Origin of the sequence: Nitrosospira sp. Nsp13, assembly GCF_900101945.1 — a bacterium.
In the GTDB taxonomy this organism is placed as follows: domain Bacteria; phylum Pseudomonadota; class Gammaproteobacteria; order Burkholderiales; family Nitrosomonadaceae; genus Nitrosospira; species Nitrosospira multiformis_D.
The window spans coordinates 57,672-115,342 of the sequence record NZ_FMVD01000003.1 but is presented as its reverse complement, the minus strand read 5'-3'; the positions used below and the strand labels follow the sequence as shown (position 1 = coordinate 115,342).

General features: G+C 52.5%; 44 protein-coding genes (1 of these 44 only partly in view). 18 read left to right on the top strand and 26 right to left on the bottom strand.

What is annotated here, in order from left to right:
• A protein-coding gene (locus BLO43_RS05355) for a sodium-dependent bicarbonate transport family permease (RefSeq protein WP_090906175.1) crosses the window boundary here: on the bottom strand, positions 1–59 show its 5' end (the start). The gene continues 892 nt to the left of window position 1, outside the view; only the first 59 of its 951 coding nucleotides appear in the window; its start codon is at positions 57–59; the stop codon falls past the left edge of the window.
• 846 nt (positions 60–905) lie between these two features.
• Here BLO43_RS05355 and BLO43_RS05350 point away from each other — a divergent pair.
• From BLO43_RS05350 to BLO43_RS05330, 5 genes are read left to right on the top strand one after another with little or no spacing between them, the layout of a single operon-like run.
• A complete protein-coding gene (locus tag BLO43_RS05350; RefSeq protein WP_090906174.1) occupies positions 906–2,381 on the top strand; it encodes a complex I subunit 4 family protein in 1,476 nt (491 codons plus the stop codon).
• 2 nt (positions 2,382–2,383) lie between these two features.
• Positions 2,384–5,671 carry a DUF2309 domain-containing protein gene (locus BLO43_RS05345; protein WP_090906173.1) on the top strand — a complete coding sequence of 1,096 codons (3,288 nt, stop codon included), beginning with the start codon at positions 2,384–2,386 and terminating at the stop codon, positions 5,669–5,671.
• A 4-nt stretch (positions 5,672–5,675) separates the two neighbouring features.
• Positions 5,676–7,310 (top strand): proton-conducting transporter transmembrane domain-containing protein, encoded by a 1,635-nt coding sequence (locus BLO43_RS05340; protein WP_090906172.1) that lies wholly within the window; start codon positions 5,676–5,678, stop codon positions 7,308–7,310.
• A gap of 7 nt (positions 7,311–7,317) precedes the next feature.
• The gene (locus tag BLO43_RS05335; protein ID WP_090906171.1) at positions 7,318–8,901 is read left to right on the top strand and encodes a complex I subunit 4 family protein; all 1,584 of its coding nucleotides are present in this window, start codon (positions 7,318–7,320) and stop codon (positions 8,899–8,901) included.
• Positions 8,894–10,396 (top strand): complex I subunit 4 family protein, encoded by a 1,503-nt coding sequence (locus BLO43_RS05330; protein ID WP_254773342.1) that lies wholly within the window; start codon positions 8,894–8,896, stop codon positions 10,394–10,396. The genes BLO43_RS05335 and BLO43_RS05330 overlap by 8 nt, the downstream gene beginning before the upstream one ends.
• Before the next feature lie 183 nt (positions 10,397–10,579).
• On the opposite strand, the gene BLO43_RS05325 is transcribed toward BLO43_RS05330, so the two are convergent.
• The 7 genes from BLO43_RS05325 to hemJ all read right to left on the bottom strand — a co-directional run bounded on the left by BLO43_RS05325 (position 10,580) and on the right by hemJ (position 18,302).
• Positions 10,580–11,698 (bottom strand): carboxysome shell carbonic anhydrase domain-containg protein, encoded by a 1,119-nt coding sequence (locus tag BLO43_RS05325; RefSeq protein ID WP_090906170.1) that lies wholly within the window; start codon positions 11,696–11,698, stop codon positions 10,580–10,582.
• A 92-nt stretch (positions 11,699–11,790) separates the two neighbouring features.
• Positions 11,791–13,086, bottom strand: a complete 1,296-nt coding sequence (locus BLO43_RS05320) for a sensor histidine kinase (RefSeq protein ID WP_090906169.1) — start codon at positions 13,084–13,086, stop codon at positions 11,791–11,793.
• Positions 13,046–13,729 (bottom strand): response regulator transcription factor, encoded by a 684-nt coding sequence (locus BLO43_RS05315; RefSeq protein WP_074631455.1) that lies wholly within the window; start codon positions 13,727–13,729, stop codon positions 13,046–13,048. Before BLO43_RS05315 ends, BLO43_RS05320 begins: the two co-directional genes overlap by 41 nt.
• A gap of 376 nt (positions 13,730–14,105) precedes the next feature.
• Complete coding sequence (gene hemE, locus BLO43_RS05310) at positions 14,106–15,173, bottom strand: uroporphyrinogen decarboxylase (RefSeq protein ID WP_090906168.1); 1,068 nt, start codon at positions 15,171–15,173, stop codon at positions 14,106–14,108.
• Positions 15,174–15,548: 375 nt separating this feature from the next.
• Positions 15,549–16,670, bottom strand: coding sequence for a deoxyguanosinetriphosphate triphosphohydrolase (locus BLO43_RS05305; protein ID WP_090906167.1), 1,122 nt, complete (start codon positions 16,668–16,670; stop codon positions 15,549–15,551).
• Positions 16,663–17,763 carry a 3-dehydroquinate synthase gene (aroB, locus tag BLO43_RS05300; RefSeq protein ID WP_090906166.1) on the bottom strand — a complete coding sequence of 367 codons (1,101 nt, stop codon included), beginning with the start codon at positions 17,761–17,763 and terminating at the stop codon, positions 16,663–16,665. Before aroB ends, BLO43_RS05305 begins: the two co-directional genes overlap by 8 nt.
• 125 nt (positions 17,764–17,888) lie before the next feature.
• Positions 17,889–18,302 (bottom strand): protoporphyrinogen oxidase HemJ, encoded by a 414-nt coding sequence (gene hemJ / locus BLO43_RS05295; RefSeq protein WP_090906165.1) that lies wholly within the window; start codon positions 18,300–18,302, stop codon positions 17,889–17,891.
• Between the two features lie 291 nt (positions 18,303–18,593).
• Here hemJ and BLO43_RS05285 point away from each other — a divergent pair, with 291 nt between their 5' ends.
• Positions 18,594–18,944, top strand: coding sequence for a DUF488 domain-containing protein (locus BLO43_RS05285; RefSeq protein WP_090906312.1), 351 nt, complete (start codon positions 18,594–18,596; stop codon positions 18,942–18,944).
• Positions 18,945–18,975: 31 nt separating this feature from the next.
• Here BLO43_RS05285 and BLO43_RS05280 read toward each other — a convergent pair whose 3' ends face one another.
• The 9 genes from BLO43_RS05280 to BLO43_RS05240 all read right to left on the bottom strand — a co-directional run bounded on the left by BLO43_RS05280 (position 18,976) and on the right by BLO43_RS05240 (position 26,830).
• Positions 18,976–19,536, bottom strand: coding sequence for a NifU family protein (locus BLO43_RS05280; RefSeq protein WP_074631444.1), 561 nt, complete (start codon positions 19,534–19,536; stop codon positions 18,976–18,978).
• A 20-nt stretch (positions 19,537–19,556) separates the two neighbouring features.
• On the bottom strand, positions 19,557–20,039 hold the full coding sequence (sufU, locus tag BLO43_RS05275; RefSeq protein WP_074631442.1) for a Fe-S cluster assembly sulfur transfer protein SufU: 483 nt from the start codon (positions 20,037–20,039) through the stop codon (positions 19,557–19,559).
• A complete protein-coding gene (locus tag BLO43_RS05270) occupies positions 20,039–21,298 on the bottom strand; it encodes a cysteine desulfurase (RefSeq protein WP_090906163.1) in 1,260 nt (419 codons plus the stop codon). The genes sufU and BLO43_RS05270 overlap by 1 nt, the downstream gene beginning before the upstream one ends.
• A 17-nt stretch (positions 21,299–21,315) precedes the next feature.
• The gene (gene sufD, locus BLO43_RS05265) at positions 21,316–22,620 is read right to left on the bottom strand and encodes a Fe-S cluster assembly protein SufD (RefSeq protein WP_090906311.1); all 1,305 of its coding nucleotides are present in this window, start codon (positions 22,618–22,620) and stop codon (positions 21,316–21,318) included.
• 8 nt (positions 22,621–22,628) lie between these two features.
• A complete protein-coding gene (gene sufC, locus BLO43_RS05260; RefSeq protein WP_090906162.1) occupies positions 22,629–23,417 on the bottom strand; it encodes a Fe-S cluster assembly ATPase SufC in 789 nt (262 codons plus the stop codon).
• On the bottom strand, positions 23,414–24,850 hold the full coding sequence (sufB, locus tag BLO43_RS05255) for a Fe-S cluster assembly protein SufB (protein ID WP_090906161.1): 1,437 nt from the start codon (positions 24,848–24,850) through the stop codon (positions 23,414–23,416). The genes sufC and sufB overlap by 4 nt, the downstream gene beginning before the upstream one ends.
• A 101-nt stretch (positions 24,851–24,951) precedes the next feature.
• Positions 24,952–25,293 (bottom strand): HesB/IscA family protein, encoded by a 342-nt coding sequence (locus BLO43_RS05250; protein WP_090906160.1) that lies wholly within the window; start codon positions 25,291–25,293, stop codon positions 24,952–24,954.
• Between the two features lie 61 nt (positions 25,294–25,354).
• Entirely contained in the window at positions 25,355–25,870 is a 516-nt protein-coding gene (locus BLO43_RS05245; protein WP_090906159.1) for an Rrf2 family transcriptional regulator, read from the bottom strand.
• Between the two features lie 342 nt (positions 25,871–26,212).
• Positions 26,213–26,830 (bottom strand): TetR family transcriptional regulator, encoded by a 618-nt coding sequence (locus BLO43_RS05240; protein WP_074631429.1) that lies wholly within the window; start codon positions 26,828–26,830, stop codon positions 26,213–26,215.
• Positions 26,831–26,980: 150 nt separating this feature from the next.
• Here BLO43_RS05240 and BLO43_RS05235 point away from each other — a divergent pair, with 150 nt between their 5' ends.
• The 6 genes from BLO43_RS05235 to BLO43_RS05210 all read left to right on the top strand — a co-directional run bounded on the left by BLO43_RS05235 (position 26,981) and on the right by BLO43_RS05210 (position 38,851).
• Positions 26,981–28,204, top strand: a complete 1,224-nt coding sequence (locus BLO43_RS05235; RefSeq protein WP_090906158.1) for an efflux RND transporter periplasmic adaptor subunit — start codon at positions 26,981–26,983, stop codon at positions 28,202–28,204.
• Between the two features lie 11 nt (positions 28,205–28,215).
• Positions 28,216–31,332, top strand: coding sequence for an efflux RND transporter permease subunit (locus BLO43_RS05230; RefSeq protein ID WP_090906157.1), 3,117 nt, complete (start codon positions 28,216–28,218; stop codon positions 31,330–31,332).
• A gap of 107 nt (positions 31,333–31,439) precedes the next feature.
• Positions 31,440–32,855, top strand: coding sequence for an efflux transporter outer membrane subunit (locus BLO43_RS05225; RefSeq protein WP_302847679.1), 1,416 nt, complete (start codon positions 31,440–31,442; stop codon positions 32,853–32,855).
• Positions 32,856–33,096: 241 nt separating this feature from the next.
• Positions 33,097–34,260: an efflux RND transporter periplasmic adaptor subunit gene (locus tag BLO43_RS05220; protein ID WP_254773340.1), complete on the top strand. Its 1,164-nt coding sequence runs from the start codon at positions 33,097–33,099 to the stop codon at positions 34,258–34,260.
• Positions 34,257–37,433, top strand: coding sequence for a multidrug efflux RND transporter permease subunit (locus BLO43_RS05215; protein ID WP_090906156.1), 3,177 nt, complete (start codon positions 34,257–34,259; stop codon positions 37,431–37,433). Before BLO43_RS05220 ends, BLO43_RS05215 begins: the two co-directional genes overlap by 4 nt.
• Before the next feature lie 23 nt (positions 37,434–37,456).
• Positions 37,457–38,851: an efflux transporter outer membrane subunit gene (locus BLO43_RS05210; protein ID WP_090906155.1), complete on the top strand. Its 1,395-nt coding sequence runs from the start codon at positions 37,457–37,459 to the stop codon at positions 38,849–38,851.
• Between the two features lie 7 nt (positions 38,852–38,858).
• On the opposite strand, the gene BLO43_RS05205 is transcribed toward BLO43_RS05210, so the two are convergent.
• Positions 38,859–39,782, bottom strand: a complete 924-nt coding sequence (locus BLO43_RS05205) for a LysR family transcriptional regulator (RefSeq protein WP_090906154.1) — start codon at positions 39,780–39,782, stop codon at positions 38,859–38,861.
• A gap of 147 nt (positions 39,783–39,929) precedes the next feature.
• Here BLO43_RS05205 and BLO43_RS05200 point away from each other — a divergent pair, with 147 nt between their 5' ends.
• The 5 genes from BLO43_RS05200 (at position 39,930) to BLO43_RS05180 (ending at position 46,177) form a co-directional block, all read left to right on the top strand.
• Positions 39,930–41,399 (top strand): ribulose-bisphosphate carboxylase large subunit, encoded by a 1,470-nt coding sequence (locus tag BLO43_RS05200; RefSeq protein WP_090906153.1) that lies wholly within the window; start codon positions 39,930–39,932, stop codon positions 41,397–41,399.
• A 21-nt stretch (positions 41,400–41,420) separates the two neighbouring features.
• Complete coding sequence (locus tag BLO43_RS05195; protein ID WP_090906152.1) at positions 41,421–41,855, top strand: ribulose bisphosphate carboxylase small subunit; 435 nt, start codon at positions 41,421–41,423, stop codon at positions 41,853–41,855.
• 187 nt (positions 41,856–42,042) lie between these two features.
• Positions 42,043–42,999, top strand: coding sequence for a CbbX protein (gene cbbX, locus BLO43_RS05190; protein ID WP_090906151.1), 957 nt, complete (start codon positions 42,043–42,045; stop codon positions 42,997–42,999).
• A 242-nt stretch (positions 43,000–43,241) separates the two neighbouring features.
• A complete protein-coding gene (locus BLO43_RS05185; protein WP_090906150.1) occupies positions 43,242–44,300 on the top strand; it encodes a transporter family protein in 1,059 nt (352 codons plus the stop codon).
• A gap of 41 nt (positions 44,301–44,341) precedes the next feature.
• The gene (locus tag BLO43_RS05180) at positions 44,342–46,177 is read left to right on the top strand and encodes an ABCB family ABC transporter ATP-binding protein/permease (RefSeq protein ID WP_090906149.1); all 1,836 of its coding nucleotides are present in this window, start codon (positions 44,342–44,344) and stop codon (positions 46,175–46,177) included.
• A 3-nt stretch (positions 46,178–46,180) separates the two neighbouring features.
• Here the strand turns inward: BLO43_RS05180 and BLO43_RS05175 are convergent, their stop codons facing one another.
• On the bottom strand, positions 46,181–50,275 hold the full coding sequence (locus tag BLO43_RS05175; protein WP_090906148.1) for a chemotaxis protein CheB: 4,095 nt from the start codon (positions 50,273–50,275) through the stop codon (positions 46,181–46,183).
• A gap of 223 nt (positions 50,276–50,498) precedes the next feature.
• On the opposite strand from BLO43_RS05175, the gene asd reads away from it, so the two are divergent.
• On the top strand, positions 50,499–51,356 hold the full coding sequence (gene asd, locus BLO43_RS05170) for an archaetidylserine decarboxylase (protein ID WP_090906147.1): 858 nt from the start codon (positions 50,499–50,501) through the stop codon (positions 51,354–51,356).
• A 247-nt stretch (positions 51,357–51,603) separates the two neighbouring features.
• Here asd and BLO43_RS05165 read toward each other — a convergent pair whose 3' ends face one another.
• From BLO43_RS05165 to iscR, 7 genes are all read right to left on the bottom strand, one after another.
• Complete coding sequence (locus BLO43_RS05165; RefSeq protein WP_090906146.1) at positions 51,604–53,148, bottom strand: cytochrome B6; 1,545 nt, start codon at positions 53,146–53,148, stop codon at positions 51,604–51,606.
• A gap of 610 nt (positions 53,149–53,758) precedes the next feature.
• Positions 53,759–54,178 (bottom strand): cyclic nucleotide-binding domain-containing protein, encoded by a 420-nt coding sequence (locus tag BLO43_RS16385; RefSeq protein ID WP_139149241.1) that lies wholly within the window; start codon positions 54,176–54,178, stop codon positions 53,759–53,761.
• A 121-nt stretch (positions 54,179–54,299) separates the two neighbouring features.
• Positions 54,300–54,548 carry a KGG domain-containing protein gene (locus tag BLO43_RS05155; protein WP_090906144.1) on the bottom strand — a complete coding sequence of 83 codons (249 nt, stop codon included), beginning with the start codon at positions 54,546–54,548 and terminating at the stop codon, positions 54,300–54,302.
• A gap of 371 nt (positions 54,549–54,919) precedes the next feature.
• Positions 54,920–55,327, bottom strand: coding sequence for a DUF4870 family protein (locus tag BLO43_RS05150; protein WP_074631390.1), 408 nt, complete (start codon positions 55,325–55,327; stop codon positions 54,920–54,922).
• 31 nt (positions 55,328–55,358) lie between these two features.
• The gene (locus BLO43_RS16730; protein WP_175443867.1) at positions 55,359–55,526 is read right to left on the bottom strand and encodes a hypothetical protein; all 168 of its coding nucleotides are present in this window, start codon (positions 55,524–55,526) and stop codon (positions 55,359–55,361) included.
• A 339-nt stretch (positions 55,527–55,865) separates the two neighbouring features.
• A complete protein-coding gene (locus BLO43_RS05140; RefSeq protein WP_090906142.1) occupies positions 55,866–57,020 on the bottom strand; it encodes a cysteine desulfurase family protein in 1,155 nt (384 codons plus the stop codon).
• Positions 57,021–57,092: 72 nt separating this feature from the next.
• Entirely contained in the window at positions 57,093–57,563 is a 471-nt protein-coding gene (gene iscR / locus BLO43_RS05135; RefSeq protein ID WP_074631386.1) for a Fe-S cluster assembly transcriptional regulator IscR, read from the bottom strand.
• Positions 57,564–57,671: the final 108 nt, after the last annotated feature.

Here is a 57,671-nt window from a genome sequence, read left to right as displayed (position 1 = left end):
AGCACGCCGGCTAAAACCCCCAAGACAAAGAATAGCACTACAGGTTGTATGGTCGCCATTGCGTCATCCTCCTATCGTCATTATTAATCTTGGTAAAGATTCGCGCGATTTTCTTAGCGCTGTGTTGCAGCATTTCTTATGTTGCTTCATTTTCTTGTGGCGTTCCATCAATCAACCCCTCCCCGAATTTGCTTTTAAGTGACGTTGCCCTGTTTTATCGTTACGATAAAGATGCCTTACAACCCCCTCCATCCCCTCATAGTGAAAGCTTTGAGTAAATATTTAATCGCTTTGGTCTCGATCTTTCTCATTCCCCCGCATACCCTCTCATCACAACAACGGGCATAACACCCTTCACAGGTCCATCCCCGTTTTAAGAGTTCTGTTTATTTCCAAAGCCACGTTTGTCAGCCATTCCCTACAACAAAAGTGAATGAAAGTTTCTGGAATGAAGCAGAATTAATCGCACCAATAAAATTCAATCCGCATACATCATTTTTTGGATTTATCTCTTAAAGCGCTCTCCATTTGGCTGAATGTACTCCCGTGTACCGAAAAGTTTAACGAAAGTTAGGCTTTGAATTAAATCTTCGATACAAGCTAATCGATCAAACATTATAATTATAAGTATTTGAATGATAACAAATATTTTAATTTATAAAAATAATAGTTTCGTTATAAAGGATGCGAACTACGTTTTGAAAGGAAATTAACACATCAAGTGTGAAGAAAACATTTTGGATGTGTGATTAATTTGTGAATGATGCGGAGTAACCTCCATTTTTCAAAAATATTTGCACTTTTTCGTCGAATCCCTGATACTATTAAATATGAATAACAAATAACCGTCCCGAAATGGGGGTTTTTTAACAGGTAGCAAATGGGAGTTTTTAACAACTAAGAAAATGGGGATTTTGAGTGCAATTCTCTGGACCCCCGCAATTGGTGCCTTGATAGTGGCACTGATCTCCGGCCGGGACGCGGATATAGCGCGTTATTTCGGCAATCTATTTGCCGGCTTCACTTTTTTACTTACCTGCTACCTGCTTCTTCATTACGATCAACACAATGCGGGCCTGCAGTTCAACGAATATTTTGCCATCAACCCCAAAGTCGGCAGCGCGTATGCATTAGGCGTCGACGGCTTATCTATTCCCATGGTGGTTTTGGCCACATTGCTTACGTCCATAGCGCTACTCGCTTCTTCCAGCATTGTCGTCGGCGTCAAAGGGTATCACATCAGCATACTACTGACCGAGTTCGGCATGCTAGGTGTATTTCTGGCCCAGGACTGGTCTCTCTTCTATATTTTCTGGGAAATTACTTTAATCCCGATGTTCTTTTTGATAGACCGCTGGGGTGGCAAGCGGCGGCAGACGGCAAGTCTTAATTTTGTGCTGTATACGATGGGCGGTTCGATTTTCATGTTGGTCGCCCTAATCGCGATTTATCAGTATGTTCCCGAACACGTCTCCCTGATGAGTGCGATGAGTCATGTGTCCGAAAACATGCCCAAGGATCAGCAGGTCTGGGCATTGCTCGGTTTCCTGATCGGCTTCGGTGTCAAGATGCCAATTTTTCCTCTCCACGGCTGGTTGCCGCTGGCTCACGTCGAAGCACCCAGTCCGGTCAGCATTCTGCTCTCTGGTATTTTGCTGAAAATGGGAGCATACGGTTTGCTGCGGGTTGTGGTCATCCTGCCAGCAGCTGCTCAGACTCTACAATCCCTACTGGTCTTTCTGGCGTTGTTTGGCATGATCTATGGTGGTTTGCTGGCCTGGAGGCAAAGTGATCTTAAAGCCATGGTCGCCTATTCTTCGATCAGTCATATGGGCATTGTTTTATTGGGGATCTCTACGCTAAATGAGACGGGCTTTACTGGCGCAGTCTTGCAAATGACTGCTCACGGGCTGATTGCAGGCGCGCTATTTCTGGTGGTGGGCCTGCTTTATGACCGTACCCATACCCGCAATATTCAGGATTACAGCTCGCTGGTTCAGGTAATGCCGCGTTTCGCATTCTTTACCACCATAACGTTGCTGGCCGCGATGGGTATGCCGGGAACGGTCGGAGCGGTGGCGGAGCTACACGCCATGGTCGGTGGTTTTCAGCAATGGGGCAGCTTAATGGTATTCTTCAGCCTGGCTATTCTGATCAGTACCGCTTATGCGATCCGTACCATAGGCCTGCTGTTCACCGGCCCGGTGAAGCCGCAGATGAAACAGATTGAAGACCTGAGACCGCCCGAACTGCTGGCGCTGGGCATTCTGGTTTCTGGAATAGTTCTATTCGGCCTGCTGCCCGCGTCCCTGATTGATCTGTCAACAGCAACCATCTCGCAAATGAACAGCCTGGTCAGGCTAAAAATTCCAGGGGGTTAGCGATGCAAGAAGCGCATTTGAAATCCGGCGATCAGGCAAGCAGCCCGCGCGAGCGCATCACCGCAGCATTAAACCACCTGGATCATGTCTTGCCGGGCCAAGCCCCCATTCTGAATTTTGTACACCATAATACGCTCCACGGCTTCCAGCACCTTCCCTTTGAAGATGCCTTGGCCGCATTCGAAGCATTGACCGGAATTCGCGGCTATCTTCCCGAAACACAAAGCCGCGCTTTTTACTGGCAGGGGCGTATCGATGACAGCGATATCCTCGCGGCACTGGCACATGATCCGCGGTTGGAAGCGGATACGATCATTTGCACAGTGAAGGATAAAACCATCCGGCGTAAAGACCTCTATCGCATTGCTTTGTTATTTGACCTGCAATCACTAAGCGTCAGCCAGCTGAATTGGCAAATAGAAGAATTGCAAGCCCTGGATACCGTGCAAACCGATGTGCCTGAGGAGGCCCGCGAGCAATTGCTGGCCGATAGCGCCCATTCGGATAATATCATCACGCAGCTCTGGGAAAGCATCTTGACGAAGCTTGATATGGAGCATGCGGGGCTGCATCCGGAGAATCTCCTGGATTTGTCAATGGAGCAGGCTGAAGAATGGCTTGAGCACGTTTACGATGGAAACGGGGCATCGATTCATGAGCAAATGCAGCGCCAGGCAAGCAAGGTCCTGGATGATTTGCTGGACCAGCTGGGCGATAGCATCACTTTGCGCGGCTTTATCATGGAATTGAGCGGGATCGATATTCTCGATTCCGTCCGGCCGCAATTGATCCGCATCTGTGCTTCCGCCATGGATGAAGGCATCGCGGCGTGGCAAATACCTGAGCGCAACAGGCTGGGCCTCTATGCCGCGTGGCGGGCAACTGTTCAGTATGATGCCAATCCATTTCTGCACGAGCTACCAGATTGGCAGGAGATAGTCGCGCAGCTCCCCATGGATGCGGTGGATACCATTATTCTCCAACTATCACAGCTTGAAATACCACCGGCAAAATGGGAAGGATATCTGCGCCGATTATCGCTCGAGCTGCCTGGCTGGTCAGGCTTAATCAACTGGCGTCAGCACCATCCTGATTATCATACAGCGAACGATGCCAAACCGACCCTCGCCGACTATCTGGCAATCCGGTTAACGCTGGATCGGCTCTGGTTAAATCAAGTCTGTCAGGAAAATTGGCTGATCGAAGCCAAATTGAGCAGTTTACAGACCTATTTTCGTAAGAACCTATCCGAATTCATGGTGCGCAGGCAGCTGTATAAGAGAGAGTTACCAGAATATCTGACCCAACGGGTAGAGTCCCTGACAACGCTTGCTGTTTCGGAAAGACATGAACGGGCCGCTTGGCAGCAGCTTGCCGATCTGATCCAGACTTGGCAATTCAGCCCGCTGGCTGAACAGCGAGGCAAGAATCATACGATTTATAGCAGCGGCTGGCGATTGTTCCGTCTTTGCCAACACCTGGGACTCAACGCTTCGTCCATACAGGAGCTGCGAAAGGCAGACTTGCTGGAGATGTTGATGCTGCTGGATGAGTTTTCCGAGGTGGAGCGCTGCAAAGCTTGGCTGTACGCTTATGAACGCCATTATCGTGACGACATTTTCCGGGCGATACGTGCAAACCACAATCAGGGAAGATGGGCAAAACGCGATACACGTCCCGAATCTCAAATCATTTTCTGCTTTGATGATCGCGAAGAAAGTTTCCGCAGGCACTTGGAAGAACTCAATCCTGCCGCTGAAACGTTTGGGGCTCCTGGATTTTTTGGCTTGCCCATAAATTATAAAGGTCTGGACGATACCACGGTGACACCGCTATGTCCCATCGTGGTAACACCAGCCAATGAAGTACAGGAAATACCGAGAGCCGGGACCGAGCAAGCCTTAATCCGGCATAATAATGGGCGCAAATGGGTCCGGCAAACCGCTAATCTGCTGCATCAGAGCCTACGTCGCAACCTGGTGTCCTCGCATCCGCTTATTGATGCGATCGCTCCGGTAACATTTCTTGGATTGTTGGCTAAATCGCTATTCCCTAAACCCCAGCAGAAACTTGTGGCGAGTATCCGCCGGTTTGTCTCACCCGCCGTCGACACAGAGCTGATGTTCACATCAACGGATGATACGATAGTCGCCGCGACGCCGGAACACCCCAGGATGGGATTTACTGATAAGGAACAAGCCGACCGGATTGCCGGTTTATTACGCAATATTGGCTTGACTTACGGCTTCGCGGAATTAGTGCTCGTGTCCGCCCATGGCTCCATCAGCCAGAACAATCCACACTTGGCTGCTTACGATTGCGGAGCTTGCAGCGGCCGTCACGGTGGACCGAATGCGAGACTATTCGCGGCGATGGTCAATCGCCCGCAAATACGGAAGCTATTAGCCGAACGTGGTATTAGTATTCCGGACGACACCTGGTTTATTGGCACCGAACACAATACCTGCAATGAAGATATTATCTGGTATGACCTTGACAATATACCCGCGGACCGGCTCAGTGCATTAAAAAAGATACAGCAGGAACTACGCCGTGCGCAGCATATGTCCGCACATGAACGCTGCCGCCGATTGGCGTCCGCCCCGCGCAATCCTACGCCAGAGCAAGCCCTGAAACATATCCAGGAACGCGCTACTGATTTTTCCCAGGCAAGGCCTGAACTGGGGCATGCCACCGTTGCCTGGGCAGCGGTTGGGCGTAGATCCTTTACACGGGGCCTGTTCCTGGATCGGCGTGTGTTTTTGATTTCTTATGATTCGACCCAGGACCCGGAGGGAAAAGTCCTGGAAGGCATCCTCTTGGCTGCCACGCCGGTCGGTGCCGGTATTAATCTGGAATATTATTTTTCCACCGTCAATAATGAACGCTTGGGTTGTGGAACCAAGATTCCGCATAATGTTGCCGGAATGTTTGGTGTCATGGAAGGGGCATCCAGCGATTTGCGTACCGGTCTACCTCGACAAATGATTGAAATTCATGAGGCAATGCGCTTGCAGGTTCTGATCGAAGCAAAAACCTCGGTTCTAGAACAAATTTATGGTCGGCAGGAAAGCTTGCGTGAACTGATTGGAGGCGGCTGGGTACATCTGAATGTTAAAGACCCTGATAGTGGTGAAATTTTCATTTTTGAACGCGGGATCGGTTTTGTCCCTTGGCAAGCCGAAGCGAAAGATTTGCCGGTCTTCCAAAAATCAACAGACTATTACCGGAATCAGACTCTGCCGTTACCACCCGCCTTGATAAGGCAACGCGAACCGCTGGGAATTTGACATAGTGGATACCTTGGTCATTTTAATTCCTTTACTCCCACTACTCGCCGCGGGCGTTATAGGGGCCGGTCATCTATTGGGTGTACTTGATGGCGAAGCCAGTGAAACGACGACGGCACGCATCGCCAGCTGGGCCATTATACTGGCGTGCCTGCTGGCCTTGACGTTGCTGGGCGCTGATTTATTGGGTAAAAATTCCGGCTCCTTCGGTATTGGTCAATGGCTGGAAAGTGGCAATTTGAATATTCAGATGACCTTTATCACCACCGGCTTCAGTGTGAGATTGGCAGCCCTGTTTACCGTTCTGTTGTTTATTATAATCCGTTTTTCCATCAACTACTTACATCGAGAAGCTGGTTTTCACCGGTTCTTTTTTCTCCTGAGTCTATTTGCTTCGGCAATGCTGCTACTAGTATTGTCAGGTAACGCGATAGGTACTTTTATCGGCTGGGAGATCGCCGGCCTCTGTTCTTATTTATTAATAGCCTATGCCTACGACCGTCCTGTTGCCGCCCTCAATGCGACGCGTGTGTTTGTCACGAACCGTATCGGTGATGCTGGTTTTATTCTGGGGATGGGACTTAGTTATACGTGGGCCAAAGGTCTCGACTGGTCCCAGCTTAATGCCCTGTCGACACAACTGACCAGCGCACAGGCAAGCTCAATTGCGCTTTGTTTTGCCGTAGCGGCATTCGCAAAATCAGCGCAGATACCTTTTGCCCCATGGCTGGCTCGTGCGGCGGAAGGACCGACACCCTCCAGCGCGGTATTTTACGGCGCGGTTATGGTGCATGCCGGCGTTTATCTTATGCTTCTGTTACAACCGATTTTTGAACGAGCGCCACTGGTAATGGCGTTGGTGGCCATTGTAGGTTTTTTAACAGCTGTGTATGGTTTTATAGTGGGGCTAACTCAGACCGATGCCAAGAGCTCGCTATTTTTCGCGACAACCGGGCAACTGGGCCTGATGTTCCTGGAATGTGGGTTGGGGTTTTGGCAGTTGGCGAGCTGGCATCTTTGCGCCCATGCCGTGGTTCGTGGTTATCAGGTATTACTCGCGCCATCGCTCATGCATTACATAGTGGGCAACTCCATCAAGCCCGTTGATCCTGACACTGCGAGTTGGCGCTGGGTTTATGTGGCATCTTTACAGCGTTTCTGGCTGGATCAGATTACCGACTGGGCGTTGATAAAACCGGTACGTGGGCTGGCTCACGATCTGGCCTATTTTGATGATCATATCGTTGATCGCGCAATGGGAATTCCCCTCCCTTCAATCCGGACAATATCTACGCTGGCCCAGATGGAAAAACGGAAGATTGCCATGCGGCAATCCTTGTACTCTTCACTGGGCGTTTTCGGTAGCCTGGCACAACTGGAAAAACAGAAAGCTGCCACGCCGCAGGAGAATCAGGACAGTGATTTTGCCCGAGGCAGCGGGTTTGCGGGGGATCTCACCCGCGCGGTCACCGCAATCCTGTATTGGTTTGAAGACCGGTTGGTAATACGTGGCGTTGGCGAAGATCTGATTAACTACGGCCGTCAACTCGGATTAGCTGCCAATAAGATCGAACGGCTGCTGCTCAATCCCGGTTATCTCGCGTTATTTGTATCCGTCATATTGTTGGTTGCACTGTGAGGATCTGATGGTTACCAATGTCACTTTCTGGTCGGAATCGGTGGATTTTCCCCTGCTGACCATACTGACCCTCATTCCCTTGATAGCTATGTGCGCTGTTCTGTTTTCGCGTTCCACAGTCATCGCCATGAGCCTAGGCTTCGCCGGAACGCTATTCAGTTTATTTCTAAGTTTTTATGTGATGTCTGTGTTTGATCCGGAAAAAACCGGGCTTCAACTGGTGGAACAGCAGCGTCTTTTCGACTTTACCTACTACAGCGTCGGCGTTGATGGCCTGAATATCCTGTTTATTTCTCTTACAGCGATTATTGCACTCCTTGTTCTGGTTTATAAGGCAATTACCCGCCGAACAGTTGATTGGAAATTCGTGGCATGCCTGCTTGGCTATGAAACCATCCTGATAGGAGCCTTCTGTGCACTGAATGTGATCCAGTTCTGGTTTTGGACTTTGCTGGAACTGCTACCGGTAATTTTATTGACGATCCATGGCGGTACAGGCCAAAGAATGCGCTGGGTGATCACCCATCTGGTGCAGTATTGGGGCTGGGGACTGCTGATGACCTTGGCCGGCTTCCTGTTGCTGGGCTTTGGATTAATGGATTCAGGTCATGCCCTGAGTTTCGACTGGCCGATACTGAAGCAAAATAAGGCTCTTTTACAAAACGAAACATTAATCTTTATTCTTTTGTTTTGTGGCTTTGCCATACGCATGCCTTTATTTCCGTTTCACGGCTGGTTGCCAGTACTGGCGGAGCGAGGTACCGTGGCCAGTGCGGTAATTTTCCTGGTGGGCCTGAAACTGGGTGTCTATGCAACCGCCCGTTTCGTCCTGCCTCTGGTCACGGAGGCGGCCGAACAGTGGGCAGGATTTGTGGTCACGCTGGGCCTGATCACTATTTTTTACGGTGCACTGCTGGCATTGATGCAAATTAACATTCGCCGGTTATTGGCCTTTTCTGTCATCAGCCATGCGGGAATGCTGGTTATCGGAATCTTCTGTTTTAACGAACATGGATTGAATGGCGGAATATTTTTGTCGCTGGCGTGGGGCTTGGCGTCAGCAGGCATGCTGTTCAGTATCGGCTTGGTTTATGAGCGTACCCATACGGCATTTACTCCCCGTCTGGGTGGTCTTTTTGATACCAACATCGGTATAGCGCTGCTTTTTTTTATTTCCGCGCTCAGCACGATGGTCATGCCCGGTACACCGGGATTTGATGCGGCGCATCTACTTATTGAAGGCACCATTGATGAATATGGCTGGTTGATCGCCATCGCCATTCTGGTAGGTAATGTGCTGGCGGCCGCCTTCCTGCTACTGGCCTTTCAGCAGATATTCATGGCGAGTTCAAAACGCACCATACAACCATTCAGAAATACCCAATACATGGTCAGAATGGAACCTGTTATTGTCATAACGATTTGCTCATTGCTTATCGGCACCGGTTTCAACACAGAACCTTGGCTAAATTATATTGAAAGAGATCCGACTGGGATGAGCGCGTATTACCACAAGTACGACGGAAAACATTCTAATGGGGCGCCGGCTAAACCCGCCGGCAGCGCCGCAGGGGATGTTCAGCATGATTGATGAAGCAAATGTCCCGATATTAAGCCTTGTCATTGTGCTGCCCTTATTGGGTGCTATCACAATCGGCGTGATCCACAACATCAATTCAGCTAAAAAGGTCGCATTATTTATTGCCGGCCTCGAGCTGATTGTGACGCTAATTGTGGTTCAGTGGTTTAATTCCGCCAACGGCAATAATTTCCAGTTGGTCGAAAGGCATGCCTGGATACCGAGTCTGAATATTGAATTCCTGATCGGTATCGATGGTATCTCCGTGTTGTTTTTACCGATGTCGGCATTGTTGACGCTGGTCGCCATTATTGCTTCATGGAACTCGGTACAGCATCTATCCCGTTTTCATTTTGCCCTGCTACTGACTATCGAAGGCGGCACCATGGGTGTATTTGTCGCCCTGGATATGATGTTGTTTTTCTTGTTCTGGGAATTGATACTGCCACCTATTTTCTTTCTGATCGGTTTATGGGGCATCGGTCCGCACCGGCGTGGCGCAGCAATGAAATATATGCTGTATATGTTATTCAGCGGTGTACCCATATTATTTGCGCTCATCATGCTGGGGGTCAATCATGCCATGCAAACGGGTGGCGCTATTCCGCATGATTTATCGTTCAGCTTTCCTGTGCTGCTCAACACGCCTATACCGGATGATTTGCAGGTCATTATTTTTCTGCTCTTGCTTACAGGATTTATGGTTAAGGCTCCGTTGGTACCGTTTCATACCTGGTTGCCCACTACAGCCGTGGAAGCGCCGACGCAACTGACGGCATTATTGATTGGCCTGAAATTGGGAGCGTTTGGCATACTGCGCTTCGCCATGCCGCTAACACCCCATGCATCCGTTGAATATGCCTGGGTCTTGGGTACTCTCGGTGCGATTACTTTTATTTACGCCGCCATGATTGCGCTGCACCAAACGAACTTGCGCCGCCTTCTGGCTTACGCCAGTATCAGTCATGTTGGCCTGGTGATAGTGGGTATTGCGACACTTAACATGCAGGGCATTCAGGGAGCAATTTTTCAATTGCTCAATTTTTCTGTAATTGCGAGTTGTTTGATATTGATTGCCGGTTTTATCCAGCATCGCCTCGGTAGTACGGAAGTTATTCATCTAGGCGGCTTAGCAAAGGTAATGCCCCGTCTGACCAGCTTCTTCTTCTTATTCGCCATAGCCAGTATGGGCATCCCGGGCACCAGCGGCTTCCCTGCGGAGCTACTATTGATTCTTGGCGCGTTAAACGCACATCCTGGGCTGGGGGTGGCCGCATTGCTGGGTGCTATTCTTGGCGCCGCTTATATGTTGTCCTTTATGCGCCGGACATTCTTTGGGCCGGTCGTTCATGACAGGTTAAATCAAATACAGGATCTTCGTTCCCGTGAATTCGGACTGCTATGTGTCCCCGCATTATTGGTATTGTTCTTTGGATTCTTTCCCGACTTCGTGCTGGATATCAATAAAATAGCCGCTGAGTCGTGGCTAAACCGGCTGATCAATTAATCTCAGTCAGTCGAATTGCATGACCCCCTCACCATGTACTTCGCCGATCTTTCCGCACAGTACAACATACAATGCCGCAGTCCGGCTGACCATGTCGGCCATCTCAGATTTCCTCAACTCGCTGTCTACCGCAGAACACAGGCCCGAAGCGATTTATGCCATAGCAGAAACAGCGCTGGAATATCAGAATGAGGCGGCTATCTGGCTGCGATCGCCCTCGGTCAGATTATCGTTTACCGTTTCTAGCGTCCGCGAGTGCCAGTCAAGTACGGCGGTTCGAACGAACATCTTTTCAGAAAGTGCAGGGAACTCATTACGCAGCACCTCTGCAGCGAAACGCGCCAGAAAAATAGATTTCAACTCGGCACGCGCCCGATCCATGCCAATTTCCATATAGGGAACCGAAGCCAGAAGCAGGAATCCATCATCAGGAATACGGCCGCCACGCATGTTGGACTGAATGATGCCACCTGCCTTACCGATGGGCACGTCGAGATTCGGGCTGTATGGACCAATGATCAGTGCCTGATTGGGCGTGTGCAAGAAGTCGAAGCCACGGCCGACGCAGATCATCCACTCGCGGTGCTCGATCTCCAGCTGCCGCTCGTGGCGCCGCGCTTGCTCGCGTACTCGCGCGATATTCTCCAGGTTACCGAGCAGCAGTGGTAACAGGTCGGCGCGCATCTGGGGCGGCATATCAGGCAATAGCGCGGCAAGACGAGGTTCCAGAGTTTCGCTCTCATCCGGTGTGAGCTGCGACAAATCGAGTTTTTCACCGGTGGAGCCATGCACGACTATCGTATCCTCGTCAGTTTCAATACCACAGATAAGAGGGTAAATGGTCGCATGCCCCGCGCCAAAAATCTGTTCCATCTGGCGCCGGATCACCTTGGTGTGAGCAAATGCCGCCTCGGTATCATAATTGAAGCCGGCACATCCGCGATGCGGATCGCCTTTGGAATAGTGATAAGTAACAAGAAACAGCACCCGTCGGCCGGAACTTATCCATCCTTGTACATGATGGGCAAGCACCTCGCCCAAGTGCGGCCAGCCCAGATCAAATGCGCCCCCGAGATTACGGAACGGCATCAGAATGCCTGTTGGTGTATTGGTCATTACGGAAAGATTAATACGCCCGTCCATGCACTTCAGCACAGCAATAGCGGTGGGGTGCTCGGCGAGATAACGCTCGCGTGCCAACCATGCGTCCGGGCTCCGAAAAGTCGCACCGTGACGGTCAGCAAGATTGAATAGCCAATCTATACGCTTTTCTATGGGTAAGCGGGTAACATTCGTGTACATTCTGTGGACTCCGATCGATTATTATAAATAAATGAAAAGGGAAAATATTAACATAGAAAATGTCAGAAATTTGTGAAGCAGAAGTATGGGCATCAGGGAAAGGTGATATGGAAGGTAGCCCCTTTTCCTGGGGTACTTTCAACCTCTATGGTCCAGCCATAGTGATCGCAAATACGCTTGACGATGGCAAGACCGATCCCCAACCCCTCGCCTTGGCTTGATCCGCGGAAAAAGCGTTCATACAGAAGAGGCATATAAAAGGGTTCAATGCCGATGCCGGAATCGGAAATGGAGAGCCGGTTTCGACTGAAATTCACCCGGATAAAACCACGTTCGGTATATTGCACCGCATTGCGAAGCAGATTCACGAGCGCGGTGTGAAGCGCCTGTCGATTTAACGTGAGGACAGCTTTTGGCGCTATCGCCACCTCGAAAATAAGGCGCTTGCGATAAATTTCCGTACATACGGGCTCTACGGCGTCATAAACACATTCGGCGAGTGCGACCGGTTCCATGATGCCCAAGGCCTGTTCACGGGCAAGAAATAATAATGCCTGCAATTGCTCACCCATGCGCGTCGCTGCGGCTTCGATCATCCCAATACGGGAGCGCGTTCGTTCGGAGAGATTGGGCTCCGTAACCAGCAGCTCGCAACTCGTCAGGATCGTGGTAATCGGAGTACGCAATTCATGGCTGACATTGGCGGTGAATTCCTGCTCACGCCGCAGCATGCGCGTAATACGGTTCTGATAGTCGTCCAATGCATGGGCGAGCTGTGCCACTTCCTCATCCTGCCCCGGCTGTATCATGGTTGTACCCTGTACATCGCCGGGTGCAAGGTGCCTTACCCGTTCGGCAAGGTCAGTGACTTGTTTGACAAGCAATCCCGCAAGCAGGTATCCCACCACGAGCGCGACACCCACCACCGAGAGAAGGGATAACACGATAAGCAGCCTGAGTTCCTGTTGCCGCTGGTCATGGAGTCCGATTTCATAGGCAACGAGAAATTTCACACCATCGACATGCCGTACCGCGACACGAACCTCTTCCGGGCCCCGGAAAACCTTGTGGCGCCTGTAATTGAGGCCCTGCAAATAAGATGGAAGCTGGGATTCCTCGATGGAATCATGGACAATGTATTTCTCGAGATTGGATCCGACCTGCGGTACAAAATCTGCACGCTCGCGATAGCGCTGGAGCAGGTAATCCATCTCGGTTTCGATGATCTGTTCGATATGCGCCTCTTCGATATCGTCGGAGGCGATATAAAGACTGATACCGAGGGTCCCAACGACAACTATGCAGAATACCGCAAATGCCAGCGCGACACGCAGGCGAAGGCCGCGCTTAAACCCCGGCACGGGAAATGAGGCGGTAGCCGAGGCCATGCACTGTCTCTATCGGATCATAGCCGCCAGCTCGGGTCAATGCACGACGCAATTCGTGCATATGACTGCGCAAGGTATCGCTGGTTCCCTGCGCATCGCCCCAGACTTCCGACTCCAGTTCCCTCCGGCTGAATACGCGGCCAGGTTCCCCCATCATGAGCGCAAGCAGGCGGATACATTTTGGCGGCAATTTGACGGCTGCGCCGGCAAAACGGACCGACAACGTTTTTGGATCAAACGACAGATCGTCGCTTTCCAGTATGCGACTGGTAACTTTACCTCCATGCCGTTTGTGCATCGCGGACAGACGCGCCTCGACCTCCTTCAGCGCGAATGGCTTGACCAGATAATCGTCCGCTCCGCAATCAAAACCTTTCAGCTTGTCCGCCAGCGTATCGCGCGCTGTCAGCATTAACACGGGCGTATCGAGATTCGCTTCCTGGCGAAGCTTTCGACACAGGGTAATGCCATCCATGCCTGGTAAACCAAGGTCGAGCAGAATACCGTCAAATCGCTGCGTAACCGCGAGATGCAAACCCGTGATGCCGTCCGCGGCGGCATCAACACTGTGGCCGCGGGCTTCCAGGAAGTCGTAAAGATTAGTGGCAATCGCGGGATCGTCTTCAATAATAAGTATGTGCACGAAAGATTCCTATCGAGAATATGAGATAACGAAGGCTCAACCGAACTGACAAACTGCACCAGGAAACTGACGTATCCTGCTTTCTATCAATTATCATTCCACTATTTCATATGAAAGACGAAGTAATCACCCCCCGCGCCCATGCAATATCCCGCATGGCGGGGTATCCCCTTCTGAAAGATATATCATTGTAGTTTATACCCTTTTTTAAAAAACTAGTAGCCTCTCGGACATAAAGAATTGAAACAAAAAAGCGACGGACGAGAACAGATTTTGACGGCTTTGAAGACCAATACGGGTTCTATTGGCTGAAAAAACGGCAAAATATGGGCAGGCCAGACGCTTTTGCAGCCGATTCCCCTTGTCCGACAGACTGCTAGCGCGGACGATATTTTCGACTGATACTGTGAACAGCCTCCACTAACGTCAGGGCACTCTCAGGCGGCGTAAACTGGGAGATGCCGTGCCCGAGGTTGAATACGTGACCGTAGCCGTCACCATAGGCGGCGAGAATCTTTTCCACCTCTGCGGTAATGATTTCCGGTGCGGCAAACAGCACCGCGGGATCGAGATTACCTTGCAGCGCGACTTTGTGACCCACGCGCCTGCGTGCCTCACCAATATCGACGGTCCAGTCCAGACCCACCGCATCACAACCACAGTCGGCAATGCTCTCCAGCCATAAGCCGCCACCCTTGGTAAAAATAATATTGGGAATGCGTCCGCCCCCATGCTCGCGCTTGATTCCGGCCAATATCTGACTCATATAACGCAAAGAAAATTCCTGATAGGCAGCATGCGACAATGCTCCACCCCAGGTATCAAAAATCATCACCGCCTGGGCACCGGATTCGATCTGTGCATTCAGATAGGCGATTACCGCCTGTGCGTTGATATTGAGTATGTGGTGCAGTAAATCCGGCCGCTGGTACAACATGGTTTTGATTTGGCGGAAATCGGTGCCGCCGCATCCTTCTACCATATAGCAGGCAAGCGTAAAGGGGCTGCCTGAAAAACCAATCAGCGGAATACGATTATCCAGCGTCTTGCGAATTTGCGAAACAGCGTCCATCACATAACGCAAGTGTACCGAGGGATCAGGTACCGTAAGCGCACGAATCTCCCATTCCTCGCGCAATGGACGCTCGAACTTGGGTCCCTCCCCCTCGGAGAAGTAGAGTCCCAGTCCCATTGCATCGGGAATAGTAAGAATATCCGAAAACAGTATCGCGGCATCCAGCGGAAACCGTGCCAGGGGTTGCATGGTAACTTCGGTGGCAAAATCGGGATTCTTGCACAGCGCCAGAAAATTACCGGCGCGGGCTCGAGTTTGATTGTATTCAGCCAGGTAACGGCCCGCCTGTCGCATCAACCACACAGGCGTGTACTCGGTAGGTTGCCGCAGCAGGGCTCGCAGCAGGGTATCGTTTTTTAATTTTGTCATCGGGATCTATTTAATTTCTAAATTTCGATAGGGAAGCATTCCCGGCCAAACATGTGTTCACCGGATCGTAGCCCCGCGCGCATGAACCAAATTCCATCGAAGCCCATTTCGCAGAGGGTGATTGCTGCTTTCCCGAACTGTCGATATTACCAGCGATTAGCCTTCGGGTACATTATCCCTGATGGATACAATCGCAATATTGACGATTAATGCTTCACGTTTGGCATTTGTTCCAACGTTGACGTTCGGCTGAAGACCTCATCATTTACCTGGCAGCTTGCCATACTTGAAGCTTGAAGTGAAAAGTGACTGGGGGAGGAAAGATTCTTCTCCATGGGATACGTTGCCGGCAAATTGGGAGTTTATGAGAGATTCCTAGGTCTCATCGATAACGAACAGTCGCCGATACTCCCGAATAGCATAACGATCGGTCATGCCTGCTATGTAGTCGGCAATAGCGTGATGTTTATCCTGGGAGTATTTAGTCTGATACTTAGGCGGGAGTAACTGGATATCGGAGTGGAACGCATTAAATAGCATCTCGATGGTATGACGCGCCTTTGTACTCATGCGCGCGACCCGGTAGTGCCGGTAAAGATTATCGCGCAGGAATTTTTTCAATTCCTGCTGTTCCCTCAGGATTTTATTGCTGAAACCAATCAGTACAGGCGCGGCCCGTACCGCGGATAAATCATCCGGACGCGCATCGGCGATATTGATCGCGCTTTGCCTGATCAGATCCGCTACCAGCGTATTGATCATGCGCCGTACAGTTTCATGAATCAAGCGCCGTCCTGAGATGTCGGGATGCTGTTTTTTAGCCAGCGCCAGGTGCCGGGAAAAAAGCCCGATCTCCTCAAGCTGTCCCTGCGTAATGAGACCTGAACGCAAACCGTCGTCGACATCATGATTATTGTAGGCTATCTCATCGGCAAGATTGGCAAGCTGCGCTTCCAGCGATGGGCGCTGGTCGGTGAGGAAACGTTCACCTACATCGCCAAGTCTTCGGGCATTTTTCCTGGCGCAGTGCTTAAGTATGCCTTCGCGCGTTTCGAAGCACAGGTTCAAACCATCAAATGCCCCGTAACGCTCTTCCAGCACATCTACCACCCGCAGAGACTGTAAATTGTGCTCGAAGCCGCCGTAGTCTTTCATGCAATCATTTAACGCATCCTGCCCCGCGTGACCAAATGGGGTATGGCCTAAATCATGCGCCAGGGCGATAGCCTCAACCAGATCTTCATTAAGACGCAGATTCCGGGCGACGGAGCGGCCGATTTGCGCCACCTCCAGGCTGTGTGTCAAGCGCGTGCGGAAAAGATCTCCCTCGTGATTGACAAAAACCTGGGTCTTGTATTCGAGGCGGCGGAATGCGGTGGAATGAATAATGCGATCACGATCGCGCTGGAATTCCGTACGACCGGGGGACGACTCTTCCTCGATACGCCGGCCGCGCGAATTTATCGAGCATACCGCATAAGGCGCCAGCTCATGCACGGGCAGTACATCCCAGAAGCGTTTCAGTGAGGACTCCAGCGGGCACGTCGGAATGAACCATCGCTTCACCAATCCGCTGGAGCAGGATGAAACGCATTTTCCCGCCCGCTACTTTCTTGTCCAGCCCCATCAAATGCAGATACTTTTCCGGACCCAGATTGGGAGCGGCGACAGGAAGTCCGGCTTGCACGTAGATGTTGCGGATACGCTCGACGTCGATCTGGCTGATCATACCCATGCGCCGCGACAATTCCGCTGCCAGTACCGTACCTGCCGCGACGGCTTCACCATGCAGCCACGTGCCATAGCCCAATGCATTTTCGATGGCATGACCAAAAGTATGCCCCAGGTTGAGCAATGCGCGGACACCGCTTTCATGCTCATCGGCTTCCACAACCTCGGCCTTATTCCTGCAGCTGCGGTATATTGCTTCGATCAGTACCTCAGGATCACGCGCCAGAAGTTTTGTCATGTTCTGTTCGATCCACACCAGAAAAGCGGAATCCCGGATCAGACCATACTTGATCACCTCGGCAATACCTGCGCGTAACTCTCTTTCGGGCAGGGTTTCCAATGTCGTGCTGTCAGCCACCACCACCCTGGGTTGATAAAAAGCACCGATCATATTCTTGCCAAGTGGATGGTTAATACCCGTCTTGCCACCGACCGAAGAGTCAACCTGCGCCAGCAGCGTAGTCGGATATTGAATAAATGGCACGCCACGCAAATAGGTGGCGGCAGCGAACCCGGCCAGATCACCGACAACTCCCCCACCGAGCGCGATAACCGGAGTACCGCGTTCACAGCGGTTTGTCAGCAGCGCATCAAAAATGAGATTGAGTGTTTGCCAATTCTTGTACTCTTCCCCGTCAGGAAGAATGATGGGGACTGACGCCACATCTTGCTTCTCCAGTGCACTACGCAACCGTTCCAGATAAAGCGGCGCCACCGTGGTATTGGTCACGATTGCAACCCGCTGCCGCGGTAGGTGGGTCATGATGAGTTCGATCTGGCTCAAAATGGCGCTGCCGATATGTATCGGATAGCTGCGCTCGCTCGGTGTAGCGTCAAGATCTACCGTGATAGTTTTCATGGATTAGCCGGTTTGGAAGGACTTTGAAGGGTTCCGAAGGATTTGAATACACGATCTTGGCTTTCTTCTCTACCCGCTGATAGAAAGCGTTGTATCCGGAGAATTTCATGGAGAGATAGCAACTCTTAAAACGGTTTCACCACAACCAGTATCACCACCACAATCAGAATCACCACCGGAATTTCATTAAACCAGCGGTAATAAACGTGACTATGATGGTTGCGGTCATATTTGAAATCGGTAAGCAACCTGCCGCAGTAGAGGTGGTATCCAATCAGTACGATCACCAATGCAAGTTTGGCATGCAACCATCCGCCGGAAATACCATAACCCAGCCAAAGCCACAGACCAAAAAGAATCGTCAATACGGCACCTGGTGTCATGATGCCATAATAGAGCTTGCGTTCCATCACCTTGAAACGCTCAATGCCGGACGCATCATCGCTCATCGCATGATAGACGAACAGGCGAGGCAAATAAAAGAGCCCGGCAAACCAGGTCACCATAAAAATAATATGTAGCGATTTTATCCAGAGCATCTGATAACCTAAATCCAGCAGTGACCACTCATTCCCGGTTCATTTGTCAATTAAGCGACATGATCCGCAATGACTCCTCGCATCACTTGACCTTCACCCCTGGCGGGTTCCAATGAGACGAGACCAACTATCGGCTTCAGGATAATACTATAGCCGATCGGCATCATCGAATGGATTAAGCGACCTTCGGAAATAATTATCATGCAAACTACCCCGAAACCAGGAACGAGTTTCTGGAACATGGGTCGAATTATAACCGACCGATAGCAGGCGATATGCCTTGAAATGACGATGAGACTTAGACTTGAACGAGTATACGAGCCACCCCCACACCCGGATGGAATACGCATCCTCGTTGACCGCTTGTGGCCACGCGGTCTTTCGAAGGCTAAGGCCGGGATCGATTTCTGGGCCAAGGAAGTAGCGCCCTCGAATGAGTTACGCGACTGGTATCAACATGAGCTGGAAAAGTGGCCCGAATTCCGGCGCAGATACCAGGAAGAGCTTAAGAACAACGACGCGGCTGTCAAGGAACTCATCGTGAAACTTGGAAACGGAAACGCCACGCTTCTCTTTGGTTCCAGGGAGCTCAATCACAATAACGCCGTCGTGCTAAAGGAATATCTGGAAACATTACGATAAAGGCGCCTTCCTTACACCCGGACAAGCGGTACTACATCGCGACCACTTCCAAATCGGGCTCTATCGACCTCAACAAATTCTGAATGCCTCTGAGCGTGCCCGAAATTGAGCTCGGGCAAGTGCCGCAGGCGCCCTGGTAGTGAACGCTGAGTTTGTTGCCGTCGAGGCCGAGCACATGAAGATCACCGCCGTCATTTTGCAAATAAGGACGTATCTCCTCATCAAGCAGCGTATTGATCGTTTCAAGGCGCTGCTGGTCCTCCGGGCTCAAACCGGCAATGGCGCTGGATGCCGCCGCAACGGTAGCGGCTGACTGCGAAGTCGCTGCGGGCGCGGCCCGGATCGGATCGGCGACTTCGCGGGCCAGATCCTGCCAATCGGCGCCACCATCCTGCGTAATCGTGATCCAGCGATCGACATAAAATACATTGGTCACATGATCAATATCAAACAGCGCGGCGGCAAGGGGATCGTCCTGCGCCTGCTCGGCGTTGTCGTACGAGTGCGTCACGCCCCAGGTCAATGGCTCTTTCAGAATGAATTTCAACGCATTCTTATTTGGTGTACCTTCTATTTCAGATATCTTTGGCATTTTTCCCTTCCTGCCTCCTGTTAAGCATCACCGATTGCGGCATGCATCGGATCGTCTTCAGCCTCCGTCGATGTGGTGGTCACTGAGTTGAGCGCCGCCTGCAAGGTATGCCACGGCAGAATTGCACATTTGACGCGGGTCGGAAGATCGCGTACCCCCGCAAAAACGGTGAGCCGACCCAGATGATGATCACCGTCAAGGTTGAGCTTGCCGATCGCCATATCACGAAATTCCTGAATCAATGTTTCAGCGTCCGCCCGTGTCTTGCCTTTTACGACGGCAGTCATCATTGAGGCCGATGCCTTGCAGATCGCACATGACTCACCATGGAAAGCAATACGATCAATGCGCTCCCCGTCAAGATTGAGTGCAATATCAAGGTGGTCACCGCACAGCGGATTATGACCGACGGCGTGATGACTTGCGTTATCGAGCGTACCGTAATTGCGCGGCTTCTTGTTGTGGTCGAGGATAACCTCTTGATAAAGTGATTTCGTACTCATTACGTGAAAATCTTCTGTACGGTGCGAAGACTCGCGATAAATGAATCCACCTCGGCCAGCGTATTGTAAAATGCAAAAGAGGCGCGTGTCGTTGCCGGCACCTTGAGACGCAGCATCACCGGCTGCACACAATGGTGGCCCGTACGTACCGCGACGCCATCCTGATTCAGGAGCGTGCCGATATCATGCGGATGCACGCCCTTGACCTCAAACGACAGCACCGCGGTTTTCATTGCGGCGGTGCCAATAATACGCACACCCGGTACACGGCTTATCTGTTCGGTCGCATAGTTGAGCAGATCAAGTTCTTGCGAAGCAATGGTATCCATGCCGACCGACAATAAATAATCAACTGCGGCACCCAGTCCGATCGCAGCCGCAATCGGGGGCGTACCCGCTTCAAACTTATGCGGGATAGTATTGTAGGTGGTCTTTTCAAACGTCACCGACAAAATCATATCCCCGCCACCCTTGAACGGCTGCATGCGCTCGAGCAACTCGGCCTTCCCATAAAGAATGCCAATACCCGTCGGGCCGCACATCTTATGACCTGAGAACGCATAGAAATCGCAATCGAGGTCCTGCACATCGACTTTCATATGCGGCACCGCCTGCGCCCCATCGATCAGTACCGGTACCCCGCGCGCATGCGCGAACGCAATCATGGATTTGACCGGATTGATCGTACCCAGCGCGTTCGACACGTGCATCACGCCAACAAATTTCGTGCGCTCGTTAAAAAGTTTCTCGTACTCGTCAATAAGAAGTTCGCCTGCGTCGTTGATGGGCGCAACACGGATTTTTGCTCCTTTCTCTTCCGCCAGCATCTGCCACGGCACTATATTCGAATGGTGTTCCAGCGTAGTCAGAATGATCTCGTCACCAGCGCCGATGAACTTGCGGCCGTAGCCGTGCATCACCAGATTGATCGCATCCGTGGTGCCGCTGGTAAAGATAACCTCCCTGTCTTCGCGCGCATTGATGAAGCGCTGCAACTTGCGGCGTGATTCCTCGTATTCCGCGGTTGCCGTTTCCGACAGGTAATGCACTCCACGATTGATATTGGCATGTTGCGTGGTCTGATAACGCACCAGACGGTCGATGACTGGCTGCGGCATCTGGCAGGATGCCGCATTATCGAAATAGACCAAGGGTTTACCGTCGATCTGGAGCTTGAGAATCGGAAAATCAGCGCGAACTTTCTCAATATCAAACATCAAGTCGAATTGTGACTCCAAAGCGGATTCTATAAGCTGCATATTCAGTTTCTCTGAGTTCAGTTTCTCTGAGTTTGCTCAAGTACCGTCTGCTCAAGTCGGTGTTTCAGCGATGCAATCGATATGCGATCGATGATTTCAGCGCCAAATGCATACGTCAGTAAGTTGCGTGCCGTGGTTTCGGATAGTCCCCGGCTCTTGAGATAAAATACTTCCTCATTATCGAGTTGGCCAACAGTTGCCCCGTGCGCACACTTCACATCATCCGCGAAAATTTCCAGCTGCGGCTTGGTATCCACGCGCGCCTTCGCATTCAGCAGCAAATTACGGCTCGACTGCGAGGAATCGGTGCGCTGCGCACCCGGACGAACCATGATTTTACCGTTGAATACCGCATGCGCAGCCCCATCCACAATGCATTTATGTGACTGGGTACTTGTACCATGAGGTTTCGCATGGTCGATGCAGGTATGCGTATCGGCAAGCTGCCGTCCGGTGATCAACGCCAGTCCGTCAATGGTGCACTCCGCCCCTTCAGCCGCAAGCAGCGTGTTCAGGTTGTAGCGCGAGATGCGTGCGCCAAGCGCGACGCTGACTGATCGATAGCGGCTTGCATGCGCGAGCGACACCGCGCAATTCGCAATGTGAAACGCTTCGGTACTATCGCACTGAACCCGGATGTGATCGACCTGAGCATTGTCGGCAAGCACGATCTCGGTCACCGCATTGGTCACGTAAGCATCTTCCTGCAACGCAACGTAATCCTCGATGACCGTTACCACACTGCCGGATTCGGCTATCAACAGGCAACGTGGATGACTTGCCGCCTCCTTTTGCGTCGCGATAAACAAAAGGTGCACCGGCTCATCAACCACTCCATTGCGCGGCACGATGATCAGCGCTCCGTCATGCAGGAACGCGGTATTGAGCGCGGTAAACACGTTGTCCTGAAACCCGGCGTGACGGCCAAGATGCGGCTCTATCGCCGCCGTATACGCGGCTACCGATTCCGATAAATTGGTAACGACCAGGCCGGGGTCTTTAGCGCCATCCGGCTGCCGGGACAACTGCGGCGCGTACACGCCATCGACGAACACGAGGCGGATCGTGGCCTCTTCCAGGTAAAAATGTTCGGCGTCCGCTGCGCTCAACGACGGCTCGGTCCGCACCGGTTGGAACGATAGCCTGGACAGCGGCGAAATGTCGGTAAAGCGCCATTCCTCATCGCGTGTAGTCGGTACTTTCAGGGTACCGGCACGATCGACGGCGTCGGCCCGCAACTGATTAAGCCATGCCAGCGGGCTTGATGGCAATTGCGGCTGCCCTTGAAGCAGGCTTTCAAGATAGCTGCTACCGGTAACCATGATCACGCTCATACTCTGGCCGCGGCACGTTGCTCGACGCTGACCCAATCGTAACCACGCGTCTCAAGTTCCAGCGCCAACTCTTTTCCACCCGTCTTGATGATACGGCCCGACTCCATCACGTGCACGTAGTCCGGCACGATATAGTTGAGCAGACGCTGATAATGCGTCACCAATATGATTGCATTGTCTTTGTTCGCGAGCTGATTCACGCCATTGGTGACGATCCTGAGCGCATCGATATCAAGGCCGGAATCGGTCTCATCGAGAATCGCCAACCGTGGCTCAAGCAACGCCATCTGTAATATTTCGTTTCTTTTTTTCTCTCCACCGGAAAAACCTTCATTGACACCCCGATCGAGAAAATCCGGATTCATTTCAAGCAATTTCATCTTTTCACGCACAAAGTCCTCAAACTCGAGCGGATCAAGTTCTTCCTTGCCGCGTTGGGCCTGCACGGTATTGTAAGCAAGACGCAGAAAATGGCTGTTGGCGACGCCAGGTATCTCTATCGGGTACTGAAAAGCAAGGAATAGGCCAGCACGCGCACGCTCCTCCGGTTCAAGATCGAACAGGTTGTTGCCTTCAAACGTCACCGAGCCATCGGTGACTTCATAGGCATTATGACCGGCGAGTACTTTTGCCAGGGTACTTTTACCCGAACCATTCGTTCCCATGATTGCATGTATTTCACCACTTCTGACCGTCAGATCGATACCTTTGAGAATCTCTATTCCGTTAACGGTCGCCCGCAGTCCGCGCGCCTCAAGCAGCGTTTTGCTGTCCTGATAAATCATCCGACACTCCCTTCGAGCTTGAAGCCGAGCAGTTTGGTCGCCTCGACCGCAAACTCCATAGGCAACTGTTGAAATACATCCTTACAAAATCCATTAATAATCATCGATACCGCTTCCTCGTTGCCGATACCGCGTTGTGCAAAATAAAACAATTGATCTTCACCGATCTTTGACGTTGATGCTTCGTGCTCGACTTTGGCAGTATGGTTACGAACCTGAATATAGGGAAAAGTATTGGCACTGCACTCGTCGCCGATCAGCATCGAATCACATTGCGAATAATTGCGGGCTCCGGCGGCGGTCGGCGCGATTCTGACGAGCCCACGGTAGCTATTGTTGGAATGACCGGCTGAAATACCCTTGCTGACTATGGTGCTGCGCGTATTCTTTCCCAGGTGGACCATCTTGGTGCCGGTATCGGCCTGCTGATAATGATTGGTGACCGCAACGGAATAGAATTCACCGACCGAGTTCTCACCCAGCAAGACGCAGGAAGGGTATTTCCAGGTGATTGCCGAACCCGTTTCAACCTGAGTCCATGAAATGCGCGAATTGACACCTTTGGCCAGACCACGTTTGGTGACAAAATTATAGATGCCACCCAGGCCATTTTCGTCACCCGCATACCAGTTCTGCACTGTCGAATACTTTATATCGGCATTGTCGAGCGCCACCAGTTCGACCACCGCCGCATGCAATTGATTGGTATCAAACTTGGGTGCGGTACAACCTTCCAGGTAGGAAACCGACGCCCCCTCCTCGGCGATAATGAGAGTGCGCTCGAACTGCCCCGACTCCTCGGTGTTGATACGAAAGTATGTTGACAGGTCCATCGGGCATTTGACGCCTTTGGGAAGGAAGCAGAATGTGCCATCGGTGAAGACCGCCGAGTTAAGCGCGGCGTAGTAATTGTCACCCACCGGCACCACGGTACCGAGGTATTGCTTCACCAGATCCGGATGCATATGGACGGCTTCCGAAATCGAACAGAAAATAATACCCACCTCGGCCAGTTTCTGCTTGTAGGTCGTTGCCACCGACACGCTGTCGAAAATCACATCGACGGCCACGCCGGCAAGGGCGGCACGCTCGTGCATCGGCACGCCAAGTTTCTCGAAGGTGCGCAACAACTCAGGATCAACCTCGTCCATGCTGCTCAACTTCTTCTTCGGCTTGGGTGCAGAGTAGTAACTGATCGCCTGGAAATCGATCTTCGGGTATTTAACGCTCGACCACTTCGGCTCTTCCATCTTGAGCCATTGCTGATAAGCCTTGAGCCGAAATTCGAGCAACCATTCGGGCTCATCCTTCTTGGCCGAAATCAGCTTGATAGTGTCCTCACTCAGTCCCTTCGGCGCAACATCGGACTCGATGTCCGTAACAAAACCGTGCTTGTAGGGCTGGTTGACCAGATTTTGTAATACTGCACTCATTAGATTGCTCCAATATCGTTTACGTCGAAGAAAATTCTTCGTACCCGTTACTCGAAATTCTTTTGCACCTTTTCGCCACCTTGGCGCCCTCCGCCGGCAGGTTAAACCTTGGCGGGTTCCTTCAAACTGAAGCTTTCGCCACAGCCGCACATATTGTCGACATTAGGATTCTCGAATCTGAACGAATCATTGAGTCCTTCCTTGACGAAATCAATATGCGAACCGTCGAGAAACGGTAAGCTGCCGGCATCCACCACCACATTAGCATTGCAAGACTCGAACATCTGATCGTCCGCGCCAATATCGTCCGCGTAATCAAATGTGTAGGCAAAACCAGAGCAGCCCACTTTCTTTACGCCGACGCGCAAGGCCAATCCCTTGCCACGCTTGGCAAGCTGCTTCCGGATCTGTTTCGCGGCATTCTCAGTTAATGTTATCGCCATCACTATTCCCGCGCGCCATTCTAAATGATGATCGAAATAAACGTGTGCTATCCAGGTCGGATCAGGCCGGATATACGGAGTGCTCACGTTCAGCCATAACACCACGCTCACGCTCGGGCATGACCTTTCGCATATCCAGCATTGGGACCACACCGCTCTGCTTCGCTTGCCTCGCTCTCTGGTCATCAACCAGCTGCTTCAGCGTAATCGCGCCAAGGTGATCGAAAATCAGATCATTAAGCTTTATCCACAAATCGTGTGTCATGCATTTTTTGTCATTGTGGCAATTTTCCTTTCCGCTGCATTGTGTTGAATCCATCGGCTCGTCCACCGCAAGGATGATCTCGGCAATCGACACTTCCGCCATGTCCCTGGCAAGACAATAACCACCACCCGGGCCGCGCACACTGTCGACAAGCGCGCGTTGCCGCAGCTTGGCAAACAGTTGCTCAAGGTAGGATAGCGAGATTTGTTGACGCTGGCTGATTTCAGCGAGCGTCACGGGATGCGCGCTACGCTGCATTGCAAGATCCAACAGCGCCGTTACCGCAAACCGTCCTTTAGTTGTTAGCCTCATGATAAGCTCCTCTTTACTCTCGTAAATTCAATCAATAGAGATATTAAACATAGCGGATCCAGCCAGTACCTCAGTTAGTACCTTTATCAATACATGACTGATTTAGTCAACTATAAGATACCTGATCGATTTAGTCAACTATATTTTACCGGAAAAACGGGTACCGCCGAATACACTTCGTTCATCCGGATTCGCACGTGTCGGGTGCAGTGGTGGCCACCGAACAGCATGGAATGTGTGGGGATATGCCGCAAAACTTTGCGATCCGCCATAGCAAGCGCCATGAGATGCAGGTTCAGTGGTTAGGGAATCAGGAACGGTATGCTCTTGAGCACACAACGTTTAGCGGCGCCGGAGTCTCATATGAGATTTGACCAATTCTATTGCCTGGTAGCGAAATCGATTGCCATCGGTATCTTTCACCCACATATGCAGCAAGCCAATAAAAAATAGATGCGTATCCGTCGCTAATTGAGAAGGATCATGGGATGCATGCAATTGCTTGCGAGCTTTTGCACGCTCATAAACCAGTTTAAGCTTTTCCTCGATACCGGAGCAGTTTGATAAAATTTGCCGCAAAACGGTAGCGAATTCGTCCACATATTCACACTTGATCATCATGATTTCGTAAATCTGCCGTGTCTCGATACTATCAGTCAGGTTCTGGATAGTGCCGCATAAAAAGTTTTCTACACACGCAAGCGGATCTTCAGAGCGTTCCACCAGCAAGGTATCGTCCATGCGATCAATGAGTGGTAGAAATACCTGTTCGCGCATCGCCTGAAACAAGGCGATTTTATTGTTGAAGTGCCAATAGATGGCTCCGCGCGTAACGCCCGCCTGAACGGCAATGTGCTCCATCGTGGTGCGACTGACACCGCGCGTCAGAAATACCTCGCGTGCCGCCTGAATAAGACGTTGCCGGGTTAATTCCGCGTCCTCCTTAGTTTTTCGGGCCATCGTGCGAGTGAATTCCTTATTGACTATTTACACCAATAGATTTTTGTGTATAATTTACATACAAACACGAATGTATGCAAGTATTCCGTTTTGATCCGCTTAGTTTGGTACGGATTTGGAACATTGAGTTTATCCGGTATGGAGTTAAAAATGGCAGTTCCCAGGCATTATAAGAATAAATTTCGTAGTTCATGGGTAATTCACTCAAAATTAGTCATTGCGCTGGTAATGGGCGTTGCGTTGGGCGCATGCGGCAAAAGCGATCAGACGGCCAGCCAATCTCAGGTCGGCACGGCGCTTCCTGTCAGCGTGGTCGAAGTACAGCCCACCAGCGTGCCGATCAGTGCCGAAGCCGTTGCACAAACCGAAGGTGCCAAGGAAGTCGAAATACGGCCACGCGTTGGCGGCATTTTGCTCAAACGCCTGTATGAAGAAGGCACCGCGGTAAAAGCGGGCCAGCCCATGTTTCAGATTGATCCCGTACCCTATCAAAATGCCCTGGCCCAGGCAAGGGCGCAACTTGCTGAACAAAAAGCCCGTATCAAGCAGGCCGAGCGGGAAGAAAACCGTTTGCGTGATTTGCTGGATACGCAGGCTATCAGTCAGCGTGAATATGACAACGCCGCCTCTGACAGTGCAATCGTCAGCGCTGCCTTACAGCAGGCCGAAGCACGTTTACGCGATGCCGAACTCAATCTTTCTTATACCACCGTGACAGCGCCGGTAAGTGGTATATCGGGCCGCTTCCAATTCTCTGAGGGCGCACTGGTGGAAGCCAACGCCAGCCTGCTGACTACGCTGGTTCAGCTATCACCCATATGGGTGCGCTTCAGTCTTTCCGACAGTGAACTGGCACAGCTTGGTGGCCACCTGAATGAAGAAAATGTACAACACGTTGTGCTGGTATTGCCAGACGGGACGGAATACGAAAAGAAAGGCAAGCTGAATTTTGCCGCCAGCCAGATCAACCCGGCGCTGGGTACACAACAGTTACGCGCGACATTTGAAAACACCGATCAGCGGCTGCTGCCAGGACAATTTGTCCGTGCACGCGTCATCACGGGTGAACGCGATGGGGTCTTTCTCGTCCCCCAGGTTGCGGTGCAGACATCCGATCTGGGTAAAAGTGTCTATGTAATGAATGAGAAAAACGAGGCGACGGTACGGCCGGTAGTGGCGGGCCGCTGGATAGGCAAGGATTGGGTGATTCTTGAGGGACTCAAAGCCGGTGACAAGGTTATTGTCGATAACATTATCAAACTGCGTCCTGGTACGCTTGTGTCATCCCATGCGCCAGGAGGAGCGCCTGCGGCACCGTTGGTTGAAGCCCCTGCTCAATCCCCTGCCCAGTCCGACCCCGATAAGCAGACGTAGGCGGGAATCTCATGACCAGATTCTTTATTACCCGGCCGATTTTCGCATCAGTATTGTCCATCATCATCGTGTTGGCAGGGCTGGCAGCCGCAATGCAACTGCCCATCGCCCAGTACCCCCAAATCGCGCCTCCCACCGTGTTGATCACCGCGACCTTTCCCGGTGCGAGTGCTGATACCCTGGCTAAAACGGTTGCCGCCCCGATTGAAGAGCAGTTGAGCGGCGTCGATAATCTGTTGTACTTCAGTTCCAGCGCCGACTCCAGCGGTACGCTAACTATCACTGCGACCTTTGAGGTCGGCACCGACGTCGACCAGGCAACTTTCAACGTAAGCAATCGTGTCAATATCGCCTTGCCGCGTTTGCCGGATGAAGTCCGCCGTACCGGCCTGGTAATTCAAAAGCGTTCCAATGACATTCTGCTGGTCTTTATGCTGATCTCCAAGGAGAAAGGAAAATACGACCCGCTATATCTAAGCAATTACGCCACGCTTAATGTGCTGGACGAGCTAAAACGCACTAAAGGTGTGGGTGACGCGCTAGTGTTTGGAGGGCAGGACTACTCCATGCGCATCTGGCTGCGCCCTGACCGTATGGCGCAATTAGGAGTGACCACAACAGACATCGCCGTGGCTATTCGTTCACAAAATGCACAATATGCCGCCGGCAAGATAGGCCAGGAACCGGCACCGGCGGATCAGCAACTGGTTTATACGGTTAACGCCAAAGGCCGCCTGCTGGAACCCGAGCAATTCGGCAATATCATTTTGCGGGCCGAGGGACCCCAGGGTGTTCTCTATCTCAAGGATGTCGCCACGATCGAACTCGGAGCGCTAAGCTATGACGTGCGTACGGCATTGAACGGTCAACCCGGTGCAGGTATCCCTATCTTTCTGAAACCCGGCGCAAACGCGCTCGACACGGCCAACGCACTGATGGCCAAGATGGAGGAGTTGAAACAGTATTTTCCGGAAGGAATGGATTATGTCGTGCCTTACGACACCAGCATATTTGTTAAGGCCTCGATGTGGGAAGTGGTCAAAACACTCGGTGAGGCGATGATCCTCGTTGTTCTGGTTGTATATGTTTTCCTGCAAAGCTGGCGCGCTACGCTGATTCCCCTTATCGCAGTACCCATTTCCCTGATCGGTACCTTTGCCGGCCTGTGGGTGTTCGGCTTTTCCATCAATACGCTCACCCTGTTTGCCATGGTGCTGTCTATCGGGATCGTGGTGGACGATGCGATTGTCGTGCTGGAAAACATCGAACGTTTGATGGACGAAGAAAAACTGTCGCCGATGAAAGCCGCCATCAAATCGATGGAGCAGGTTGCCCGCGCCGTCGTGGCGATTGTATTGGTGCTCTGCGCGGTATTTGTGCCCGTGGCTTTCATGGGCGGCATTGCCGGCGAGCTATATCGCCAGTTTGCGGTGACAGTCGCTGTCGCGGTCACCATCTCGGGTGTGGTAGCCCTGACGCTCACGCCCGCATTATGCGCGATCCTGCTGAAACATACGCATGGCGAGTCCGCGTTCTTTCGCGCATTTAACAACGGCTTCAGCCGCCTGACCCATTTTTACATCCGTATGGTCAGCACCACCTTGAAACACAAGATTATTGGGACATTCGTATTCACAGGTATCATCGCCGTTGCACTCTACCTGATTAAAACAGTTCCTGACAGCTTTGTGCCGCCTGAAGATCAGGGTTATGTGGTGACCGCAACAATCTTGCCTGACGGTGCAACACTGGCTCGAACAACCAGAACCGCCGAAGCGGTGCGCGCCGCCATCGCGGAGGATCCGGCTGTTGCCCATGAGTTTGTGGTCAATGGCTTCGACCTTATTGGCGGGGGCAATAAAACCAGCTCGGCTACCATGTTTGTTGCATTTAAAGACTGGTCCGAGCGCACCTCCACAGCGGAGGACATTGTCAAAAAGCTGTCTGGTATCGGCATGCAGCAGTCTGACGGCATAGCGATTGCGTTTAATCCACCGGCCATTCGTGGTCTGGGCACTGCGGGAGGCTTTGAAGTCTATGTACAGAGCCGCGCTGGCGCAACTCCCGTGCAATTATCGGGTGTCGTGAACAACTTCATTGATGCACTCAATCAGGAACCCCGTCTTGCCGGTATAGCCACTTTTTTCCGTCCTACGGTACCGCAATTCTTTATTGAAGTAGATGAAGCCAAGGCAATTTCACAGGGGGTATCGATTGCCGATCTGTATGCCACCTTGCAGAGCACCATGGGTTCGCTCTATATCAATGATTTTAATAAGGCCGGACGCACCTATCGCGTACAATTACAGGCAGAACCTCAATACCGCATGAAGCCAGAGGATCTCGGCAGAGTATACGTGCGGTCACAATCCGGAGAGATGGTGCCTATGTCGGCACTCAGCACAATCAGCACCATTGCAGGCGCAGAGCAACTGGAGCGTTACAATGGCCTGCTTTCCGCGAAAGTAATGGGAGGCGGTGCGCCGGGTGTAAGCTCGGGCGACGCCATCAAACTGGTGGAAGAGATTGCGGCAAAGAATTTACCGGATAATTATCAAATTGCCTGGACAGCACAAGCCTATCAGGAAAAACGTACCGGTTCGGCGGCAATCCTTGCTTTCAGTTTCGCCATCATCATGGTGTTTCTTATCCTGGCGGCACAATTCGAAACCTGGACGTTGCCGCTGGCCGTAATCATGGCGGTGCCTTTTGCGTTGGTTGGCGCCCTGCTTGCCGTTTTAATTCGCGGGATGCCCAATGATATCTATTTTCAGGTAGGCCTGATTACGCTAATAGGGCTGGCGGCAAAAAATGCTATTCTGATTGTGGAATTTGCCAGTCAGAAAATGAGGGAAGGCATGCCGGTTGCACAAGCCGCAGTTGAGGCCGCGCGTCTGCGCTTTCGCCCGATCGTCATGACTTCCATGGCTTTTGTGCTGGGTATCGTGCCGCTCGTGATCGCCACGGGAGCGGGAGCTGCTGCCCGCCGCTCCATGGGTACCGGTGTGTTTGGCGGAATGATACTTGCGACCTTTGTCGCCACCATATTCATTCCATTGTTCTTTACCTGGCTTACCGGCAAGCAAACGGAGAAGCGGGTTAAAGATGCGCAGGCAGAAATGACATGATGCCACATTCAAGATTACCCCATCCGATAGCGGTGTCTACCTTGGTCAGCGGTGTTAAATCGATCGTTGCGGCCATTGCATCTTCCGCTACACCCGGAAAATTAACAGTGGCGGCTCTTTCATTGAAGACAGGATATCACCGCCGAATCCGCATACTGTTGTTACTTCCGAGCCTTCTGTTAGCATCCTGCGCCATGGGACCGGACTATTTCCGGCCTCCTATCGACACCGCCGAGAAGTTTCGTATGGCAGAAACGGAAGGGCAGTCCATCGCCAACCTTCCCTGGTGGGAGCTTCTTCAGGATGAAGAGCTTCAGCGGCTCATCAACCAGGCCTTGCTCGAGAATAGGGATCTCAAGCAGGCGGTGGCGAGCATTGAGGAACTCCAGGCCCGCCTGAGCATCGCTCGCATGGATTTTCTTCCCAAAATGGACATAAGTGCCAACGCCCCGGCATTTGGCACGCTCGGCGGATTTCTTCGCCCCGGTTTTCCGACACCCTACAGTTATTTCGGCCAGACGACCCTGAATTGGGAAGTGGATATCTGGGGCAGGCTCCGCCGCTCCAATGAGGCCGCCCGCGCCGACCTGATGGCACGCGAGGAGAATCGCCGGGCGATAGTGCTGACGTTGGTAAGTTCGGTGGCACAGTCCTACTTCGATCTTTTGCAATTTGATATGCAGATGAGTATTGCCCGGCGCGCCCTATTGTCATGGGAAGAATCGGTTGCCATTTCCCGGGCACAACTGCGAGGAGGCGTGATTTCCCGCCTCGATCTGGATCAGTTCGAAGCGGAGCGGGCCAACGCCGCTACCCGAGTGGCGCAAGTAGAGCGGCAGTTGGTTCAGAAGGAAAATGAACTGAGTGTACTGCTCGGAAAAAACCCGGTGCCGATTATGCGAGGCCACTCGCTGACGGAGCAGCTGATGCCGCCGGAAGTGCCCGCCGGGCTGCCCTCCGAGCTGTTGCAACGGCGCCCTGATATTCTCCAGGCGGAACAAACCTTGGTGGCGGCCACCGCCAGAATCGGGATGGCCAAGGCAGCGCGATTTCCCAAGCTCTCGATCACCGGTTTTCTGGGGGTAGCCAGCCCGGCCTTGTCAAATCTACTACTCTCCGGCAGCGAGTTTGGAGTGGGCGGACTGGGGCTGGCCGGCCCATTGCTGAATGCGCAAAGCCTGGGGTTCGACCAACGGGCAGCTGAAGCCCAGGCGAGGCAAGTATTGGCCGAATACGAGCAAACCATCCTGGTGGCATTCAAGGAGGTGGAAGACGCCCTGGTGGCTATTCGCACCGCCAATGATCAGCGCAATGCGCAGCAGGAGCAGGTCGAAGCGCTGCGCTCAGCGTTGCGAGTGGCCGACCTTCGCTACAAGGGGGGCATTACGAGCTATGTGGATGTGCTCCTTGCCAAGCGCTTGCTTTTCGAGGCCGAATTTGCTCTCACGGCTACACACCGTTTGCATCTGGTGTCCGTCGTTCAACTCTACAAGGCCTTAGGCGGAGGTTGGATGCCGGGATGATCGATGCCGCGTCATCGACGGCCGCGAACGGAAGGTTTCTTTGGATTTCTACCTGAATCCGATTTCCCAAAAACTGAAATTTCCGATAACACCTTGAATGCCATAAATCTTCTTTCCAGGATTTCATTTTCTCCGGGATAATCCAAGAGCCATGCATATGTACTTGACAATCCAATGGTTAATAACGCCGGCCATCAGAGATAGGGCTGTCATTGTTCGCATGAATGCCGGGCTACTTCTGATGCTTCCGATTCTGCTTGCCGGTTGCTCAGAGAAAGCGCCCCCTCCCTCTCCACCCGTCCCTCAAGTAGAAGTCATTACCGTCACCACTCAAACGGTCCCGGATGAGCCGGAGTTTATCGGGCAAACGGAGGCCTTTCGCCCCGTGGAGATTCGGCCGCAAGTAACCGGGATCATTAAAAAGGTCTTTTTTACCGAGGGCCGAAATGTCAGGAAGGATGACCAGTTGTATCTCATCGATCCTGTGCCCTTCAGAGCCATTTACCTCAGTGGCAAAGCCAGGGTGGCCCAGGCTCAGTCCCAGCTCGTCCAGGCTGAGCAGGACTTAGCTCGCGTGAAACCGCTTCTTGAGGAACAGGCCGTCAGCCGAAAAAATGTCGATGATGCCGTAGCGGCAGTGCTGGGCACCAGGGCCGCACTGGAGGCTGCGCAAAGCGATCTGGTCAAGGCAAAATTCGATCTCGACAACACCCTCATCACCGCTCCCGTGAATGGCCGCATCGGTCGCAGCCATTTCTATGAAGGCAGATTGATCTCCGCCCAGACGACCCTTCTGACCACCATTGATCAACTGGATCCCATGTACGTCAATGTGAGCGTTCCGGAAAGCTACCTGCTCCGGCGCCGCCGCGAACTCGCTGAACATAAAGTCCAGCGGCCGGATATTTTTCAATTACGCGGCGTGATGACCTTTTCTGATGGGAGTGTATATCCCGGGGAAGGAATACTGGATTTTGCTGGTGTTACCTTACGGTCCGAGACGGGTATGCTACAGGCGCGGTTTATGTTTCCCAATCCGGAAGGGGGATATTCTCCCGGGCAGTCCTACTTTTATCCTGGACAGTTCGTCAAGATTCGTCTCAAGGGTTACATCCGGACCGGCGCCATGCTCATCCCGCAGCGGGCCGTTCAGCAGGGGCCCAAAGGATCATTCGTATATGTGATCGATGCAGAAGACAAGGCCGAATTTCGTCCGATTCATGCCAGTTCGTGGCGTGGGAACGAATGGTTGATCGAAGACGGTCTCCATTCTGGAGAACGGGTGGTCGTGGAAGGTTTTCATCGCGTGCGGCCAGGCATTCAAGTGAGCACCATTCCATACCGGAATGGAAAGACTTCTTCGAATGACCGTCCAGAGGAACAAGACGCGCAAAAGACACCATGAGTCCCCATTTTTTCATTGATCGTCCAATTTTTGCATCGGTCCTGTCCATCATTATTGTGGTCGTCGGCCTGGTCTCGTTAAAGACGCTGCCCATCGCACAGTTTCCACAAATTACGCCGCCCATGGTGCAGATTGACGCGGACTATCCTGGTGCCAGCGCGGAAGTCGTCGCGGAGGCCGTGGCGCGTCCGATCGAGGTACAACTCCCCGGTATCGATAACCTTTTGTACTACGATTCCACCAGCACGAATGACGGGCATATGACGATGAGGCTCACGTTCGAAATTGGAACCGACGTGGATATCGCACAGGTCCAGACACAGAACCGGCAGCGCCTTGCCGAACCACAGTTGCCGGACGAGGTCATTCGCCAGGGCATCACCGTTAAAAAGACATCACCGGATCTGCTGGCGGTCATTGCGCTGAGCTCCACCGACCCCAGGCATGACACCGTTTTCCTCTCAAACTATGCCCTGCTTCGAATTCTCGATAGCGTCAAACGGCTTCCGGGTGTCGGGGACGCCACCATCTTTGGCGGCCAGAACTATTCCATGAGATTGATTCTCGATCCCGTCCGGATGGCGCAACTCGATCTCACGCCGACCGAGGTTGCGGCAGTCGTGCGTGAGCAGAACCGGGATTTCCCGGCGGGAAGAATAGGCCGTGAGCCCACGGCTCAGGGCACGGAACTCACCATCCCGGTCATTACGCGCGGCCGAATGAGCGAGGTAAACGAATTCGAGGACATGATCGTGCGAGCCTATCCGGATGGCTCCATGGTACGAATGCGGGATATCGCGCGAGTAGAACTGGGCGCCCAATCTTATGATCTTGAAGGCCGATGGAATGGAAAGCCCAATACGTTTCTTTTGACCTTTCTTGCGCCGGGAGCCAATGCGCTCGACACCGTCCAGCGGGTTCGCGAGGAAATGGACAAGCTCACCAGGAGTTTTCCTGCGGGGGTGTCCTACGATATCCCCTACGACACCACTACCTTCATCGAAGTTTCCATCAAGGAGGTCGTGAAGACACTCGTTGAAGCAACCCTCCTGGTCATCCTGGTCGTTTTTATTTTTTTACAGAGCTGGCGTGCAACACTCATTCCAGCCATCGCCGTTCCCATTTCGCTCATTGGAACGCTTGCCGGCATGGCGGCGCTGGGATTTTCGATTAACACACTAACCCTGTTCGGCATGGTCCTGGCCATCGGCATCGTGGTGGATGATGCGATCGTGGTGGTGGAGAATGTTGAGCGGCACATGACCAAGGGCGGCCTGTCGCCCAAGGATGCGGCCAAAAAGGCGATGGACGAAGTGACCGGGCCGGTCATTGCAATCGTCCTGGTGCTGGCTGCCGTGTTTGTACCGGTTGCTTTTCTGGGTGGAATCACCGGTGAACTATACAAACAGTTTGCAATTACCATCGCCCTGTCGGTGGCCATTTCGGGATTCGTGGCGCTTACCCTGAGCCCCGCGCTGTGCGCCCTGGTTCTCAAGCCGGGTCACGGCCAGCCCAAGGGAATCTGGAAAATGTTCAACCGGTCGTTTGACTGGGTTCAGACCCGCTACGTGGGGACTGTTGGAGTCATCCTGAAACGATCGGTGATAGCCCTGGTAGTCTTCGGAACGCTGATAGCGGTCATCCTGGGCCTGTTCAAAACCATTCCGGGCAGTTTCCTTCCGGAGGAAGATCAGGGCTACTTTATTACCATCGTCCAGTTGCCGGATGGCGCCTCCAAGGCACGAACGATAGAGGTACTGAGTAAAATCGAAAGTTACTTCCAATCGATTCCCGCCGTTCACTCGACAGATACACTGGCCGGGCAGAATTTTGTTTTCGGGACGCGTGGGACGAATCAGGCAACGATGTTTATCCCGCTGCATCATTGGGATACGCGCAGGAATGCCGAAGAGCAGGCGCCCGGCCTTATTGCAGCGGCTTTTCAGGAATTTGCCAAAATCCCCGAGGCTTTAATCCTTGCTTTTAATGCCCCCTCGATCAGGGGCCTCGGTTCCACGGGAGGTTTTTCCCTCCAATTACAGGATCCCAGCGGGGGCGATTTTGCCGAGTTCGCCGCCGTCGCTGAGGAATTTGTAGCCAAGGCGACAGAACATCCGGCGATCGCGGCTGCCAGTACGAATTTCCGTGTGAGCGCCCCTCGTCTCTATGCCACGGTAGACCGGGAGCGGGCAAAGGCGCTGGGGGTGCCCATTTCCGAAGTCTTCGATACCATGCAAGCTTATTTCGGGAATCTGTATATCAACGATTTCGTAAAATTCGGCCGTATCTATCGGGTGCAAACGGAGGCTCTTCCGGAGTATCGGTCCAGCCCCGACGATATCAGCAAGGTCTATGTGCGCGCCCAGAATAACGAGGGGCGCACCATGATTCCGCTGGACTCGGTCGTCACCACCGAATTTACCAGCGGACCGGACCCGGTCACGCATTTCAACGGGTTCAACACCGCGCTTGTACTGGGAGGCGCCGCACCAGGATACAGTTCAGGACAAGCGCTTGAGGCATTGGAACAGGTAGCGAACGAAATCCTGATTCCCCGGGGCTACGCAATCGATTGGAGCGGGATATCGTTCCAGGAGCATAAAGCGGGAGGACAGTCCATCCTGGTGTTTGCCTTCGCCCTGCTCATGGTCTTTCTGGTACTGGCCGCCCTGTACGAAAGCTGGTCCATTCCATTCGCGGTCATTCTCGCAATACCATTTGGAATTTTGGGTGCGTTGCTGGCCATATGGACGCGGGGGCTATCCAATGACATCTATTTTCAGATCGGACTGGTGACGTTGATCGGGTTGGCAGCAAAAAATGCAATCCTGATCGTCGAGTTTGCCAATCAACGATATGCAGCGGGAGTGTCACTGGCTGACGCTGCGCTCGAAGCGGCACGTCTCCGTTTTCGACCTATTGTTATGACTTCCCTGGCCTTTATTCTGGGCGTGTTCCCCCTTGTGGTGGCTTCCGGAGCTGGTGCGGCGAGCCGGAACTCCATTGGAACGGGCGTGTTTGGAGGAATGCTGGCCGCCACATTTCTAGCCATCTTTTTTGTGCCGCTTTTTTTTGTGACCATTGGAAAGATCGTGCGACGAGGTAAGGGTTCAACGGCTGAAACTCAGCGGGTTTCAACTGAGGTTGCTTCCTCCACAAAAGAAGAATCATAAATGTGCACCCGACAGGAAACGGCATGATGCAACACCATAATAAAGTCAGCATTCTATTAATCTCCAGCTTGCTCCTGGCATCTTGCGCCATGGGACCCGACTATTTCCGGCCTCCTATCGACACCGCCGAGAAGTTTCGTATGGCAGAAACGGAAGGACAATCCATCGCCAATCTTCCCTGGTGGGAGCTTCTTCAGGATGAAGAACTTCAGCGGCTCATCAACCAGGCCTTGCTGGAGAATAGGAATCTCAAACAGGCGGTGGCGAGCGTCGAGGAACTCCAGGCCCGCCTGCGCATAGCCCGCATGGATTTTCTTCCAAAAATGGACATCAGTGCCAATGCACCTGCGATGGGCACCCTCGGCGGCTTCCTTATTCCCGGTTTCCCGACACCCTTCAATTATTTTGGACAGACGACCCTGAATTGGGAGCTGGATATCTGGGGCAGGCTCCGCCGCGCCAATGAGGCAGCCCGCGCCGATCTGATGGCACGCGAGGAGAATCGCCGGGCGATAGTGCTGACGTTGGTCAGTTCGGTGGCACAGTCCTACTTCGATCTTTTGCAATTTGATATGCAACTGAATATTGCCCGTCGCGCCCTGTCGTCGTGGGAAGAATCGGTTGCCATTTCCCGGGCCCAATTGCAAGGCGGGTTGATTTCCCGCCTTGATCTGGATCAGTTCGAGGCGGAGCGGGCCAACGCGATGGCCAGAGTGGCGGAACTGGAACGGCAAATGGTACAGAAGGAAAATGAACTGAGTGTACTGCTCGGAAAGAACCCGGTGCCGATTGTGCGAGGCCACTCGCTGACGGAACAGCTGATGCCGCCGGAAGTGCCGGCTGGGCTGCCTTCCGAGCTGCTGCAACGGCGTCCCGATATTCTCCAGGCGGAGCAAACGCTGGCGGCGGCCACCGCCAGAATCGGGATGGCCAAAGCAGCACGATTTCCCAAGCTCACGATTACGGGCTTTCTGGGGGTAGCCAGTCCGGCTTTATCCAATCTGCTGCTCTCGGGAAGCGAGTTTGGGGCGGGCGGACTCGGGCTGGCCGGCCCATTGCTGAATGCGCAAAGCCTGGGGTTCGATCAACGGGCCGTAGAAGCCCAGGCAAGGCAGGTGTTGGCACAATATGAACAAACCATCCTGGTGGCATTCAAGGAGGTGGAAGACGCCCTGGTGGCTATTCGCACCGCCAATGATCAGCGCCAAGCACAGCAGGAGCAGGTCGAGGCGCTGCGCTCAGCGTTGCGTGTGGCCGACGCTCGCTACAAAGGAGGCATTACGAGCTATGTGGATGTGCTACTTGCCAAGCGTAATCTGTTCAATGCCGAATTTGCCCTCACGGCAACACACCGTCTGCATCTGGTATCCATCGTTCAACTCTACAGGGCTTTGGGGGGAGGCTGGTCACCAACCTAGTGGGCCTCTATTTTGCCACTCCTGTTAAGCTTGGCATCAACTCAGGCGCTTCCTTCAGCAAGAACGTCCTGAATGCCTGAGCCACGCTTGAAAGACGCTTATTTTTCCGGTGCACCACGTGCCAGTGACGCATGATAGGAAAGTCCTGTACATCCAGAATTCTCAGCCGCTTGGTCTCCAGCTCCAGTTCGGCGGTGTGCAATGACATGATACCGAGCCCCATTCCCGCCTGCACCGCCTGTTTGATCGCTTCGCTGGTATCGGTTTCCATGCCTCGGTTAATAGAAATATGATGTGCCATAAAGAAGCGCTCCATGGCTCCACGTGTGCCGGAACCGGGCTCGCGCACCAGGAACGTTTCCTGTTCCAGTCTTTTTACCGGAATCTGGCGAACCTTGCATAGCGGGTGATCCGGGGGAGCAATGACCACAAGCGGGTTTTCCATGAATGAGTCAGTGGCGATGTCCAGGCCATCCGGCGGCTGGCCCATAATGGCGAGATCGATTACATTGTCGGATAATTGCTTCAGCACCGTTTCCCGATTGGAAACATTAAGGTTGACGGTAATGCCGCTGTAGCGTTGGCAAAACCTGGCCAGAAGGTGCGGGGCAAAATAATTGGCGGTGCTTACCACCGAGATATGGAGCTTACCCCGCTCGAGACCCTTCAATTCATCCAGCGCAAGTTCCATATCGGCCAGTTGCTGGGAAATCGCCCGGCTATAATGATCAAGCTCACGTCCGGCGTCAGTCAGATAAATTTTCTTGCCCAGTTGCTCAAATAGGGGCAAACCGACATTGTCCTCTAATTGTTTGATTTGCATGGAAACCGCGGGTTGTGTTAGGAAGAGGTCTTCCGCCGCGCGCGAAAAGCTCAGGTTGCGGGCAACCGATTCGAAAACTTTTAATTGTCTTAGAGTGAGATGCAGCATAATCTATTCTTGCTCAGATAGATCTTGAGTAATTACCTATAAGCAAAATGTTATCATAACAATCAAAACATGTGACTGTTGTTTATAATAATTCCGATTAGAATTCCTTCTGTACTACCTTTATCTACCCTTACGAGGAGAATTGACATGAGTGAAGAGCTAACTGGCAAGGATCGCTATAAATCCGGTGTACTGCCATACAAAAAAATGGGTTACTGGGATTCTGATTATGTACCCAAAGAAACTGACGTCATTGCTTTGTTCCGTATTACACCCCAGGAAGGGGTGGATCATGAAGAGGCCGCCGCCGCTGTTGCCGGCGAATCTTCCACCGCCACCTGGACTGTGGTATGGACTGACCGGCTGACCGCCTGCGAACTCTACCGCGCCAAAGCCTACCGTTCTGAACTCGTGCCCAATACCGGTCCTGGCACCAAGAACGAAGCCCAGTATTTCGCCTACATTGCCTATGATCTGGACTTGTTCGAAGGAGGCTCCATCGCCAACCTGACCGCCTCCATCATCGGCAATGTATTTGGTTTCAAAGCCGTGAAAGCGCTACGTCTGGAAGATATGCGCATCCCGGTCGCTTACCTGAAAACCTTCCAAGGTCCCGCCACGGGTATTGTGGTAGAGCGCGAACGCCTCGACAAATTTGGCCGGCCGTTGCTGGGCGCCACCACCAAACCGAAACTGGGGCTCTCCGGCCGCAACTATGGACGTGTGGTGTACGAAGGCCTCAAGGGTGGTCTCGACTTCATGAAAGACGACGAGAACATCAATTCACAGCCCTTCATGCACTGGCGCGACCGTTTTCTCTACTGTATGGAGGCGGTTAACAAGGCTTCCGCCGCTACCGGTGAAGTCAAGGGCCATTACCTGAACATCACCGCGGGTACCATGGAAGACATGTACGAGCGCGCCGAATTCGCCAAGTCGCTGGGTTCGGTCATTGTCATGATTGACTTGGTAATCGGCTATACCGCGATTCAGTCCATGGCCAAATGGGCGCGCAAGAACGACATGATTCTTCACCTGCACCGCGCCGGTAACTCAACCTACTCGCGCCAGAAGAATCATGGCATGAACTTCCGTGTGATCTGCAAGTGGATGCGGATGGCGGGTGTGGATCACATTCATGCCGGCACTGTCGTTGGCAAGCTCGAGGGTGACCCGCTCATGATCAAAGGCTTTTACGATACCCTGCGCGATACCCATACACCGCAAAGTCTCGAACACGGCCTGTTCTTCGATCAAGACTGGGCATCGCTGAACAAGGTCATGCCGGTTGCTTCGGGTGGCATTCACGCGGGCCAGATGCACCAGTTGCTGGATTACCTTGGCGAAGATGTGATACTGCAGTTTGGCGGTGGCACCATCGGTCATCCGATGGGCATACAAGCCGGAGCGGTTGCCAATCGCGTTGCACTGGAAGCCATGATACTGGCACGTAACGAAGGTCGTGACTACGTGAAAGAAGGTCCACAGATTCTTCAGGCAGCTGCCAAATGGTGCACGCCGCTCAAACAGGCGCTGGATACATGGAAGGATATTACCTTCAATTACGAATCAACCGACACTGCCGATTTCGTGCCCTCAACCACGGCCAGCGTCTAACCATACATAGGAGAAATAATTATGATGACCAATGTAGGAAATCGCGTCACGCAAGGACAGTTCTCTTTCCTGCCTCCGCTGACGGATAAACAGATTTCCGCGCAAATCAAATATGCGTTAAAGAACGGCTGGGCGATAGGGATCGAGTACACCGACGACCCCCACCCGCGCAATACATATTGGGAAATGTTCGGCAACCCGATGTTTGACCTGAAAGATCCTGCCGGGATCCTGTCGGAGATCAATGACTGCCGCAAAACTTATCCGAATCATTATATCCGGGTAACCGCATTTAACTCGGCGCGCGGGGTGGAAAGCCCGACGATGTCGTATATCGTTAACCGTCCCAAGTCAGAACCTGGCTTTGGCCTGGTACGCCAGGAAGTGGAAGGCCGTAGCATTCGTTACACTATTCATTCCTACGCAACCGATAAAGCGGAATCCGAACGGTACTAATGAAGGCTCCTCCCCTTCCTTTTCAGGGAAGGGGAACTCATCTGGGCAAAGGTGGATGGGGATGATGAATTACATTCTCCATCTACCCGTGCCCGCTCCTGAACCCGGGGTACAACTCGTTTACAAATCAGACACAACCAGCGTGCGCGTTTAATATCTTACGTACTTCATTTGTGGGGATCAAAATATGAAAAAACCATCAAAGGAACTTGCCCCCTCCGATAACGGTTCAGTTGATCTGGACGCTGAATTTCGCGCTTCCAACATCAAGGAAGTACTGGATAAGCTTGATCTTGAATTGATTGGCCTGAAGCCCGTGAAAACCCGCATCCGGGAGACTGCGGCGCTATTGCTCGTTGACCGCGTGCGCAAGAAGCTGGATCTGACCGCTGGGGCGCCCAGCCTGCACATGTGCTTTACCGGCAATCCCGGTACCGGCAAAACCACCGTGGCGTTACGCATGTCGGAGATCCTGCACCGCCTGGGTTATGTACGTGAGGGACATCTTGTTTCCGTCACTCGCGACGATCTGGTGGGTCAATATATCGGCCATACCGCGCCGAAAACCAAGGAAGTATTGAAGAAAGCAATGGGCGGCGTATTATTCATTGATGAAGCCTATTATCTTTACAAGCCTGAGAACGAACGTGATTACGGCGCGGAATCAATTGAAATCCTTTTGCAAACCATGGAAAACAATCGTGAAGATCTGGTTGTGATTCTGGCGGGCTACAAAGACCGGATGGATAAATTCTTCCACAGCAATCCCGGTATGCGTTCACGTATCGCCCATCACATCGATTTTCCCGACTATAGTGCCGATGAATTGCTTGCAATCGCCAAACTCATGCTGGCTGCACAGAACTACCGCCTCAGTCCCGAGGGCGAGAATGCATTCGGCGAGTATATCCGGCTACGAATGAAGCTGGAGCATTTTGCCAATGCGCGCTCCATTCGCAACGCCCTTGACCGGGCACGCCTGCGACAGGCCAATCGCTTATTCGGAGGAGCAAAGAAAAATCTTTCGCGGATCGACCTGATGACTATCGAGGCCGAGGACATTCGTGCGAGTCGGGTCTTCAAGGAAGGAGCGGTTGATCTGGATGGCGATGAAGGTGCGAACCAGATACCACCCGCCAACTGATTGATCTGATATAGATTCTTCAGGTGCAGTCTGGGTTGGCAGATTCACCTGAAATTCTTCGTACAGGACTTGATCCTAAAATCCAGTCCAACCTAGCACTAACTTACCTTGAACCCCCGCAATACCGGCTTTCCCCGGTATACTATTTCCTCTCCGGGCCAGTAGGTGAGGCACCCTACCCGTCTGAAAAAACCATTGGCTAATTATAACTAACCATTTGCTCCTTTCTGGCACTTCTGGCGATGGCCAAGCTCGCGAATATCGCCGTACTCCCGGTTCTGAAAGAACCTTTCGCCATACGCTACCATTCCCAAATGCTGCATCAGGTAAAGGACTTGAGTTGTAGTCTCGCAACAGCATGCGGTGGGCTTATAGCGATAATTCCGCTACTGACGGTATATTCTCCTCTAGCGCTGGGACAACAATCAGTGCCAAAACAGCCGGTGCGGAGCGAACCCGCCTCAGCCCCGCAGACGGAAATAAACGATTCCGCGGAAGAGCATGATGGCCCGGCTCGGGAGCGTCGTATCTTTCCTCGGCTGGGACCTCAGCACCTCACGTCGGAGCAGCGGGAAGAAGCGGAGCATCTCAGACAACAGGCCGCCAAGTTCGGAACCGACCCCACGGCGATCGTGGGACGGGTACAGTTCACCTCCCAATACATTGATGCCCCAGAAGGCGGGCGAGTCCTCTTTGGCGCGGGCCGTGTCGATCTACCATTCCAGCGAAATTACGTGCTCAGCATATCAGCGCCGTATGTGAGTACGAGCATTCCAGGTCGTTCGGGTACCATGACCACGCAAGGCTTCGGTGACCTTTCCATCCTGACTGCATGGCGTGCGTACAATACGCCCGAATACGCCGTGCTGCTCGGCGTGATAACGACATTACCCACTGCTGAAGATGCGCGATTGGGCCTTGGCAGGTATACGGTCGGCCCGACCATCGCCACAGCCCGATTTCTTCCCAGATGGAAATCCTTGCTGATAGGGTCAATTACACAGCAAATCTCCGTTGCCGGTGATTCTGTGAGAAATCCTGTCAATCTTTCGAGAGCAGTGGTTCAAGTCAACACGATTTGGGCCGACAAATGGTGGACCATCGCGCAGGCCGCGTGGCAGGTCGATTGGGAACGAAGCACGGCCGGCAGCATGGTCCTTGAACTCGAAGTCGGCCGGAATGTAGTGGGGAAATTAGGAGTATTCGTACGTCCGGGTATCGGAATTTTTGGACAGAATCTTCGCGGCGCCTATGACTGGAACATCGAAGGTGGAATTCGCTATATGTTCCCGAGCTTCTAGCCAAATGTTTCACTCACCCCTCCAACTACCAATTTAGGATAATGCGTCCCACCCGCCTGGAAAAACCATCGGCTAATCGCAACGACTGGCAAACCATTCGCGCCTTGCTGCCCTACCTGTGGGAATTTAAAGGCCGGGTAGTGGTGGCACTGGCACTCCTGTTGATGGCCAAGCTCGCCAATGTCGCCGTACCACTGGTTCTGAAAGAAATTGTCGATGCACTCGACCAGCCGCAAACCCTGCTGGTCCTGCCGGTTCTGCTGTTGCTGGGCTACGGTGCGTTGCGCCTGTGCAGTACGCTGTTCGGCGAATTGCGCGATGCGATATTCGCCAAGGTGACACAGCGCGCGATCCGGCGGGTAGCAATCAAGGTGTTTGGCCATCTGCATGCACTGTCACTGCGCTTTCATCTGGAACGTCAGACCGGCGGCGTATCGCGCGATATCGAGCGCGGGACGCGCGGCATTTCCTTCCTGCTTAATTTCATGCTATTCAACATCCTGCCGACATTGCTCGAAATCGGTTTGGTGGCGGCTATCCTCCTTTCCAGATATGACATCTGGTTCTCAGTGATCATCTTTGTGACGCTTGTCGCCTACATTGCGCTCACGCTGATTGTTACGGAATGGCGTATGATTTTCCGCCGGACCATGAACGATATGGATTCAAAAGCCAATACCCAGGCGATTGATAGCTTGCTGAACTACGAAACGGTCAAATATTTCAGCAATGAATCCTGGGAAGCGCGGCGCTATGACGAGCACATGCAGAAATGGGAAGCCGCAGCGGTGCGTAACCAGACTTCGCTCGCCGCACTCAACTCCGCGCAAAGCGCCATTATCGCGGTAGGCGTCACCTTGCTATTGTGGCTGGCGGCCGATGGGGTGATCAAGGGCAGCATGACACTGGGCGACCTGGTACTGATCAATGCATTCATGCTGCAACTATCCATGCCGTTGCATTTTCTCGGATTTGTCTACCGTGAAATTAAACATTCGCTGGCAGATATGGAAAAAATGTTCAATTTACTGGCTGAAAGTGAGGAAATCAAGGATAAGCCGGGCGCAACCAGTCTCATTCCGGGAGACGCGGCGGTTCGCTTTGAGGGAGTGGATTTCAGCTATGAACCTAATCGCCAGATTCTGTTTGATGTAAGTTTCGATATTCCCGCGGGCCGCAACCTAGCCGTGGTTGGACACAGCGGTTCAGGTAAATCAACACTGGCCCGGCTGCTGTTCCGTTTTTACGACATCACCGCCGGCCGGATTCTGATAAATGGCCAGGATATCAGCCACGTGACACAGCAAAGCCTGCGCAAGGTGGTGGGTATCGTCCCGCAGGATACAGTCCTGTTCAACGACAGCATTTATTACAATATCGCCTACGGACGACCTGGTGCAAGCCGCGAAGAGGTACTCGAAGCCGCCCGATCCGCACACATTCATGATTTCATCGAAACCCTGCCGGACAAGTACGAAACCACGGTGGGTGAACGCGGATTGAAACTATCCGGCGGTGAAAAACAACGTGTTGCGATCGCCCGCGCGATTTTGAAAGAACCTGCGATACTGATCTTTGACGAAGCCACCTCGGCACTGGATTCGAATTCGGAAAAGGCCATACAGGCGGAATTAAAGCGTGTTGCCATCGACCGTACCACGCTGACCATCGCTCACCGACTGTCTACTATTGCTGATGCAGATCAAATCCTGGTTATGAGCAAAGGCAGTATTATCGAGCGCGGCACTCATCGGGAATTGCTTGCGGCAAACGGCGCCTATGCCCAGATGTGGGAACTCCAGCAGCAGGAAGAACAAACACGGCAAGGGATAAGCAGCGTGACGCAAAAGCCGGATGCCCTACCCATGCCCGATTAAGACTCAACCATCCTTCAGCATTATCGACTTTATCAGCTTATGGATCGCATCCGGGTCGACCGGCTTTACCAAATGGTGTACGAACCCGGCACTCCTGCTTCGCTCAATATCATCAGGCTGCCCATATCCGCTGTACGCAACCAACAGTATGTTTTTTGTCTCGGCCTTTTGCCCGAATCGGCTAGCCAACTCCAATCCGTTCGGTTCAGGCATGCTCAAATCAAGCAGGGCAACATGCGGCACAAAAGAAACCGCCTCTTGCAGCGCGGACTCGAAATCATAAGCCGTACGTACCTCATATCCATACGCAGCCATCAGCATGGCCATCGAATCGGCACTGTCAATATTGTCATCCACGATCAGAAGACATTCCGTGCCTGATCCAGACGCCGAGCTCACAGGCGGCGTTGCAGCGGGAGGAGCCGTTATCTCCATCAAGGGAAGCCGAAGCACGAACTCGCTGCCTTGTCCCTGCCCCTTGCTCGATGCTTTAATGGAGCCACCGTGCAGGGATACGAGCTGAAATACCAGTGAAAGCCCGATACCCAGCCCGCTGCTTGATTTTCTCACAGCGCGTTTTTCCTGCATGAAAAGCTCAAAAATCTTGGATAGCATTCGTTGAGGTATTCCGATTCCATTATCTCTGACCGACATGACCAATTCGTGCCCTTCATGTCGGGCATCCAGCGAGATCTCGCCGCCCTCCTCGGTGAATTTCGCCGCATTGGTAAGAAGATTTTCAACAATCTGGGTCAGGCGAACCGGATCCCCACTGACAAAAAGCGGCTTATTCGTGATCGCTACAGTGAGATGATGTTTATATGAATCAACCAGCGCCTTGGTTGACTCTACGGCGTGATGGATGATCACCGACATGTCTACCGCTTCCTTTCGCAATGTAAGCGTGCCTCGCGTGAGTCGAGCAATATCGAGCAAATCATCCACCAAGCGGGTCATGTGGTCTACCTGCCGGGTGATGGTCTCTCTCGCCCACAAAAGGCGCTTATCGTCGGAATCCACGAATTGCAGTGCCTGAGCGGCATTGCGTATGGGAGATAGCGGATTGCGGAGTTCGTGTCCCAGTATGGCAAGAAATTCATCCTTGCGCTGGTCCGCGTTGCGCAGTTGTTCCTCGGCATCCTTGTGATATTGAATGTCGATGCTGGAACCAACAAAACCGGCAAGCTGTTTTCGCTCAAATCGCGGCTCTCCTACAAAACGCATCCAGTGATAGCTGCCATCCGCTTTGCGCAATCTCAATTCGTGATCGTAGCCCTTGCAGACGGCTTCCGCACTTGAGCACGCAGCCAGATAGCCGGGTAAGTCCTTGGCATGAACAAGATGGTGCCATCCCATACCTGATAGCTCTTCAGTCGTGCTCCCTGTCTCGTCGACAAAACGGCGATTTACGAATTCGAGTGTACCGCCCAGACCGCTGGTCCAGATCAATACGGGCGCCGTGTCGGCAAGTGCGCGAAAACGTTTCTCACTTTCCCGAACCTCTTGTTCCGCATGTTTGAGCGCGTCAATAGGGACGAAAGTAATCACCACCCCTTCAATACGGTCTTCCTCCACACGATAGGGCAACACACGGCGCAGGTAGAAATTCCCCTCGGGCGTATGCACCTCATCTTCAACAACCGAGCGTGAGCTCTGGACATAACCGGCAACCGTTATAAGATCCTGTGGCTCAAGCCGGGAGGCAAAATCCCCGATCGGACGGCCTATATCGGACGGAATGAGGCTGAAAAGCCTTCGGCAGGCGGGAGTAAAACGCTTGATATGAAGTTCACGGTCCAGAAACAGCGTAGGAAGATCGCTGCTTGCCAGTAAATTGGACAAATCATCGTTAGCCGTGCGCAGCTCCCTAACGGTACGCTCCAGATCGCTATTGACGGTATTCAGTTCTTCATTGACCGACTGAAGCTCTTCCTTCGAGGTTTCCAGTTCCTCATTGGCTGACTGGAGCTCCTCATTCATGGACATTGCCTCCTCATTGGCAATACGAAGCTCCACGTTACTAGTTTCAAGTGCCTGAATCGACGCTTCGAGATCCAGCCGTGTTACGCGCAGATCGTCTTCGAGCTGTCGTTTCGCCCATGACTCGGCATCAGTGACCGCCTGGTTCGGCTCTATGCCGAGAGGCTCGTACTCGAAAGTGATCAGCACAAAACCGCTGTTCTCTTCTCCGGCTTTAATCGCCCTGACGCGCAGCTGGCGATTTTCTCCCGGCTGGGCAGGAAGCATGATTTCTCCCGTCTTTCCCTCGTTGCGGACCGAATGAATTACCGCGCGAAGCGCAATGCGCATCTCGTCCGACACCATCGCCAGCAGGTCACGAGTCGTAGATCCTTCCGGTTGCCATACAAATTCGCGCGTAGGGCCATAGAAATAGAGCACCTGCGAGTCGCGGTCGATCAGCACCGCGGTGGCGGAGCGCTGCCTGAGTAAAAGTTCACGCACCAGCTCCGCATGAGCTGCGCGGGGTGGCTGCCCAGCCATTGGATTTGAGCCCATGCGCGTGGTCGAGGTATCGGGAACCAGGGGGAGTTTGATCGGCATCTTCCGTTTAGTGGGCAGGCAGCGATAAATACGGTGTTGCTTATCCACTGACGCAAAAAATACGTGATGCTCACCAATGGTTTCGGATTTTCCCAAGAATAAATAACCTTCCGGGTTCAGCGCAAAATGAAACATCCTGAGTAGCTTGTCTTGCACATCCGGTTTCATGTAAATCAAAAGATTGCGGCAGCTGACCAGGTTCATATGGGAAAATGGCGGATCGGCCAGGAGATTGTGTTGTGAAAACAAAATGGCTTCCCGAAGTACCTTGCGTATCTGAAACTGGCCATCACTGTTCCTGATGAAGTAGCGGGCCAGCAACTCCGGCTTTAACACGGTAGTAATGCTTTCCGGATAAATGCCGGTCCGGGCAACCTCAAGGGATGCGCGATCGAGATCGGAGCCGATAATATTCAGTTTTATATTCAACCCGCCCTTGCTCATCAATTCAAGCAAGGCGATGCCCATGCTATAGGCCTCTTCTCCCGTGGCACAGCCTGCAACCCATATGCGTATCGGCTCACCGGGAACAAGGGACTCGATGATCCTTGGCAAAACCTGTTGCTCAAGCGCCTTCCATGCCTGTGGTTCGCGAAAAAATTCGGTGACTTTGATTAAAAAATCCTTCCCTAGCGCTTCGACCTCGGCGGGGTTATCCCGCAGATAAGTCACATAGGCATCCAGACCCATGAACCCTCGTAACGCCATGCGGCGCTTGGTGCGGCGCATAAGCATTCCTTCCTTGTACCCTCTAAAATCACCCCCACCGCGCGCGGATAAAAGCGCGGTGATTTCACGCAGGATCTGAATGTCTCCTGCCGGTGGCGCGGAAGGCTCGGGCTGCCATAAAGTCAATCGGTCGATATACTGCGCTAGCGCTTCACCCATCTCCTCAATCGGTAAAACGCGGTCAACCAGTCCGGTTTCCACCGCGCTCCCCGGCATGCCCGGATGCTGTGCTGTTTCAGGCAACTGGACCATCACCATCCCGCCCGCTGCTTTGATGGCCTTGAGACCCACGGTGCCATCATGATCAGCGCCCGTCAGGATAATACCGATGGATCTTTCCTGCAGCTCTTCCGCCAGAGATATGAAGAAATGGTCGATAGCTTGTTGCGAGGAACGGGATTGAGGCATCTTCTGGAGACGCAGAAATCCGCCGTCCAATATCAGATAATGATTGGGTGGAATTACGTAAATGGTATCCGGCGCGACCTTCATATCGCCAAGAACCTGAATAACTGGGATTGAAGTACTATTTGCCAGAATATCGGCCAGATGACTCGGATGAGCCGGTGCGAGATGCACCACGACGACGTATGTGATACCACGAGCAGGCGGTAAAGACTTGAAGAATCTCTGCAGTGCCTCCACCCCTCCCGCTGAAGCCCCTATCCCCACTATCGGAAACAGCGCGGACTCCCCCCCGGTCATGCAATCAATAAATTTAGCATCCGGAAGATTGCTTTCCATAAATGGAGAGTTATTCGAGACTATCACATCAGGCCCGGATTTTTTGTCGTCAGCCCGTGTCATAAAATAGAGTGCAACGGTAATTTATAAATTCAAGTGTAGCACTTACAAATACAAATACGAGTGCCTCAAATTTGGAGCAGGTCAGATCACAAGTACCTCGCTTTCGGATCGATCCGTTTCTTGTTAGATAAACAATAAACGCAACCCTGAACGATCATGCCGAGACTAAATTAACTCAAACCATTATAATCTCCCACTATTTTTGCCTCCACAGGTACTCCAAGTGTTTACTGCTTTATCAGTATTTCCTCAATATCTGCTGCCAAAGCAGGCGCTTACCGAATTGGCGGGCAAGTTTGCCAAAGCCAATGCCGGTGGACTTACCACGTTCGCCATTCAGCGATTCATCCAGCATTATGCGGTAGATATGAGTGAAGCGGTTAATCCTGATATCCATAGTTACCGGACCTTCAATGATTTCTTTACCCGGGCGCTACTCATAGAAAAGCGCCCCATAGCCCAGACAAGCTATATTTGTCCGGTCGATGGTGCCATCAGCCAGTTAGGGGTCATCCGTAGCAATCAAATAATTCAGGCCAAGGGACGCAATTACTCGGCTACTGCGCTAATGGGCGGCGATAGCGAATTGGCTGAAGAATTTCATGACGGCAACTTTGCAACCTTGTATTTGAGTCCGAAGGATTATCATCGGGTGCATATGCCATGCAGTGGCCGATTGACTCGCATGATTTATATCCCTGGCACACTATTCTCGGTAAATCCGGGTACGGTTCGGGGCGTGCCCAGCCTGTTTGCACGCAACGAACGTGTCGTGTGCGTGTTTGAATCGGAACGCGGACCGTTTGTACTGGTATTGGTGGGTGCAACAATCGTGGGAAGTATATCCACCGTGTGGCACGGTGTCGTGAATCCCCGGCGTGCCGGCCAGCTTCGCGACTGGCGATATGATTCACAGGCTCGGATGTTCGAAAAAGGCGATGAAATGGGCCGATTCCTCCTCGGCTCAACGGTGGTAATGTTATTCCCCAAAAACCGAATCGTGTTTAATCCACTCTGGACACCCGGCCGAACCGTTCGCTTCGGGGAAATGATGGGAACGGAAGCTGGCGAGATTCGGTAGGACATGGGTGAAGCGTAGCGAACCCATCAAAGCCATTAAACGCATTAATCCTGTCTGGATGTGAGTGAGATAGAAATTGAACGCTCCACTCATCACGCAGGAGTTTGCGCCCAGAAATTGACCGCTTATCTTTTCGTTAAACGCGCTCGCTCAATAATCCTTAGTTGACAGTCAGACAGCCCCGACCCGGCAGCTTCATCTTTGCGCCGATTGCCTGGTCTATTCCACATCGGGGCTAATATCATCTTCATAACTGCCGCATGTAGGCCACGAGATCAGATTTCTCCTCGTCCGTAAGCTTGAGCTGTAATACCAGATTGAAGAACTCAACCGTGTCTTCGAGCGTTAGCAAACGGCCATCATGCAGATAGGGAGGACTGTCTTTAATACCGCGCAAGGTAAAGGTCTTCATCGGCCCATCGCCCGGCTCATTGATAAAACGCTCAAGCTTCAGATCATGCATCTGATGGTCGAGGAAAGCGGGCGGCTTATGGCAGCTGGCACACTGGCCTTTCCCGTAAAAGAGTTTTTCACCGCGAAGTTCCTTCTCGTTTGCTTTAGAGGGATCAAGCCTTCCTTGGCTATCCAGCTTGGGCGCGGGTGGAAAATCCAGCATATTTTGAAGCTGCGCCATATGACTTACGTGAATTCGATCAAAAATCGTAAGGCCTTTTTTCATCGAATGAATTGCGTCGCCATTGAAGTAAGCGGTACGAAACTCAAATTCGGTGAAATCCTCCACCGATCGCAGGCTCCGTTTCGAGCCGTGAATCTGCTGGTTAAACAGGCCGCGCAAGCTGACGGTGTCCAGGCGGAAGCGCCGTTCCTGTGGTCTGATATCAGGAGTGAGGTGAAATTGTCCGGTCGTGTGGCCATTCACGTGGCAATCAAAACAGGTAACCCCCAGGCTAGGGTGTGCGCTTTTGCGGTCATCAGTCGGATTAAACTCTTCCTGCGGGAACGGAGTCAGTAGCATCCGCAAGCCATCGAGCTGTACAGGTGTCAGAAGATCCTTGAACAGCCGATAGTAATTATTGATCGAAACCACTTCTCCCCGCGAAACGTCGCCCAACTCAGGCCGGTTCTGAAGAAAAATCGCTGGTGGAAATTCAGGCAGGAACGCTTCGGGTAAATCGAATTCGATGTCAAACCGCTCCAGCCGCGGAAACATATTGACCTGAACCTGCGGAAAAACCTGCCCGCCCGGGGTTTGTTTAGGATGAGGCAAGGCGGGATAAGGGAATACGTTCTGGCTGCGTATTTCCGATGGAGACATACTGGCAAGTTTTTGCCAGCTCATTCCTCCGGCCAATCGTGCGGTTGGCCCCACCGCGAGCGGCTTACCGCGTGACATTTTCGCTTCCCGATCAAACCGGGGAGTCAGGTCGTAACGCCGAAGAAGCAATTCATGTTGCATTTTCATGACTTTGGCGCGATCAGCCACATCGGCTTTCATCATTTCCTCAAACGTTTGCATCGGTTTTTTCGCGTTCAGTGGATCACGATAAAAATCGAACCCCAATATCTTTCCCTTATCGGGCTGATTGTCAAAAGCGGGTGATGAAGGCGCCGCGTTCGGCGCAGCAAAGATATTGGAGCGGTCATGCTCGCTCCTTTTCTGCTCGGGGCGCGTAATGGACGTTTCGCGAACCGTTTGAGCATTGCTGACAGCATCAGGCGCCTGCATGCTTCCCTGGCGCGTCTCATTGTTGGTTTGACCCATCGCGCTATTCATTCCCGCGCCTAAACCAGCGAGTCCCAAACCCAGGATAAGGATATTTATTCTTTTCATGATGATCTCCGATATCTAATTGCGTCTAAATACGAACAATCACACGTAAGGCCGCAATAATCCTGAATCCGGCAGTTAGACTAGGGCCTGTTAACACTTATTTCACACCCGCGACGGCGACGGATTTCATCCAGCACGAGGCATGAGCCGCGCGGCGGAGCGGGCCTCCGTAAGCGGCGAGTAACGAAGGGCTGGATGAAATCCGTCCCGTCCCTTCGGGTTGCTACACAAAAAACGCGGATGCCGCGTTGCAAAGCTTGGCCATAGGCCCACTATGGCCTGCGCTTCGCGCCTTGCCTCCGCATTCTTTGTGTAGCAACGCGGGTGCGAAATAAGTGTTAACAGGCCCTAGGCGCAGGTGCAGTTTTGAGGTACGGGGTCTCCGAAGATCAAGAACTCTGGCCGCGCAGCAATAGTTATTATCCGGTTCTATAAGGACAGGTCTGTACGAAAACGCACACTGCAGCCGCGAAATATTTGATTTTCACCACTGGGCCAGATCGCACTCGCAGCATACTGGCTGGCGTGTTTATGCGTCACCTAACGGTAAAGGTCGTCACTTGGCGGCCAATCCGGGAAAAGCCGTTGATCACTGATAAGGGAGTGCCGGTTAGGAACTTTGATTCGCAGCAATCAGTGCCTGCGCGAACCGCAAGAGGAGATTCTGGAAGTCTCCACCCGACTCAAAGTCCTTTTTAAGAAAGCTTGCATTGATGCGGTAAGCGTTACCTGCACTTTGCACGACTTCACGCACTGCGCTAGTTTCGGCACCCAGGAAAAGGGAGATGCCGGTCAAACCCTCATTGCCGATGGTTCCTATCTGTGTAGACGAACCATTTTCCATCTCATACCGGCGTGCAACGATACAGGTCGTTGGAAAATATAAATACCTGATAGGAAGCCGGGGCTCGTAGATTGTGTAGCCTGCCGGCAACCACACTAATTCAAGAAGCGGTAACAGGCGCGTGTAAGTCGCAGTAGGTAACGCTGCAAATATCCTGTTCTGCTTGGGGCCTTGGGTTGGGGGCATGGATGATTTTCTCAATCCCGGGGAACCAATGCTTCAGATCCTGATTGTCATGTCCATGAGATTCCTCATGCGAACCGCTACGCGTCGATAACACATCGAGCGGTGAAATGACCTATTTTTTTCATCCCTTGGCTATTTTTTGCGGCCTGGACTGACGGCCCTCGATCGCTGCTGCATTTTTCCCGTGCGCGGCGCCACCTTTTTGGCCCGCCAAACTGGCTTCTTCAGAAGTAAACCGATGGGCGCTCCCCTTCTCATGAGCGGCTTTTCCACCCTTGCTCGCGATCTCCCGTTGCTTGTCTTTATCCATGGAAGCAAAGCCACGCTTGCTATACTTCCCCCCACTGGTTTTACCCTTATCTGTATTCATGCCTGTCTCCTGAAGTGCGAACCTGCGTTTCCGTTTCCCCGCCTGCACTCTTTTTAATAACGACTTGCGTCGTATCGATGCCTTCGGAGGCCTGTCTCCGCCATAAAAAAAGCGCGAGATGATGGCATATTAATAAGCAGGATGACTTCTAGACTGTACGGCGACACACATAAGGGCTGCTGAATAGTCCCTGCGGGGAGGCGGATGCGCAGAGTGTGCGTTCACATCCATGACGATCGGTTAAGAAATCATGGAAGCATATGAAAATAAAGGTGAGATGCGAGAGGCCTCGTCTGGCTAGCCGTATGGCAAGCACCTGGTGAGAAAGCGGGATTTTTGACCGGATTACGAAACGGAAGGCCGATTCTGGTTCAAATCGGCATTGGCTTGCCGTCATTGAGCGCAATCCAGCCGCGAACGATGCGATAAAGCACCCAAACTCCCGCACCCACGGCTACGATGTAAGCGAGCACAATGCCGATTACTGTGATGAACAGCAACGCCGCTATCGCTACCCAAAGCAACGTATACCAGAATGTGCGTATTTGCCAGCCGAAATGCGAATCGAGATAAGTCCCGCGCACGTCGTCACGTTTTGCATAGTTGATAATCACCGCAATGATGGAAGGCCAGCCGGTGAGAAAAGTCGTAATAATGAGCGCTGGCCCGAGAATACCCATCAGGACGCTGAAACCGTGCAGCAAATAAATAATATGAGTCAACCGGACGAGGCCGCTCTCAGGGACAACAGATACGGTGCGTGGATGACTATCGATCATGGCCTATGCCTCGGCGACTTGTAAAAGATTTCTAGGTTTTCCCGACATCTTCCGTATTCGGCCCATCCAGCGCCTGATCCGGAGTCTCGCCAGGCTGTTCCTTGCCTTTATCCAGTTTACGTTGTCTTTTTTCTTCCTGTTTCTTCTTCTTGATTAAATCTCTTTGACGCTTCTCATACTGAAAATTGGGTTGTGCCAACTTGATTACCCCTTTAGAGATATTTTGATGTAAAGCATTCGAGAAATCGACTCTTCCCGGTGATTTTATACATAAGCCAAATTTTCCGTCCATATAATAAAAAGGAATAATCTAAAGACCTTATACAGGTACTTCAGAACTCGTTTCATTTTTTTGGAAATGACTGCAATGTACTCGCAGGGAGGATACCTGCTATTCAGGCTGTTCGCCAGAGACTACTTTAACGCACAGACTGTCTGTCGACATGAAAATTATTGAATTAAACCTAAATCCGGTAGTTGGACGGGGTGAAGTGCGCGGTTTTTGAGGTGCAGGGCAAGGCGCAACGCCGGAAAGCCGCTAGAGCGTAACCATGCTCATCCGTTTCAATTCCTCCATCACGCCGCCTAGTGCTTGAAGAAAATTTTCCACCTGGGCCAGCGTGTTGCCACTGCCCAGACTGACTCGCACTGCACAACGCGCCAGCATCGGTTCCACACTCATCGCTTCGAGCACATGACTTTGGCCGGGGTTGACGCTGGAGCAGGCGGCACCACTTGCTACCGCGAAGCCCGCCTTGTCGAGACGAACAACCAGCGTATCGCCTTCAATGCCCGGCAACGCAAAATAACAGGTATTGGGCAAACGCGATGCACTCAAACCAAAAATAACGGCACCCATCTCAACCAGTCCCTGCTCTAACCGCGCACGCATGGCCGCAATGCGGGGGGCGCTCTCCGCCATCCGTGATTTAACCAGGCCGCAGGCTATACCAAACCCCACAATAGCGGGGACATTCTCGGTACCCGAACGCAACCCGTTTTCATGGCCGCCCCCGTAAATAAGTGGCTTGAGCAACAACCGCTTGTCTATAATCAATGCCGCCGCGCCTTTGGGTCCATAAATCTTGTGGGCGGACAGTGTCATGGCGTGTACGTTGAGCGACGCAAAATCCACTGGAATTTTGCCAAATGCCTGTACCGCATCGGTGTGCATCCACGCGCCGCATACCCTGGCTTTCTGCGAAATCGCCGCCACATCCTGAATGACGCCGGTTTCATTGTTCGCCAGCATAACGGACACCAGACCGGTCTGCTGCTCCGCCACGGCCTTATCGAAATCGGCCGGATTCACCCGCCCCAGATTATCGACAGACAACCGGCGTAAATTCCATTTCCCATTGGCGGTCCGCGCCAATTCCTGGGCCGCTCGCATCACGCACGGGTGTTCAATCGAACTGACGATTATTTGCGCGGGTTTCAGATAGCCTGCCGCACCCTGAATGAACAGGTTATTAGCCTCCGATCCGCCACTGGTAAAAACCACTTGGGCAGGCTGCACGCCAACCGCATCCGCTACTTGTTCGCGCGCCTGATTGACGGCCCTGCGGGCTTCCATACCACGGACATGGCGGCTGGAAGGGTTGCCGAATTTTGTCTGAAAATACGGCAGCATTGCATCCAGCACGGTGTCGTCGACCGCCGTGGTGGCGTTGTGATCAAAATAAACGTCCATAGCCTTTTCTCATTCTCATGGAGCGTCATTCCCTATCTGTATCCAAAGTCTGAAGAACTTATTGATCCTGAATCAAGCCAAAGCTGTTTCTTCGGGCTGTTTGCATGCTCTCATATCCTGCAATACCGCGATGTCTTTCACTTTAGGACTTGCCACCAGCTGTTCCAGTGTAACCAGCGCCAAGTAATCCCGTATTCTGACATTAAGACTGGCCCACAAATCGTGAGTCATACAGCGCTGGTCATTATGACAATTTTCCTTGCCCCCGCACTGTGTTGCATCAATCGGCTCATCCACTGCAAGAATAATGTCTACCACAGATACTTCGTTCATCGGTTTCGCCAGCCGGTAACCACCACCAGGACCACGCACGCTGCCCACCAATTTATTGCGCCGCAGTTTTCCGAATAATTGCTCCAGGTAAGACAGCGAAATCTTCTGACGTTCGCTGATGCCTGCCAACGTAACAGGCCCATGACCGCTGTGCAAAGCAAGATCAATCATTGCTGTTACCGCAAAGCGTCCCTTAGTCGTCAATCGCATTTTCTGCTCCTCATGAGAATTTGATACCGAATCAACACGGAATAATATCTTGTGCAAATCTCTTGAATTATCGTCGTTCGCCGTCGTAATACCCGACAATGTTTGTCA

Coding starts and splice junctions, on each gene's coding strand:
- BLO43_RS05350 (WP_090906174.1), top strand. CDS start 906: ATGGGGATTTTGAGTGCAATTCTCTGGACCCCCGCAATTGGTGCCTTG.
- BLO43_RS05345 (WP_090906173.1), top strand. CDS start 2,384: ATGCAAGAAGCGCATTTGAAATCCGGCGATCAGGCAAGCAGCCCGCGC.
- BLO43_RS05335 (WP_090906171.1), top strand. CDS start 7,318: ATGGTTACCAATGTCACTTTCTGGTCGGAATCGGTGGATTTTCCCCTG.
- BLO43_RS05330 (WP_254773342.1), top strand. CDS start 8,894: ATGATTGATGAAGCAAATGTCCCGATATTAAGCCTTGTCATTGTGCTG.
- BLO43_RS05325 (WP_090906170.1), bottom strand. CDS start 11,698: ATGTACACGAATGTTACCCGCTTACCCATAGAAAAGCGTATAGATTGG.
- BLO43_RS05320 (WP_090906169.1), bottom strand. CDS start 13,086: ATGGCCTCGGCTACCGCCTCATTTCCCGTGCCGGGGTTTAAGCGCGGC.
- hemE (WP_090906168.1), bottom strand. CDS start 15,173: ATGACAAAATTAAAAAACGATACCCTGCTGCGAGCCCTGCTGCGGCAA.
- aroB (WP_090906166.1), bottom strand. CDS start 17,763: ATGAAAACTATCACGGTAGATCTTGACGCTACACCGAGCGAGCGCAGC.
- hemJ (WP_090906165.1), bottom strand. CDS start 18,302: ATGCTCTGGATAAAATCGCTACATATTATTTTTATGGTGACCTGGTTT.
- BLO43_RS05285 (WP_090906312.1), top strand. CDS start 18,594: ATGAGACTTAGACTTGAACGAGTATACGAGCCACCCCCACACCCGGAT.
- BLO43_RS05280 (WP_074631444.1), bottom strand. CDS start 19,536: ATGCCAAAGATATCTGAAATAGAAGGTACACCAAATAAGAATGCGTTG.
- sufU (WP_074631442.1), bottom strand. CDS start 20,039: ATGAGTACGAAATCACTTTATCAAGAGGTTATCCTCGACCACAACAAG.
- BLO43_RS05270 (WP_090906163.1), bottom strand. CDS start 21,298: ATGCAGCTTATAGAATCCGCTTTGGAGTCACAATTCGACTTGATGTTT.
- sufD (WP_090906311.1), bottom strand. CDS start 22,620: ATGGTTACCGGTAGCAGCTATCTTGAAAGCCTGCTTCAAGGGCAGCCG.
- sufC (WP_090906162.1), bottom strand. CDS start 23,417: ATGATTTATCAGGACAGCAAAACGCTGCTTGAGGCGCGCGGACTGCGG.
- sufB (WP_090906161.1), bottom strand. CDS start 24,850: ATGAGTGCAGTATTACAAAATCTGGTCAACCAGCCCTACAAGCACGGT.
- BLO43_RS05250 (WP_090906160.1), bottom strand. CDS start 25,293: ATGGCGATAACATTAACTGAGAATGCCGCGAAACAGATCCGGAAGCAG.
- BLO43_RS05245 (WP_090906159.1), bottom strand. CDS start 25,870: ATGAGGCTAACAACTAAAGGACGGTTTGCGGTAACGGCGCTGTTGGAT.
- BLO43_RS05240 (WP_074631429.1), bottom strand. CDS start 26,830: ATGGCCCGAAAAACTAAGGAGGACGCGGAATTAACCCGGCAACGTCTT.
- BLO43_RS05235 (WP_090906158.1), top strand. CDS start 26,981: ATGGCAGTTCCCAGGCATTATAAGAATAAATTTCGTAGTTCATGGGTA.
- BLO43_RS05230 (WP_090906157.1), top strand. CDS start 28,216: ATGACCAGATTCTTTATTACCCGGCCGATTTTCGCATCAGTATTGTCC.
- BLO43_RS05220 (WP_254773340.1), top strand. CDS start 33,097: ATGCTTCCGATTCTGCTTGCCGGTTGCTCAGAGAAAGCGCCCCCTCCC.
- BLO43_RS05215 (WP_090906156.1), top strand. CDS start 34,257: ATGAGTCCCCATTTTTTCATTGATCGTCCAATTTTTGCATCGGTCCTG.
- BLO43_RS05210 (WP_090906155.1), top strand. CDS start 37,457: ATGATGCAACACCATAATAAAGTCAGCATTCTATTAATCTCCAGCTTG.
- BLO43_RS05205 (WP_090906154.1), bottom strand. CDS start 39,782: ATGCTGCATCTCACTCTAAGACAATTAAAAGTTTTCGAATCGGTTGCC.
- BLO43_RS05200 (WP_090906153.1), top strand. CDS start 39,930: ATGAGTGAAGAGCTAACTGGCAAGGATCGCTATAAATCCGGTGTACTG.
- BLO43_RS05195 (WP_090906152.1), top strand. CDS start 41,421: ATGATGACCAATGTAGGAAATCGCGTCACGCAAGGACAGTTCTCTTTC.
- cbbX (WP_090906151.1), top strand. CDS start 42,043: ATGAAAAAACCATCAAAGGAACTTGCCCCCTCCGATAACGGTTCAGTT.
- BLO43_RS05185 (WP_090906150.1), top strand. CDS start 43,242: ATGGCCAAGCTCGCGAATATCGCCGTACTCCCGGTTCTGAAAGAACCT.
- BLO43_RS05180 (WP_090906149.1), top strand. CDS start 44,342: ATGCGTCCCACCCGCCTGGAAAAACCATCGGCTAATCGCAACGACTGG.
- BLO43_RS05175 (WP_090906148.1), bottom strand. CDS start 50,275: ATGACACGGGCTGACGACAAAAAATCCGGGCCTGATGTGATAGTCTCG.
- BLO43_RS05165 (WP_090906146.1), bottom strand. CDS start 53,148: ATGAAAAGAATAAATATCCTTATCCTGGGTTTGGGACTCGCTGGTTTA.
- BLO43_RS16385 (WP_139149241.1), bottom strand. CDS start 54,178: ATGCCCCCAACCCAAGGCCCCAAGCAGAACAGGATATTTGCAGCGTTA.
- BLO43_RS05155 (WP_090906144.1), bottom strand. CDS start 54,548: ATGAATACAGATAAGGGTAAAACCAGTGGGGGGAAGTATAGCAAGCGT.
- BLO43_RS05150 (WP_074631390.1), bottom strand. CDS start 55,327: ATGATCGATAGTCATCCACGCACCGTATCTGTTGTCCCTGAGAGCGGC.
- BLO43_RS05140 (WP_090906142.1), bottom strand. CDS start 57,020: ATGGACGTTTATTTTGATCACAACGCCACCACGGCGGTCGACGACACC.
- iscR (WP_074631386.1), bottom strand. CDS start 57,563: ATGCGATTGACGACTAAGGGACGCTTTGCGGTAACAGCAATGATTGAT.